The sequence below is a fragment of the Amycolatopsis sp. GA6-003 genome, from assembly GCF_046267895.1.
In the GTDB taxonomy this organism is placed as follows: domain Bacteria; phylum Actinomycetota; class Actinomycetes; order Mycobacteriales; family Pseudonocardiaceae; genus Amycolatopsis.
This window is the reverse complement of the sequence record NZ_CP176499.1, coordinates 7,559,462-7,617,132: the sequence shown is the minus strand read 5'-3', so window position 1 is coordinate 7,617,132 and position 57,671 is coordinate 7,559,462. Positions and strand designations below refer to the sequence as shown.

At 69.8% G+C, this 57,671-nt stretch carries 52 protein-coding genes (1 of these 52 cut by a window edge); 24 read left to right on the top strand and 28 right to left on the bottom strand.

Features of this window, described 5'->3' with window-relative positions:
* From F9C12_RS34540 to F9C12_RS34530, 3 genes are all read left to right on the top strand, one after another.
* Positions 1–570, top strand: the final stretch of a protein-coding gene (locus F9C12_RS34540) for a hydantoinase/oxoprolinase family protein (protein ID WP_409463208.1). It extends 1,506 nt beyond the left edge of the window; only the last 570 of its 2,076 coding nucleotides appear in the window; its start codon lies off the left edge, out of view; the stop codon is at positions 568–570.
* Position 571: 1 nt separating this feature from the next.
* Positions 572–2,332, top strand: coding sequence for a hydantoinase B/oxoprolinase family protein (locus F9C12_RS34535; RefSeq protein ID WP_409185947.1), 1,761 nt, complete (start codon positions 572–574; stop codon positions 2,330–2,332).
* Between the two features lie 114 nt (positions 2,333–2,446).
* Positions 2,447–3,703, top strand: coding sequence for an aspartate aminotransferase family protein (locus F9C12_RS34530; RefSeq protein WP_409463207.1), 1,257 nt, complete (start codon positions 2,447–2,449; stop codon positions 3,701–3,703).
* 6 nt (positions 3,704–3,709) lie between these two features.
* Here F9C12_RS34530 and F9C12_RS34525 read toward each other — a convergent pair whose 3' ends face one another.
* The gene (locus F9C12_RS34525) at positions 3,710–4,387 is read right to left on the bottom strand and encodes a hypothetical protein (RefSeq protein ID WP_409467121.1); all 678 of its coding nucleotides are present in this window, start codon (positions 4,385–4,387) and stop codon (positions 3,710–3,712) included.
* Positions 4,388–4,506: 119 nt separating this feature from the next.
* Between F9C12_RS34525 and F9C12_RS34520 the strand changes: the two genes are divergently transcribed.
* Entirely contained in the window at positions 4,507–4,848 is a 342-nt protein-coding gene (locus F9C12_RS34520) for a hypothetical protein (protein WP_409185944.1), read from the top strand.
* A 2-nt stretch (positions 4,849–4,850) separates the two neighbouring features.
* On the opposite strand, the gene F9C12_RS34515 is transcribed toward F9C12_RS34520, so the two are convergent.
* From F9C12_RS34515 to F9C12_RS34495, 5 genes are all read right to left on the bottom strand, one after another.
* Positions 4,851–5,252 carry a hypothetical protein gene (locus tag F9C12_RS34515; protein ID WP_409463206.1) on the bottom strand — a complete coding sequence of 134 codons (402 nt, stop codon included), beginning with the start codon at positions 5,250–5,252 and terminating at the stop codon, positions 4,851–4,853.
* Positions 5,253–5,971: 719 nt separating this feature from the next.
* Positions 5,972–6,715, bottom strand: a complete 744-nt coding sequence (locus F9C12_RS34510) for a DUF3558 family protein (protein WP_409463205.1) — start codon at positions 6,713–6,715, stop codon at positions 5,972–5,974.
* A gap of 111 nt (positions 6,716–6,826) precedes the next feature.
* Entirely contained in the window at positions 6,827–7,246 is a 420-nt protein-coding gene (locus F9C12_RS34505) for an SCO4402 family protein (protein WP_409463204.1), read from the bottom strand.
* Complete coding sequence (locus tag F9C12_RS34500) at positions 7,213–7,722, bottom strand: hypothetical protein (RefSeq protein ID WP_409463203.1); 510 nt, start codon at positions 7,720–7,722, stop codon at positions 7,213–7,215. Before F9C12_RS34500 ends, F9C12_RS34505 begins: the two co-directional genes overlap by 34 nt.
* Positions 7,723–7,915: 193 nt before the next feature.
* Entirely contained in the window at positions 7,916–8,281 is a 366-nt protein-coding gene (locus tag F9C12_RS34495) for a hypothetical protein (protein ID WP_409463202.1), read from the bottom strand.
* Positions 8,282–10,061: 1,780 nt separating this feature from the next.
* Between F9C12_RS34495 and F9C12_RS34490 the strand changes: the two genes are divergently transcribed.
* Together F9C12_RS34490 and F9C12_RS34485 are read left to right on the top strand one after the other, a co-directional pair.
* Positions 10,062–10,832, top strand: coding sequence for a hypothetical protein (locus tag F9C12_RS34490; protein ID WP_409463201.1), 771 nt, complete (start codon positions 10,062–10,064; stop codon positions 10,830–10,832).
* A gap of 156 nt (positions 10,833–10,988) precedes the next feature.
* Positions 10,989–11,177 carry a hypothetical protein gene (locus tag F9C12_RS34485; protein WP_409463200.1) on the top strand — a complete coding sequence of 63 codons (189 nt, stop codon included), beginning with the start codon at positions 10,989–10,991 and terminating at the stop codon, positions 11,175–11,177.
* A gap of 980 nt (positions 11,178–12,157) precedes the next feature.
* Here the strand turns inward: F9C12_RS34485 and F9C12_RS34480 are convergent.
* A complete protein-coding gene (locus F9C12_RS34480; protein ID WP_409463199.1) occupies positions 12,158–12,583 on the bottom strand; it encodes an FCD domain-containing protein in 426 nt (141 codons plus the stop codon).
* A 60-nt stretch (positions 12,584–12,643) separates the two neighbouring features.
* Between F9C12_RS34480 and F9C12_RS34475 the strand changes: the two genes are divergently transcribed.
* On the top strand, positions 12,644–12,805 hold the full coding sequence (locus F9C12_RS34475; protein WP_409463198.1) for a hypothetical protein: 162 nt from the start codon (positions 12,644–12,646) through the stop codon (positions 12,803–12,805).
* Positions 12,806–13,104: 299 nt separating this feature from the next.
* On the opposite strand, the gene F9C12_RS34470 is transcribed toward F9C12_RS34475, so the two are convergent.
* The 4 genes from F9C12_RS34470 to F9C12_RS34455 form a co-directional block, all read right to left on the bottom strand.
* Positions 13,105–15,483 carry an alpha/beta fold hydrolase gene (locus F9C12_RS34470; protein WP_409463197.1) on the bottom strand — a complete coding sequence of 793 codons (2,379 nt, stop codon included), beginning with the start codon at positions 15,481–15,483 and terminating at the stop codon, positions 13,105–13,107.
* Positions 15,484–15,650: 167 nt separating this feature from the next.
* The gene (locus F9C12_RS34465) at positions 15,651–16,871 is read right to left on the bottom strand and encodes an NADH:flavin oxidoreductase (protein ID WP_409463196.1); all 1,221 of its coding nucleotides are present in this window, start codon (positions 16,869–16,871) and stop codon (positions 15,651–15,653) included.
* On the bottom strand, positions 16,871–17,671 hold the full coding sequence (locus tag F9C12_RS34460) for an SDR family NAD(P)-dependent oxidoreductase (RefSeq protein ID WP_409463195.1): 801 nt from the start codon (positions 17,669–17,671) through the stop codon (positions 16,871–16,873). Before F9C12_RS34460 ends, F9C12_RS34465 begins: the two co-directional genes overlap by 1 nt.
* The gene (locus F9C12_RS34455; protein ID WP_409463194.1) at positions 17,668–19,023 is read right to left on the bottom strand and encodes a flavin-containing monooxygenase; all 1,356 of its coding nucleotides are present in this window, start codon (positions 19,021–19,023) and stop codon (positions 17,668–17,670) included. The genes F9C12_RS34460 and F9C12_RS34455 overlap by 4 nt, the downstream gene beginning before the upstream one ends.
* 71 nt (positions 19,024–19,094) lie before the next feature.
* Here F9C12_RS34455 and F9C12_RS34450 point away from each other — a divergent pair, with 71 nt between their 5' ends.
* A complete protein-coding gene (locus F9C12_RS34450; protein ID WP_409463193.1) occupies positions 19,095–19,730 on the top strand; it encodes a TetR/AcrR family transcriptional regulator in 636 nt (211 codons plus the stop codon).
* Between the two features lie 423 nt (positions 19,731–20,153).
* Here F9C12_RS34450 and F9C12_RS34445 read toward each other — a convergent pair whose 3' ends face one another.
* Positions 20,154–20,846 carry a type 1 glutamine amidotransferase domain-containing protein gene (locus tag F9C12_RS34445; protein WP_409463192.1) on the bottom strand — a complete coding sequence of 231 codons (693 nt, stop codon included), beginning with the start codon at positions 20,844–20,846 and terminating at the stop codon, positions 20,154–20,156.
* Between the two features lie 321 nt (positions 20,847–21,167).
* Here F9C12_RS34445 and F9C12_RS34440 point away from each other — a divergent pair, with 321 nt between their 5' ends.
* The 4 genes from F9C12_RS34440 to F9C12_RS34425 all read left to right on the top strand — a co-directional run bounded on the left by F9C12_RS34440 (position 21,168) and on the right by F9C12_RS34425 (position 25,722).
* Positions 21,168–22,790, top strand: a complete 1,623-nt coding sequence (locus F9C12_RS34440) for a flavin-containing monooxygenase (RefSeq protein ID WP_409463191.1) — start codon at positions 21,168–21,170, stop codon at positions 22,788–22,790.
* 99 nt (positions 22,791–22,889) lie between these two features.
* Positions 22,890–23,852 carry an alpha/beta hydrolase gene (locus tag F9C12_RS34435; protein ID WP_409463190.1) on the top strand — a complete coding sequence of 321 codons (963 nt, stop codon included), beginning with the start codon at positions 22,890–22,892 and terminating at the stop codon, positions 23,850–23,852.
* 84 nt (positions 23,853–23,936) lie between these two features.
* Entirely contained in the window at positions 23,937–24,680 is a 744-nt protein-coding gene (locus F9C12_RS34430; RefSeq protein ID WP_409463189.1) for an alpha/beta fold hydrolase, read from the top strand.
* Positions 24,681–24,837: 157 nt separating this feature from the next.
* Positions 24,838–25,722 carry a helix-turn-helix domain-containing protein gene (locus F9C12_RS34425; protein ID WP_409463188.1) on the top strand — a complete coding sequence of 295 codons (885 nt, stop codon included), beginning with the start codon at positions 24,838–24,840 and terminating at the stop codon, positions 25,720–25,722.
* Between the two features lie 25 nt (positions 25,723–25,747).
* Here F9C12_RS34425 and F9C12_RS34420 read toward each other — a convergent pair whose 3' ends face one another.
* Genes F9C12_RS34420 through F9C12_RS34385 form a run of 8 tightly spaced genes read right to left on the bottom strand, consistent with a single transcriptional unit; the run spans position 25,748 to position 34,638 of the window.
* Positions 25,748–27,664 (bottom strand): GMC family oxidoreductase, encoded by a 1,917-nt coding sequence (locus tag F9C12_RS34420; protein WP_409463187.1) that lies wholly within the window; start codon positions 27,662–27,664, stop codon positions 25,748–25,750.
* 40 nt (positions 27,665–27,704) lie between these two features.
* Positions 27,705–28,652 carry an alcohol dehydrogenase catalytic domain-containing protein gene (locus tag F9C12_RS34415; RefSeq protein ID WP_409463186.1) on the bottom strand — a complete coding sequence of 316 codons (948 nt, stop codon included), beginning with the start codon at positions 28,650–28,652 and terminating at the stop codon, positions 27,705–27,707.
* A 25-nt stretch (positions 28,653–28,677) separates the two neighbouring features.
* A complete protein-coding gene (locus F9C12_RS34410; protein WP_409463185.1) occupies positions 28,678–28,965 on the bottom strand; it encodes an antibiotic biosynthesis monooxygenase family protein in 288 nt (95 codons plus the stop codon).
* A 38-nt stretch (positions 28,966–29,003) separates the two neighbouring features.
* Positions 29,004–30,209: an acyl-CoA dehydrogenase family protein gene (locus tag F9C12_RS34405; protein WP_409463184.1), complete on the bottom strand. Its 1,206-nt coding sequence runs from the start codon at positions 30,207–30,209 to the stop codon at positions 29,004–29,006.
* Between the two features lie 19 nt (positions 30,210–30,228).
* Positions 30,229–30,996: an SDR family NAD(P)-dependent oxidoreductase gene (locus F9C12_RS34400; protein WP_409463183.1), complete on the bottom strand. Its 768-nt coding sequence runs from the start codon at positions 30,994–30,996 to the stop codon at positions 30,229–30,231.
* Entirely contained in the window at positions 30,993–32,027 is a 1,035-nt protein-coding gene (locus tag F9C12_RS34395) for a phosphotransferase family protein (protein WP_409463182.1), read from the bottom strand. The genes F9C12_RS34400 and F9C12_RS34395 overlap by 4 nt, the downstream gene beginning before the upstream one ends.
* The gene (locus F9C12_RS34390) at positions 32,024–33,685 is read right to left on the bottom strand and encodes an AMP-binding protein (protein WP_409463181.1); all 1,662 of its coding nucleotides are present in this window, start codon (positions 33,683–33,685) and stop codon (positions 32,024–32,026) included. Before F9C12_RS34390 ends, F9C12_RS34395 begins: the two co-directional genes overlap by 4 nt.
* The gene (locus F9C12_RS34385; protein WP_409185918.1) at positions 33,682–34,638 is read right to left on the bottom strand and encodes a cyclase family protein; all 957 of its coding nucleotides are present in this window, start codon (positions 34,636–34,638) and stop codon (positions 33,682–33,684) included. Before F9C12_RS34385 ends, F9C12_RS34390 begins: the two co-directional genes overlap by 4 nt.
* A 159-nt stretch (positions 34,639–34,797) precedes the next feature.
* Here F9C12_RS34385 and F9C12_RS34380 point away from each other — a divergent pair, with 159 nt between their 5' ends.
* The 3 genes from F9C12_RS34380 (at position 34,798) to F9C12_RS34370 (ending at position 37,879) form a co-directional block, all read left to right on the top strand.
* Complete coding sequence (locus F9C12_RS34380; RefSeq protein WP_409185917.1) at positions 34,798–35,655, top strand: TetR family transcriptional regulator; 858 nt, start codon at positions 34,798–34,800, stop codon at positions 35,653–35,655.
* A gap of 160 nt (positions 35,656–35,815) precedes the next feature.
* A complete protein-coding gene (locus F9C12_RS34375) occupies positions 35,816–36,985 on the top strand; it encodes a PucR family transcriptional regulator (RefSeq protein ID WP_409185916.1) in 1,170 nt (389 codons plus the stop codon).
* A 171-nt stretch (positions 36,986–37,156) separates the two neighbouring features.
* A complete protein-coding gene (locus F9C12_RS34370) occupies positions 37,157–37,879 on the top strand; it encodes a DJ-1/PfpI family protein (RefSeq protein WP_409463180.1) in 723 nt (240 codons plus the stop codon).
* A gap of 45 nt (positions 37,880–37,924) precedes the next feature.
* On the opposite strand, the gene F9C12_RS34365 is transcribed toward F9C12_RS34370, so the two are convergent.
* The 6 genes from F9C12_RS34365 to F9C12_RS34340 all read right to left on the bottom strand — a co-directional run bounded on the left by F9C12_RS34365 (position 37,925) and on the right by F9C12_RS34340 (position 45,928).
* Positions 37,925–39,007, bottom strand: a complete 1,083-nt coding sequence (locus F9C12_RS34365) for a tartrate dehydrogenase (protein WP_409463179.1) — start codon at positions 39,005–39,007, stop codon at positions 37,925–37,927.
* Positions 39,004–40,890, bottom strand: a complete 1,887-nt coding sequence (locus F9C12_RS34360) for an AMP-binding protein (protein ID WP_409463178.1) — start codon at positions 40,888–40,890, stop codon at positions 39,004–39,006. The genes F9C12_RS34365 and F9C12_RS34360 overlap by 4 nt, the downstream gene beginning before the upstream one ends.
* Complete coding sequence (locus F9C12_RS34355; RefSeq protein WP_409463177.1) at positions 40,877–42,238, bottom strand: MFS transporter; 1,362 nt, start codon at positions 42,236–42,238, stop codon at positions 40,877–40,879. The genes F9C12_RS34360 and F9C12_RS34355 overlap by 14 nt, the downstream gene beginning before the upstream one ends.
* A 65-nt stretch (positions 42,239–42,303) precedes the next feature.
* Positions 42,304–43,320, bottom strand: a complete 1,017-nt coding sequence (locus tag F9C12_RS34350) for an NADP-dependent oxidoreductase (RefSeq protein WP_409185912.1) — start codon at positions 43,318–43,320, stop codon at positions 42,304–42,306.
* A gap of 30 nt (positions 43,321–43,350) precedes the next feature.
* The gene (locus F9C12_RS34345; RefSeq protein WP_409185911.1) at positions 43,351–44,463 is read right to left on the bottom strand and encodes an NDMA-dependent alcohol dehydrogenase; all 1,113 of its coding nucleotides are present in this window, start codon (positions 44,461–44,463) and stop codon (positions 43,351–43,353) included.
* 25 nt (positions 44,464–44,488) lie between these two features.
* Positions 44,489–45,928: an aldehyde dehydrogenase family protein gene (locus F9C12_RS34340; RefSeq protein WP_409467120.1), complete on the bottom strand. Its 1,440-nt coding sequence runs from the start codon at positions 45,926–45,928 to the stop codon at positions 44,489–44,491.
* Between the two features lie 129 nt (positions 45,929–46,057).
* Between F9C12_RS34340 and F9C12_RS34335 the strand changes: the two genes are divergently transcribed.
* The gene (locus F9C12_RS34335) at positions 46,058–46,750 is read left to right on the top strand and encodes a GntR family transcriptional regulator (RefSeq protein ID WP_409185910.1); all 693 of its coding nucleotides are present in this window, start codon (positions 46,058–46,060) and stop codon (positions 46,748–46,750) included.
* On the opposite strand, the gene F9C12_RS34330 is transcribed toward F9C12_RS34335, so the two are convergent.
* On the bottom strand, positions 46,751–48,403 hold the full coding sequence (locus F9C12_RS34330) for a flavin-containing monooxygenase (RefSeq protein ID WP_409463176.1): 1,653 nt from the start codon (positions 48,401–48,403) through the stop codon (positions 46,751–46,753).
* Complete coding sequence (locus F9C12_RS34325) at positions 48,400–49,356, bottom strand: alpha/beta hydrolase (protein ID WP_409463175.1); 957 nt, start codon at positions 49,354–49,356, stop codon at positions 48,400–48,402. The genes F9C12_RS34330 and F9C12_RS34325 overlap by 4 nt, the downstream gene beginning before the upstream one ends.
* Before the next feature lie 262 nt (positions 49,357–49,618).
* On the opposite strand from F9C12_RS34325, the gene F9C12_RS34320 reads away from it, so the two are divergent.
* From F9C12_RS34320 to F9C12_RS34285, 8 genes are all read left to right on the top strand, one after another.
* Positions 49,619–50,341, top strand: a complete 723-nt coding sequence (locus tag F9C12_RS34320) for an enoyl-CoA hydratase/isomerase family protein (protein WP_409463174.1) — start codon at positions 49,619–49,621, stop codon at positions 50,339–50,341.
* Entirely contained in the window at positions 50,338–51,540 is a 1,203-nt protein-coding gene (locus tag F9C12_RS34315) for a CaiB/BaiF CoA transferase family protein (protein WP_409463173.1), read from the top strand. The genes F9C12_RS34320 and F9C12_RS34315 overlap by 4 nt, the downstream gene beginning before the upstream one ends.
* A 49-nt stretch (positions 51,541–51,589) precedes the next feature.
* Entirely contained in the window at positions 51,590–52,270 is a 681-nt protein-coding gene (locus F9C12_RS34310) for a GntR family transcriptional regulator (RefSeq protein ID WP_409463172.1), read from the top strand.
* 37 nt (positions 52,271–52,307) lie between these two features.
* Positions 52,308–53,162: an enoyl-CoA hydratase gene (locus F9C12_RS34305; RefSeq protein WP_409185904.1), complete on the top strand. Its 855-nt coding sequence runs from the start codon at positions 52,308–52,310 to the stop codon at positions 53,160–53,162.
* 96 nt (positions 53,163–53,258) lie between these two features.
* Complete coding sequence (locus tag F9C12_RS34300) at positions 53,259–54,026, top strand: SDR family NAD(P)-dependent oxidoreductase (protein WP_409185903.1); 768 nt, start codon at positions 53,259–53,261, stop codon at positions 54,024–54,026.
* A 4-nt stretch (positions 54,027–54,030) separates the two neighbouring features.
* Positions 54,031–55,335 carry an MFS transporter gene (locus tag F9C12_RS34295; protein WP_409463171.1) on the top strand — a complete coding sequence of 435 codons (1,305 nt, stop codon included), beginning with the start codon at positions 54,031–54,033 and terminating at the stop codon, positions 55,333–55,335.
* On the top strand, positions 55,332–56,261 hold the full coding sequence (locus F9C12_RS34290) for a cyclase family protein (protein ID WP_409463170.1): 930 nt from the start codon (positions 55,332–55,334) through the stop codon (positions 56,259–56,261). Before F9C12_RS34295 ends, F9C12_RS34290 begins: the two co-directional genes overlap by 4 nt.
* A 172-nt stretch (positions 56,262–56,433) precedes the next feature.
* The gene (locus F9C12_RS34285; RefSeq protein WP_409463169.1) at positions 56,434–57,090 is read left to right on the top strand and encodes a hypothetical protein; all 657 of its coding nucleotides are present in this window, start codon (positions 56,434–56,436) and stop codon (positions 57,088–57,090) included.
* Positions 57,091–57,671: the final 581 nt, after the last annotated feature.

Sequence of the window (57,671 nt, the reverse complement as noted above, 5' to 3'; positions counted from 1 at the left end):
GCCGACACCAGGGCCTGGGACTTCGAGGCGGTGAACAGCGTCCTCAAAGGACTCGACGAGCGCGCGGACGAGTTCGCCGCCGGACTGCGCGAGCGCGGCATCGACGGCATCGCCGTCGACCACCTCGTCGAGGCCCGCTACGCCTACCAGGTCTGGGAACTGGAAGTACCGGTCGGCGCCCAGATCGACGACGCCGACGGCCTGGCCGCGCTCCGGCAGGCCTTCGACGAGGCCCACGAGCGCGTCTTCGCGGTGAAGGAGCCCGGTGCGCCGGTGGAGTGCCTGACCTGGAAGGCACGGCTGCGCGCCCCGGTCGGAAGCCGCGCGGTCGCCGCGGTCACCGACCGCCGCGACGGCCTCGAAACCGTCCGCGCGGGCGCGGACCGCGTCAAACCCGCCTACTTCGACGGCGCCTGGCACGACACGACCGTCGTTGCCGGTGGGTCGCGCCCGCCCGGCACGGTCCTCGCGGGCCCGCTCATCGTCGAGGAACCGACCAGCACCCTCGTCGTGCCGCCTGGCGCCCGCCTGCACATCACGTCCGCCGGCAACTACCTCGTGGAGGTCTGACATGACATCCGGGAACCTCGACCCCGCTCAGATGGCGGTCATCGCCAACCGGCTCGACACGATCGTCCGCGAAATGACCAGCACGCTGCTGCGCGCCGGCCGCTCCTCGGTCATCGCCGTCGCACGGGACTTCTCCTGCTCGATCGTCACCGGCGAGGACGAACTGCTCGCCTCCGCCGAAGGTCTGCCGGTGCACATCTTCGGCGCGCATCTGCAGACCGCCGAACTGCGCCGCCGGCACCCCGACCTCCGCGACGGCGACGCCTACCTGGACAACGATCCCTACGTCGGCGGCTCGCACCACGCCGACCACACGATCATGGTGCCGGTGTTCGTCGGCGACACGCACCTCTTCACCGCCGTCGCCAAGTCCCACCAAGCCGACATCGGCAACAGCATGCCCACGACCTATTTCGCGATGGCGAAGGACGTCTACGAGGAAGGCGCCCTCAACTTCCCGTGCGTGCAGGTCCAGCGCGACCGCGAGGACATCTCCGACGTCATCGAGATGTGCCGCAGGCGGATCCGGGTGCCCGACCAGTGGTACGGCGACTACCTCGCGACGCTGGGCGCGGCACGGACCGGCGAACGCCGGCTCAAGGAACTCGTCGACGCCTACGGCCTGGAGCTGATCCGGCAGTTCGTCGCCGAATGGTTCGACTATTCCGAGCGCCGGATGACCGCGGCGATCTCGGCGCTGCCGTCCGGGCGCTACGTCCGGCGCGGGCAGCACGACAGCGTCGGGCCGCTGCCCCCGATCCCGCTCAAGGTGGACCTGACAGTGGACGCGGAGGCCGGACGGGTCACCATCGACCTGCGCGACAACCCCGACTGCGTTCCGGCCGGACTGAACATGACGCGCTCGACGGCGACGAACATGGCGATCGCCGGGCTGTTCAACAACATCGACCCGACCGTGCCGCACAACGCCGGGGCCTTCCGCCGCGTCGAGGTCCTCCTGCGCGAGAACTGCGTCGTCGGGATCCCCCGGCACCCGACCTCCGCCTCCATGGCCACCACGAACGTCGCGGACCGGCTGGTCAATCTCGCCCAGTCGGCCCTCGGCGAAGCCGGCACCGGCCACGGCGTCGCCGAGGGCGGCACCGGGATGGGCCCGGGCATGGGCGTCATCTCCGGGACCGACTGGCGGACCGGCATGCCGTTCGTGAACCAGATGTTCGTCGCCAACAACGGCGGACCCGCCTCGCGGGACTGCGACGGGTGGCTGACCTGGATCCTGCCGGTCTGCGCCGGCCTGCTGTACCGGGACTCGATCGAGATCAACGAGCAGAAGTACCCGGTCCAGTTCGACTACGTCCGCCTGCTCCCCGACTCCGGCGGACCCGGGAAGCACCGGGGGGCCAACGCGATGGAGCTGGCCTACACGGCCCGAGGGAACCCGGTCGATGTCGTGTGGACGCTCGACGCTCACGAATCGCCGCCGAACGGCATCCACGGCGGCGGGCCCGGCGCCACGGCCGCGGCCGCGCTCCGCCACGCCACCGGCGAGGTCACCGAACTTCCGGGCACCGGCGCGATCGCGCTCCAGCCGGGCCAGTACGTGCTCAACACGACCGCCGGCGGCGGCGGATTCGGCGACCCGCGCTCCCGCGACGCCGACGCGGTCCTCCACGACGTCGCCGAGGGCTACGTCAGCCGCGACGCCGCGGCAGAGGTGTACGGCGTGGTCATCGTGGGCGAGCAGCCCCGGGTCGACCACGAGGCGACACAGCGACGGCGGGCCGCGCTGGGAGCAGGGTGAGCGCCGCGCCGTGGCCAACGACCCTCGCGGGATCGCTGTTGGCCACGGCGCGACCCACTTCGACTCCGATCTCGGCGCTTGCTTCGGTCTCGACTCCCGAGGAGGGATTTCCTGATGGCACTGGAAAGTTCACGCCTGGCCTTTGCCCGAGCCCAGCGCAGCGTCGGCGGCGGGGTGGCGTCGGTTCTGCGCCTCGCGATGCGGCCGCATCCGCTCTACGTCCGCGAAGCACGCGGTGCGCACGTATGGGACCTCGACGGCGACCGCTACGTCGACTACGTGATGGCGTGGGGACCGATGCTCCTCGGCCACGGCGACCCCCGCATCGTCGAGGCAGCGTGCGCGGCCGCGGCCCGGATGCAGGTCGTCGGCACCGGCCACGAACTCGAATACCTCGCCGCGGAGGCGGTCCTGGACGCGGTGCCGCACGGGGAGCGGCTGCTGTGGAGCAACACCGGCACCGAGGCCGTCCAGGTGGCGTTGCGTCTGGCGCGGGCGGCGACGGGGCGGCGGCGGGTGGTGAAGTTCGCCAGGAGCTACCACGGCTGGCACGACAGCGTGTACGCCGGTCTTGCCGAGTCCGACGTCGACCGGGCTCCCGCACCGGCGTCCAAGGGCCAGACGCCCAGCGTGCTCGACGACCTCGTCGTGGCGCGCTTCAACGACGTCGCGATGGCCGAACGCCTGCTCGCCGAAGCCGCGGAACGCGACATCGCGGCGGTGCTCGTCGACCCGATCATGAGCAACGGCGGCGTCGAAGCCCCGTCGGCGGACTTCCTGCCCACGCTCCGGTCCCTGTGCGACCGCCACGGCGTCGTCCTCGTCTTCGACGAGGTGATCGCCGGGTTCCGGATCGCCCGGGGCGGCGCCGCCGAGAAATACCGCGTGCACCCGGACCTGTCCGTGTTCGGCAAAGCCGTCGCCGGAGGATTCACCCAAAGCGCCGTCGTCGGACGCGCGGACTTGATCGACCAGGTCACCACGGGTGTCGTCCACGCCGGGACCTTCAACGCCAATCCCGTCGCGTTGGCCGCGGTCGAGGCGACCATGCGCGCGCTCGCCGACCCCGAGGTCTACGAAACCCTCGAACGCGTTTCCTCGGAGTTCGAGCGCGCCGTCGGCTCCGTGCTCGCTTCCGCGCCGGGCCGGGGCAGCCTCAACCGGGTCGGCTCGCTCCTGCAGTACGTCCCCGACGGCGCCGCCACCGGCCTGCACGGAACCGGTGGCCTCTGGGGCCTGATCCTCGACGGGATGCTGCGCCGAGGCTTCCTGTTCCTGCCCTCGGGAAAAATCTTCCTTTCCGCCGCCCACACCCCAGCCCACATCGAGGCGACCGCGGAGGCGCTCGACAAGGTGCTCCGCCGGCTGTAGCTCCGCCTATCTTGAGAAAGGGCCGCGGATGCCGCCGTCGTTGTCGATCTGCACCGCCCTGGCCGAAACCGGCCGAGCCATGCCGAGCTCGCTGGTCCTCGCGTATCCGGCGACGTCGAATGTCCAATCCGGACCGTCGTGGGAGGTATTCGAGTTCGGTCGCCGACCGCTGGGCACGTACGTCCACAGTAGACGGACTTGCCCGCGGTCAGCGCATGGACATCCCGCCGTCGAGCGCGAGCGTCGTGCCGGTGACGTAGCCGGACGCGGGCGAGCCGAGGAAAGCATCGCCGCGTCCAGCTCGTGTTGTTCTCCCCTCCGGGCGAGCGGGCTCGTGGAGCGGATGAACTCCGCCAGCCCCTCGCTCGGCACTTCCGCGGTCATCTCGCTCTGGAAGCAGCCCGGCGCGAGCGCGTTGACGCGATTTCCCTTGCGGCCCGACCACTGCTGGGCCCGGCCTTGCTCGCGGCGTACGCGGCTTGCGGGACATAGGATTTGATCAGCCCCAGCACGCTGGCGACGTTCACGATGCTCGACCCCGGCCCCATCGCGCGGCCGCAACTCAGCGCTGCCCAGCTTAAGCCGGACGCTCTCACCCGGCCCCACGCTGCGAAGATCGAACGGCGTGTCCCGTTCCCACTCGTCCGCAGCATTCTTCGCCGGGCAAGCCAGCACTCCACGCACTGAGGCCTCGGGATCTTTCCCGTTGTCCACCAACGTCGGCGTGAAGACCAGCCGGCTCGGAATCGGCAGCGTCCAAGAAACCGGCGCCAATCCTGCGGCTGCTGCTCACCTCCTGCGTGGTGACGTTGGCGCTGAAGACGGCCGAGCCGATCCTGGCGGGCAGCACGGGAAGGCGCGGCGACACCGCAAGCGATGATCTGCGCGGGCAGGTCGATCAGTTCGGAGTGCTCGCACCACGGGCGCACGGTGATCGCGACGTGCCCGCCGGGGCGCAGCACGGCCGCACACCCGGTGAGGATGCGGGTGGACCCCGCCAGCAGGCGGTGGTGGCCGACATTGGCGAGGTTGCCGCGGTCGAGCGCGTTGCCGTAGCGGTGGTGGTACTTGTGCACCTTGCCGTCGCCGCTGGGTCGCCGGCGGTGACGGCTTGCCCGTGCGTGGACGGCCCGCGCGGGGGGTGAGGTCACCACGAGCGCGACCTGCCCGCGGTGCCGGCCGGCAGGAGGTGCGGCAGCTGGCGCGCGTCGCCGTGCACGACCTCGGCGTCGTGAACGTGGCCACGTTCGCGCGCGAGCTCGAGGTTGGCGCGGGTGACGGCGACCCCATGCGGCTCGTAGTCCAGGCCGACCGCGCAGGTCGGTCGTGCCGGTGTCGCCGAGTGCGTCGATGAGCGCACGTTCTGCCAGGTCACCATCGAGATCAACGACCAACGGACCGTGGACGTCTCCATCGGCCTCAGCGCAGGCGAAAAGGCGAGACCGAGCAGTCCGCGGGCCAGAACTTGAAGATCGACTACGGGCAACTGCAGGACTTCGGCGACGGCAACGTCGACATCAGCTCGCAACCGAAGGAGCCGGTCGACCACTGGGCTGGCCCGGACAATCCCCGCCAGCGCAGCAGCGGCCGCCAGGCATCCGTGGCAGCTCCGGGCACCAGCGGGCCGGTGCAATCGTTCGCTCCCCCTCCGCCACCGTCGGCTCCGGCGCAGCACCACTCGCCGGCCACCGACGAGGCTGGGCTGCCGCGCTGTCAGCCTGCGGGTGTTCCCGGCGACGGGACAACCACAGCCGGATGGACACCGCCGGCATACGAGCGCCAGACCGGGCCGGCTGGGTGCCTCCCACGCCGCCGAGCACCGGCGCAAGCGGCAACCCGTCGCCGGGATACGTCGCTGGCTTCGGCCCCACGGGCGGATGTGGGCCCACCGGCGGCCTGCGCGGAAACGGCCCGGGCGGTCTCGGCGGGAGCACGGGCGGCAGGGCCGGCGGGTCCGCCGGACCGGGCGCAGGCTCCGGTGCAGCCGAAGAGCCCGTCGCCCGCGGAGGCGCGAACTCCGCCGCGGCCCGAGGCGCGGCCGGTGCCTCCCCTGGCCCGGCTCACGCAACTCGCCCGGTGGTTCGCCTCACGTGAAGCTGCGACAGCTGCTGACTGAGCACAGGCAGCGACCCACGCGAGCAGGCACGCTCTGCCTTCCTTTCGCGGGGTTCACCGCTCCGTCCTTCAGCTTCTTCACTGCCGTCTTGTTCACCTGTATGGCACGCCCTCGCTGAGCGACAAGACCCCCTGTCGACCACAAGAAGTGCCTCAGGACGTGATCGGTGAACTCGATTGTTCGTCGAGCAGGCGTTGATCGCGAAGCCTCTGAACCACAGTCCCGCCGATGGTCTTGAGGCGCTTGCAAGCAGTGTCGGCAGTATCGGGGGGCCGGTAGGTCACGCTGATCTCGACGGCGGCCGGCTCCGGGACGAGGACCTGCGCGCCGCACGTGGGCCTGTCAGTGCGCTTGGCCATGATGACTTTCTTTCCGCCGAGGTCCACGTCGGTGCCGACCAGCGAGGGGTAGTTCTCGCTGAAGTCGACGAGCATCTCGCGGTCCCACCGGACGAGGATGCCGACCGCGAAAGCACCCGAGGTCCAAAAGCAGTTGCGGGAGTTCGGTTCGGTGCTCGTCGGTTCGTGCACGAGTCCGTTGGCGGTCGCGACGGATTGATCGAGGAACGAGCATGGGTCGGCGTCCCGCAGGGTCGCCGGAGCCGAGCTCGCGCTCACCGCTGGTGTCGTGCTCGGCGCCGGTGTGCCGCTGCAACTGCTCACGGTCGCGGCAACCAGGGTCCCCGCCAGGACCACGATGCCAACTCGCCACATGGTGCTACAGCCGCACGTCATGAACACCCGCTCCTTCGTCGTGCGATCGGCGCTGCCGCGGCCAGGGTCCCCGATGCCGCCGGGACCGGTCCCGGTCGAGCCGCGGGCCCAGTGGTCGGTCGGCGGAAGCGCGTGATCGGCTGGCAGGCGCGCCCGAACGCCGATCGGGGTGCGCTCTGGCACCGAACAGGACCGTCCTGGTTAGGAGGATGCAGTCGCAGCGAGCATCACGCTCCTCGACCCCGCATGCCCGCGCACGACTTGCTCGAGGACCTCCTCGACGGGCAGAATTTCTCAATAACCGAACGCTCCATCATTTCTTTCCATTATTTCGCGCACAGCCTTCGCGCGCCGAACAACTTCCGGCCACTGTGCACTGTTGAGGTACTCGGCGTCGGGGACGTCCCCGAGTTCGTCGATCAGCGGGCCGAGAATTTCACCGAGCTGCGCGAGAGGTACTTCCTCGTCGGCGTAGATCAATTCTCCGACGCAGCCCGGAGCAGGGGAGGGAAGTATCGGCGAGTCGTCGAAGAGAGCGTGCACTGCCAAGTCGAATTCATCGTAGTAATCCGGGTGCGGGAGTTCGTGTCGGATCCACACTCGTTCCTGGTACGCACGGTCCGACAAGCTGACGATCACGGAGACGATCTGCGTCCTGATACCAGGGAAGCGAACTTCTTTCATGGCCGATTCCAGTACCTCCACGTAATCCACTCATCGAGCGGAATATGAGCCTGCTCCCAAACATCAGTCACTTTTGTTCCCGGCGGGAAAACTTCGCCTCCCCGTCCGATGATCTTGCCGTTCTCGGTGACTCTAACATGATCGACCTGCTGCGAGGGATACTTGTGCGCCGGGTTTCCCTTGTCGATCCTGAGGGTCGTCCCCTTAGGGTTCGCCGGATCGAACCACCGCGTGCCGACACCCTTTTGGTTCGGAATTCCCTCACCCCAGTGGCCGGGGACGTTCTTCAGCTTGCTCTGGTCGATCCACGAACTGGCCCCCTTGCTGCCCGGTCCGGCTACCTTTCCGAGCCCCTTCGCGAGGCAGCCCAAGCCGCCGCCGAGGACCGGCCCGTTTTCGGGCCCGACAACGACCTTCCCGGGGTAGCGGCTGCTCTGCACAGTCAAGGCGTAGCCGCAGGTCCGCGGATCGAACTTGCAGTAAGCCTTCAGATAGAAGGCCGGCAAGTCTTGTCGTCAAGACTCGGCTTGCCAATGAAGTAGTCGATATTCTCGATCCATCGATCGAATCCAGCTGCGAAAGCGGTTCACGAGCCGACACCCAACCCCTCCGGGCAAGGCGATGCCGTTGAGGTAGCAGACTCCGTCCGCCGTGATCAGCTGCGTTCCGTTTTCATAGGTCGCGGCATCGACATATTCTTCATCGGCCGCTGACGCGGTTTGCGCTTTCGACGCGATGCCGGTCGAGAAAATACTGCGCGGCACGCGCGGCCGCCTCTCCTGCCTTCACCGCGTCCTGGCCGGCTTCGACAGCAGCACGCCGAGCCACCCGCGCCGCATCGGCTGCCGCAACGGCAGAGGCCCGAGCCCAAGCGGCCGAGGTCCTCGCGGCAGCGGCGGAAGCCTCCGCAGCGCGGGCTGCTTGCTGAGCGGTGGCCGAGGCGTCGCGCGCGACCTTGGCCGACGTGACGGCGTTCTTGGCCGATTCCTGCGCCTCGCGAGCCGATCGGCCCGCCGCCTCGGCGTAGCCGGCGGCGGCCGACGCGTGCCGTTCGGCCCGCGCCACGTACCCGGCCGCCTCGGCGGCGGCGTTGCGAACCAGTGCGGCAGCTTTTGCCGCGTTTGCGGCGGCTTCCTGCGCTTGCTGCGCGGCTTCGGACCTGTTCCGTGGCCCACTCGCCGTCCGGGTGGGTGGTCGTGCCGAGACCGTGGACGTAACGGCTGCCGACCTCCCACACGAACAACACATAGATCCGGTTCAGGGTGAGTGCACAGTCGACCTGGAAGAAGTCGCAGGCCAGCATCGTCGAGCCCTGTGTGCGCAGAAACTGCCGCCAGGTCGCGTCGTTCTGCCGGTCCGGCGCGGGAGGTATCCGCGCCCGCTTCAGGACCCGCCGGTTCGTCGAAGAAACGACCCGGTGTCCGAGCTTGAGCAGCTCACCTTGAATCCTCTTATACCCCCAGTGCTGGTTCTCAGTGGCCATCCCGTTCGATCAACTCGGTGAGCGCCTCACCAACAGACGGACGACCCGCTCGGTGCAAACTGACGCACTCCAGGAGCGCCGCCTCGTCGATTGACCTTCTCCCGGTCATCCAGCGGAATCTACGCGACGAACTAGATTTGGGTTGGAATCATGTAAGATGGAAGTCGCGTTCGAAGATGTTTGCGGAGTTCCCCCATTGCTGGAAGGGCCCCGGTGCATAGCGCACTAGTTCGATCTGGCCGCCCTGTGTCGTGCTCGCTTCCACGACCACGTCTTCCACGCCGTCGTAGGGCGAAGCGCGGACTCTGGCTCGGCCAACGCGACCCGGTATCCACGAGTCGAGACGGCCCAGATGAACGTGGACCCCGGCCTCGTCGGCGACGTGGTCGCCCCGTCCCCGATTGGCTCGGGGTCCAGGTAGCCGTCGAACCGCTGCGGGCCGCGCACCACCAGTTCCCCCCTCGGCCGCGTCGATCTGAAACTCCAGGTGCGGGTACAACTCGCCGATTGGGACGGCTCCGTTGGACATGGTCGGCCAATCCTGTCGCCGCTTAGGGAGCCGGTAGGCGGTCATGGCAACGGTGACTTCGGTCGGCCCCTACAAGTTCTCCACCCGCTGCTGGGTGCTGCGTCGCTCCACACGGCCGCCTGGCCGAGCGTGAGCTGCTCACCGGCGAACAGGCTGAAGTGCAGCGACGGCATACTCCCGGGAGTCAACAGAAACATCTGTGTATGGCGGCAACCCGGGCCCAGTGCGTAGCGGCGGATCTTGAACTCGATTAACGGGTCTAAGTTCCCGTGGCGAATTGGCACACCCTTGGGGACAGCCCGTGGAGCCGGAGGTGAAGAGCAGGTAAGCAAGGTCGTCTGGTGCCGCCGTCTAACCCGGGACGCCCTCGCGCACCTGTTCACAGCGCGGCACAGGCCGCAAGTCGACCCGCGGCCGCAGCACCGGGATCGCGCTTCCACTTAGGCAGTCAGTCTCGGCGTCCGTGTCCGCCACGGTGCAGTTCAGATCCGCCGAGCTTGCGATCTCGGCCAGACGCTCTGCGGGGTGTGCCGGATCCAGGGCACAACGACACCACCGGTACGCAGGATGGCGAGGTAAGCGGCGTAAGTCCCAGCAACCGGTATGCGGGATGAGCGGCTCTTGGCGGATCAGCCGTACGCGAATCGAGAATCTTGACTCCAATAGACATCCAAGTGCGGTTCGCGGCGCTCAGGCCTGCCGGCGTGCTTGCCCAGGTTCGACCTGACACTCCATGAAGCCGCCGACTCGGGGGCCTGGTACTGCCGCAGATGTCTGCGGAAACGGGGAAATTACTCAGGCACCGACGATCAGGCACCGATAATCTGGGCACTGTGAAGGTTTCGCACGGTGTAGTGCTGCTCGGTTGCGCGGCCTTGGTCGCGTCCTTCTGGCTCAAGCCTTCGGTCGCGGGTAACGCCGAGACGGACCGGCAGTCGGACACGCTCACCGACGCGATCGGCTATCCGCGCCAGGCGGACGCCGCCGGGTTCGCCCGCGCCGCGCTCGCCACGCCGCTGGGGCGCAGCAACGGCTTCGGCGTCCTGGAGATCACGGATCTGCCCCACGACGACCCCCGGGATCCGATGGCCCGGCTGGTCTGGCGGATCCACCACGAGGTGCCGGACACGGACTGGAACGTCGGCTCGGCTACCTTCGACGCCTGCTACCGCGTCGAGTTCGACTCCTACGGAACGTCCTCGGGACCATCGCGGATCACCTGCCCGGCCAATGCCGTCGCGGTCACCCCGCCGCCGTTGCCGAGGCGGGACATCCCGCCCGGGTTCGCCCCGGCGCTCGAGGCCGTCCTGGGGCGCCTGCCGGCCACGGCCAGCCCTCAGGAGGTCCGCGCGGCGCTGACTTCAGGGATGCCCGCGCCCCCGGTGGATCCCGGGACCCACCTGGCCGGGGTCCCGCCGGAGGTCTTCGTTCAGGTTCAGGGGTCCGACGTCGGCGTGGCACTGTTCGCCCGGACGGGCGTAGAGGACACGGACTGCATGATGGGCCGCCGGGCCGGCGGCAAGGTGCGAGTGTGGTCGCTCAGCGCTCGCGATCAGCGGATGGAGCTTCCGTGCAGCGCCGAAGCAGCTCTGGCCGCTCCCTAGCAGGCGCCGCACGGCTCAGTCCACTCAGATGACTCAGCCCGAGGCAATCGGTTCGTCCGTGGCTGGTGCGCCCTCGCCGCATCAGCCAGCCGTCCGCCCGGATGACGACGCATCGATGCCGACACCCATTCCGGTCCGCAGAAGGAGCCGCGGCCGTTGTCCGAGTCGGCCGAAGACTCTCGGGAGAAGCTCGACTTCTGCCTCGCGGCTGGCCGGATCCTCGTCGCGCTTCAAGAGACGACGGTGACCGGCAACCTGCTGACGTCTTCCCCGCGCGTGCCCGGGATACGCGAGCTGGCCCACGTTGAAACGCACGTCATCGACGTGCTCCTCACTCGAACTTAGCTTCGCATCTTCGATCCTCTCAACCGACGGCTGAACACCAACCTCCCTCGTCACCCCAGGTTCCAGACAACACGTCCACGCCGGGAGGCAATACGGATCGACATGAACGCGTAATGCGCATTCATGCGAATTCTCCTGGAGCAGATATGGTTCCGACGACGCCAGCCACGCACCGTTCCCCATATGCGTCGACGGAACACGAAATACCGCAGGTTCACGATCAATGGAAAATCCTATAGTATTTCTATCGCCCAGTCAGTTCCGTTTAGGTATTCCCATTACTCGTCGCCGAGAATGTGAATAGTTCTGAATGCTGCCTCTTGAACGAAGTTCGCATAGTCCGGTCGAGCGTCGATCGGGTTGGCCGCCCGGAACAAGAGTTCTTTGTGATCGACGGTCAGTACCGTACCGATGTCTCGCTCGACAGCATCCCAGGAGCAACCCGGCTTAACCTGGCCAGTCATTGAGCGACGTGAACTATATCGCCGATCGCTCAGCGTCCGCGAGCCGACTCATGAGTTCCTTGGTTCACTGGTCCGCCGTCCCTATCAGTAGCAGAAAAAGTTCCATGTCCTCGTACTTGGAATCGTCGGGGGTCGAGCCGGATTCCGGTGCGGGGTCGACTCTGGGGGCGGGTTTGTTGAGTTCTGCTTCTTTGTCGACGACGATAGGTCTCTGGCCCTCCGCCGACCAGAGCGAGTGCGCGGCATTCGATGAGGCCGCGGACGTACGCGGAGGTTGGTGGCGACGCGGCGGGCGACGGCAGCGTCCTTGACGATCCGGACGGTGGCGGAGATGGCGTCGGGGATTTGGGAGAGGACGGTTTCGCGGCCCGATCGCCTGCGAGCCCTTGCTCCCATGCGGCACCATCGCCAGTCAGCGAAGCCAACGGCCCGAAAACCGATCCCCGGCACCATGCCGCAACAGTCCCCAAATTGCCGCGTCAGCGGCTGGCTTCCCGCGCGGCGGCGCTGACGGTTTCATTGTTGGGGTTCGTCGGCTGCCCCCCGGATCACCAGTTGCGCGGTGTGCGCGATGTGGTCGCGCAGCAGCTCGCACGCCTTGTCGGCCTCTCGTGCGATCGCGGCGTTCAGCAGGGCCCGGTGCTCTGCGGCGACATCGCGGTCGGGCTCCTGGCCGAAGGACACCGACCACTGCAGATACAGCTCCGCCTCCTCGCGCAGTCCGCGCGCTGTGGCCAGCAGCCGTCGGTTCGGGCAGCCGGCCAGCAGTGCCTGGTGGAACGCCGTGTGTGCGGCCGACCACGCGTCGCTGGGATGATCGACATCGTCGTCGCCGAGAAACGGGGTGCGTTCGAGCACGTGATGCGCGGCCACGGCCTGCGATTCCCAGTGCATCTCGCCGTGCAGCACCGAAAGCCGCAGCACGTGCGACTCGATCTCCACTCGTGCGTAGGTGAGGTCGGCCAGATCTTCGTGCGACAGCGGGATCACCCGGTACCCCTGGTGCGGCTGGCTCTGGACCAGCCCCTCGCCGCCGACAAAACCTGGCTGGAATGGCTCGACGGAGACCACTGCCTCTACAACCCCTCGCTCGAGCAGCACACCGTTGTCGCCGACTGGTTCGCCGACCGGCTGAAACCCGGAAGCCCGGCGACCGGCCAGTGAAGGATCATTAACCCGGACGTGCCGACGAGCCTGAAACTCCCTGCTTCTGCCCTGTCTCTGCCAGTCGCCGATTCTCCGGCTGCGGCATTTACCGCCGCGGATTCGCCAGAACGCTTGAACGAATGCGCGTTCCACTGTCCATTGTGGTCGTTGGCGAGCCCGAGACTTCGCGCCGACTGCCGCGGGATGATCGCCGCCCTCGGTGAATTCGATGGGAAAGCGGAGCCATCAGCCGGTCGAGTCGACGTATCGGGCGTAGTGCGCCTCCGTGCTCGACATCGGCTGGTCACGGCGCTCGGCTACGTCGGCCTCGTGCGGGTGAGCGAGTTGGCGAAGGCCAGGGTGGCGGCGGCGAAGCGGGCGGGTGATTCGACCGCTGGGCAGTGGCCGGCGCCTTCGACGGTGACGAGCCGGCTGCCGGGGACGGCGTCGAGGATCTGCTGGGCGGATTGCGGGGCGGAGAGGCGGTCTCGGGTTCCCCAGATCAGCAGCAGTGGGTGGCGCACGCGGTCGAGGTGGCAGGCGTCGCGCAGTTCGCGCAGGACCAGTTGGGCGGTGCCGAGGTAGCGGCCGAAGTTCGTGCTGAAGAAACCGGTGTAGGCGTTGAGGAACTCGGGGGTGACGGCGCCGCGGTCGGCGACGGCGATCGAGGTCCAGAAGGCCGCGATGAGCCTGCGGCGGACGCGGTCGGGCAGCAGCCGGATCGGGGCCAGTGGCCAGCGCGGGAGGCGGGCGCCGAGGGCGTGCAGTGCGGTCGCGGCGAGGCCGGCCGGCGGGGCGGCGACGACGCCGAGCAGTTCTTCGGGTGCGCGTTCGGCCAGCCGGAGGGCCAGCGTGCCGCCCGTCGAGTGGCCGACGACCACGGCCGCGCCGGTTTCGGCGAGCAGCTCGTCGAGGAACTTGTCGAGTTGCGGCAGGGCCGGGCCGGGGCGCAGCGGGTCGGCGTGGCCGAAGCCGGGGAGGTCGACGGCGATCGCGCGCCGCCCGGCTGCGGCGAGGTGGGCGAAGACGGGTCGCCAGAAGTCGGCGCAGTCGGTGACGCCGTGCACGAACAGCAGGGCGGGCCCGGTCCCGGCCAATTCGAGCAGGCGGGTGCGGGCGCCGGCGACGGTGACGGTTCGTTCGGCGATCGTGGTGCCTGCTTTCGGGGTGAGGATGTGGTGTTCCGGCCGGAAATGGCGGGTGCGGGCGTCGAATCGCCAGGAGAAGTCCGGCCACAGGGTGCTGTTGCGGCCGGTGCGGTCGAGGTACCAGCTTTCGCATCCGCCCTGGAGCCAGACCGAGCCCGCGCTCCGCGTCTGGATGTCGGCGGTGTAGGCGGCCTGTGCCTCGGGCCGGGGTTCGATGGTCGCGGCCGAGCGCAATGCCCGCAGGGACGCGAGGACGTAGTCGATCTGCGACTCGGCCATCAGCACCACGGAGGTGGTGAGGTTGCCGGTGTTCGGGCCGAGCAGCAGGAACAGGTTGGGGAACCCGCTGACCGTGGTGCCGAGGTAGGCGTTGGGGCTGCCGTTCCACGCCTCGTCGAGGGTGCGGCCGTCGCGGCCGCGGATGAAGTGCTGGTGCGGCGCGTCGGTGACGTGGAAGCCGGTGGCGTAGACGATGACGTCGACGTCGCGTTCGGTGCCGTCGGCGGCGACGATCGAGTGCGGCCGGATCTCGGCGATGCCGTCGGTGATCAGGTCCACGGTGGAACAGGTGAACGCCGGGTAGTAGTCGTTGGAGGGGGTGGGGCGCTTGCAGCCCAGCCGGTAGTCGGGAGTGAGCTTGCGGCGCAGTTCCGGGTCGCGGATCTGCCGGCGCAGGTGCGCGCCGACCACGCCTTCCATGGCCTTGGCCTGCCGGCGCGAGCGGGTCCAGGCGCGCACGTACAGTTCGCGCTGGTAGTACACGCCGGCGCGAGGAAGTCGTTGCGCGAACGGGGCCATCCGGTAGAGGGCGCGTTCGAGGCGGCTGGTGCGGCGCCCGGTGTGGGGTGGCACCCATGCGGCGGAGCGCTGGTAGACGTCCAGCCTTCCGGCGATCTTGGCTGCCTCGGGCACGATCTGCACGGCCGTCGCGCCGGTGCCGATGACAGCCACCCGCTTGCCGGTCAGGTCGACGTCGTGATCCCAGCGTGCGGAGTGGAACGCCGGGCCGGCGAACGTGTCCTTGCCGGGGAAATCGGGGATCTTCGGCGCGGACAGCGGTCCCATCGCGCCGATCAGGCAGGTCGCGGTGTACTCGCCGGAGCTGGTGGCGATCCGCCACCGCTGCTCGGTCTCGTCCCAATGGGCGCCGGTGACGTCGGTGCCGAACCGGAGGTGGCCGAGCAGGTGCTCGCGTTCGGCGAGGCGGCGCAGGTAGGCGTGGATCTCGGGCTGGCGGGCGTAGGTTTCGGTCCAGTCCGGGTTGGGGGCGAAGGCGAACGAGTACAGCCGCGACGGGGTGTCGCAGCGGCAGCCGGGGTAGGTGTTGGCGAACCAGGTACCGCCGACGTCGGTGGCGCGCTCGAGCACCGCGAAGTCGTGGATGCCGTCGCGTTTGAGCCGGATCGCCATGCCCAGCCCGGAAAACCCGGCGCCGACGATCAGCGTGTGGAAGTGGCGCCGCTCGTCCGGGATGGCCGAGGGGTTGCGGCGCGGCCCGAGCTTGGCGCCGAAGATCGTGGTGGGGACCGGGTTCCTGGGCGTGGTCATGTGCTGGCTCATTTCTGGGTCGCGGCGAGGTACGCGGTGCGCAGGAACGATCGGCCGGCAAGCCTGCCCGGGTGCCCAGCTGCTCGCTCATCGCCGCCTTGGCAATGCGGTTGGGCAGCGCGGTTGGGCAGAGTGAACTTCTCCCCGAGCATGCGCGGCCCCCTCGGCTAACGGGGAACGACGATCTGCGACGCGGCGGCCTTGGCGAGCGTGGCGATCGCGCGCAGCGCGGTGCCGTAGCCGGCCCGCACCTGCGGGGCGCGTCCGGCCGCGATCCGGTGGAACTGGTGGTTGTGGACCGCCAGCTGCACATAGCCGTCGATCGGGCGGTAGCCGGTCGGCTTCGGGCCGGGGGGCAGCAGCGGCTCGGGCTCGCCGGCCAGCAGCCGCGCCGGGTAGTCGGGCACGAACGCCATCGGCCGGGCGAGGCCGACGACGTCGATCCCGTCGGCGACGAGCCTTTCCATCGCCGCCCGCGTGCGCAGCCCGCCGGTGAGCATCAGCGGGATCGCCGCGCCGGCGCGGACCTTCTCGGCGTAGCGGGCGAAATACGCCTCCCCGTCGGCACGGCGGCCGGGATGGTGCACGCCCTCCATGGCCGGTTCGGCGTAGGTGCCGCCGGAGATCTCCAGCAGGTCGATTCCCTCGTCGGCCAGCGCGCGGGCCACGTCCAGCGACTCGGCCTCGGACAGCCCGCCCCGCTGGAAATCGGCCGAGTTCAGCTTCACCGACACCGGCGTCTCCGGGCCGGCCGCGGCGCGGGTGGCGGCGACGATCTCCAGCAGCAGACGGCGGCGCCCCGCGGCGTCGGCGCCGTAGTGATCGGTGCGCGTGTTGGCGAGCGGGGACAGGAACTGCGACAGCAGGAATCCGTGTGCGGCGTGGATCTGCACCCCGTCGAACCCGGCCGCGACGGCCAGCTCGGCGGTCCGGGCGTAGCGGGCGATCAGCTGCCGGATGTCGGTCCCGGACAGCTCGCGCGGCTTGCGCAGGTTGAACCCGGGCACCGGTTCGCGGGTCGCCGAGGGCGCCACCGGCCGCCGGTTCGCCGGCACGGTGCCGACCCGCCCGGGGTGGTTGACCTGCATCCAGATCCGCGCGCCAGTGGCGTGCACGGTGTCGGTCCAGGCACGGAACTCGCCCAGCGCCCGGTCGTCGTCGAGGATGACGTTGCGCGGCTCGACCAGGCTGCGCCGGTCGACCATGACGTTGCCGGTGATCAGCAGGCCCGCGCCGCTGCGTGCCCAGACGGCGTACAGCCGGCGCAGCGCGTCGGTCGGCGTGCCGTCGCGCGCGGCGAGCTGTTCGCTCGTCCCGGCCTTGGCGATCCGGTTCGGCAGCACCGCGCCACAGGGAAGTTTTACTTGCTGGGAAAGGGTTTCCGACATCACTTCACCTTCTTGTACACGGTGCGCAGGATCGGCCCGGCCAGCCCGCGCGGGCCGTACAGGCCGCCGACGGTCTGCACTTTCGCGAACGCGCCGGGCACTACCCGGCGCTTGTCCTGGGCCAGCCCCTCGACGGCCAGTTCCGCGGCGCGTTCGGCGGTCACCCACAGCGGGCCCGGCACGAGCTTGTCGACGCCGGGTGCGTCCGCGACCGCGGTGAACTCAGTGCGCACCGGTCCGGGCGCGAGCAACGTGCAGCCGACCCCGGTGCCCTTCAGCTCCGCGTGCAGCGACTCGGCGAAGGTGTTGGCGAACGCCTTGCTCGCCGCGTAGGTGGCATTGCGCGGGCTCGGCTGATTGCCCGCGGTCGAGCCGGTGATCAGGATTCCGCCCGCCTTGCGCTCCAGCATCCCGGGCAGCACGGCCAGCGTCAGGTCCTGCACCGCCGTCGCGTTCAGCTCCAGCTGCTCCCGCTCCCGCGCCGGGTCCAAAGCGGACAGCAGGCCGTAGGTGGCGAACCCGGCGTTGTTGCACAGCACGGAGACGTCCCGCTCGGCCAGTTCGGCGGCCAGCTCCGCCCGCTCGCCCCGGTCGGCCAGGTCGCGGGCCCGCACCTCGACCTCGACCCGGCAGCTTTCGGACAGCTTTTCGGCCAGGGCCTTGAGCCGGCCCTCGCGGCGGGCCACCAGGACGAGGGCGTGGCCGCGGCGGGCGAGCGACTCGGCGAGCGCCTCGCCGATGCCGGACGACGCGCCGGTGATCACCGCCCGGGTGCGGGGCGTGGGCGGGGGCAGGCTCATGCGACCTTCTCCTCGATCTCGCGGAGCGCTGACGGGACGGGGGCGGCGGCGCGGCGCGCGCTCCAGCCGGCGAGCCCGCCGCCCAGCAGCCGGGCCCGGCGGGCATGGCCGCGCACCACCCGGCGCAGCAGCCGGAGCCGGGCTAGCAGCTCGGCGTTCCCGGCCAGGATCGAGCTGCGGGCCGGGACCCGGCGGGCGACCAAAGCGGACAGCGGGACCGGGAACATCCGCTGCGCCGGAGCGATCTCGGCGAGCACGTCCGCCCCGAGCGAGATCATCTTTCCGGCGCCGGAGCGGGGCGCGACCAAGCCGAAGACGTAGATGTTGGCGTAGCCGGGAACCAGCGAGTGCTCCAGCAGCAGAGGCTGTCCGTGCTCCCAGACGAACATCGACTCGTCCAGGAACGGGAAGCGGGTGCGGAAACCGGTCGCCCACACGATGGTGTCGTACTCGCCCGAACTGCCGTCCACGAAGTGCACGGTGCGGCCGTCGAACCGGGCGATCTGCTTGCGCGGCCGGATTTTCCCGTGCCGCAGGTGGTACATCAGCGTCGAGTTGACGGTGACGTCCTTGGCGAACAGCTTGTGGTCCGGCTTCTCCAGCCCGTAGCGGCGGTAGTCGCCGTGGGACAGCCACAGCAGCACCCGGAACGCGGCCCGCTGCACCGGCAGCGGCACCCGCGCGCGGTCCCACTCGGAGCTGGGGATCCCGAAGATCGTCTTCGGGATGAACCAGTACCCGCGGCGCATCGAGATGTCCGCGCGGCCGAAGGTCGCCGCGGCCTCCACCGCGAGGTCGCTGGCCGAGTTGCCGCCGCCGACGACCAGGACCCGGCCGCCCTCGCCGAAGTCGGCCGGGCGCCGGTAGTCCTTGGAATGCAGCTGTTTCCCGGCGAACGTGCCTGGATGCGCCGGGATGTTGCGCTCCCAGTAGTGGCCGTTGGCGACCACGACCCCGGCGTACTCGCGGACCTCGCCGCCGGACAGCGTCACCCGCCAGCCCGCCATCCCGGTGCGGTCCACCGGTTCCGCCCGGACGACCTCGGTGTCGAACTCGATGTTCTCGCGCAGCCCGAAGCGGTCGACGTAGTCGTTGAGGTAGGCCAGCATCTGCGCCCGGCTCGGGAACGTCGGATAGCCCGCGGGCATCGGGTGCTCGACGTACTGGGTCGAGTCCTTCGAACTGATCAGATGCGTGGAGTCGTAGACCCCGTGCGCCCAGTTGCCGCCGACGTGGCCGGTCGCCTCGAAGTGGTCGTACCCGATCCCCGCCTGCGCGAACGCCCGGGCCAGCCCATTGCCCGCGTATCCGGCGCCGATGATGCAGAACCTGCCTGAGGCCCCTGTCGCCATGCCCGCCTCCTCCGTGAAAGCTTCACTACTGTAGCTACACAAGTGAAGCTTTGGCAAGCTAGGATTGCCCCATGGCTTCGCCGACCACGCCCAAGCGGCCCTACGCACCGCGCCTGCCCCCGGCCGAGCGCCGGGAACAGCTGCTCGACACCGCGCTGGAGATCATCAACACCGACGGCGTGGCCGCCGTGTCCGTCGACGCCGTCGCCAGACTGGCCGGCGTCACCCGCCCGGTCGTCTACGGCCAGTTCACCGACTCCGACCACATCCTGCGCGAACTGCTCGACCGCGAGGGCCGGCGCGCACTCGCCCAGCTCGCCGCGGTGATCCCCGCCGACCTGACGACCGCCGACCCGGTCCAGACGTTCACCACCGTCGCCCGCGGCTTCTTCGACGCCGTGCTCGCCGAGCCCGCGCGGTGGCGCTCCATCCTGCTGCCGGTCGACGCCTCCCCGCCGCCGGTACGCAAGCACAAGGAACGCAGCGAAGCGCTCGTGCGCGCCCGCTTCGCCGACCTCACCCGCCACTTCCTCCGCGGCCGTCCTGGCGCCGAGGACATCGACGTCGACCTCCTGGCGCACCTCCTGCTCAACGCACTGGAAGAAGCCGGCCGCCTGCTCCTGCGCGCTCCAGGCCAGTACCCGCCGGAACGCCTCACCGCCATGGCCCGGTTCCTCGCCGAAACCCTCATCCACCGCTACCCGTAACGCGCTCCCGAAATCCGCGCCCGGCATCGTCAGGGGCAGACGAGGCGTTGAAGCCGTCCCGCGGCTGGCTGTGGCTGACCGGTGCCGAACGCGGCACCTGCCGGCGCCCGCGTGGTCATGCTCGTGGACAGGTCCGCCGAGTCGATCCTCCCGGCGGAGGGCGAGGTGTTCGCCGCGGTCGGGCTGAAGGGGTCGAGGCCGGGTTCGCAGCGATGCCGCGGCAGCCAGTGCTCGGTGGTTCGGTGCCGGTTGCCATGCCGCTCGCACTCGCCAAGCGCGCAGCGGGTGGGTCTCGTTCCGGATCAGCGTGCGGTCTGGCAGTTCGGCGCAGTGCCTTCGCCCAGCGTCCGGTGATCGCGTTCCTCCGGGGCGTTCGGACCCGAGCAGCACCGCGGCTCGGGACACTGCTGCCGGAGCCGGTCGTCAGGCCCGCAACGCGGCGACGACGGCTTCGGCGACAGGGCGAGCGCTGCTAGGGTTCTGACCGGTGATCAGCCGGCCGTCGGTCACCACGTACGGATCGAACGGCTTGTCGGCGATGCTGTAGTTCGCTCCGCGCTTTTTCAGTTCGTCCTGCAAGCTGAACGGCACCGCGTCGGCGCGCTGCGCGGCTTCCTCCTCCGGCCAGGAGAACCCCGTCACGTTCTTGCCCTTCACCAGCGGGGCCCCGTCGTCCCGGACGACCTCCAGCAGGCCGGCCGGGCCGTGGCAGACCGCGGACACGATCCGCCCGCTGCCGTAGAAGCGGGCGGTCAGCTCGGCCAGTTCCTTGTCCCGGAAGTCGAACATGACCCCGTGGCCGCCGGTGAAGTAGATCGCGTCGTAGTCCTCGACGTTCACCTCACCGGCTTTCTTGGTGTTCACCAGCAGGTCCATGAACTCGCGATCGCGGTACCGCCGGTCCGTGCCCAGCTCGCCGAGGACGTCGTGGGCCAGGCTCTCGGGGTCGATCGGCACGTACCCGCCCGCCGGGCTGGCGAGGTCGAGGTCGAAGCCGTTTTCTTGGGCGCAGTCGTAGAAGTGGGTCAGCTCGCCCAGCCACAGCCCGGTCCGCATCCCGGCCTTCTCGTACTCCCGGGCGTTCGTGACGATGATCAACATCCTCTGGGTGGCCATGCTCGTTCTCCCACGATCCGTCGAACTGTCTGGCTTACCCCCGGCTACCCGCTGCGCCGCATCTCAATCGTGCGCCGCGGCGACTGCGCGGACCGGCTCCGGAACCCCGCGGGCGCCAGCCTCCGGCTCGACCGCAAGAACGTCCAAGAAACCCCGCAGAAACGTCCTCCCCTCGCTGGGAGCCATCCCGCTACAGTTTCGGAAATCGCTGATCAACCGGTTATTCGCGGTGCCGGCACAGTTCCCGCGCCACCTCTTTCGCGGGGGGCCGGCGCGCTGACCGCGCACCGGATCGAATCGCCACACCGAAGGATGACGACTGTGACAACGACGTCCCACAGCGTTGAAGCCGATTACGACGCGATCGTGATCGGCGCCGGATTTTCCGGTCTCTACATCCTCAAACGACTGCGCGACCTGGGTCTGTCCGCCCGGCTCTACGAAGCCGGCAGCGGAGTAGGCGGCGCCTGGTACTGGAACCGCTATCCGGGAGCGCGGACCGACTCCGACAGCATGATCTACTGCTTCTCGGAATGGTTCGACGAGGATCTCGTGCGGGAGTGGGGCTGGCGGGAGCGCTACTCGAGCCAGCCCGAACTGGAACGTTACTTCAACTGGGTCGCCGACCGGCTGGACCTCCGGCGGGACATCGACTTCGACACGCGGCTGCGCTCCGCCGTCTACGACGAGCAGGCGGCGCTCTGGACGCTGACCACCGAGCAAGGCTCCGTCGCGACCGCGCGCTACTTCATCCCGGCCGTCGGCGCTCTGTCCGACCCGAACGTCCCGGACTTCCCCGGGCTCGCGGACTTCCAGGGGCCCTGCCACCATTCGGCACAGTTCCCGAAGGACGGCATCGACTTCGCCGGAAAACGGGTCGCGGTCATCGGAAACGGAGCCACCGGTGTCCAGATCGTGCCCGAGGTGGCGAAGACGGCGGACTCCGTCCGGCATTTCATCCGGAATCCCTGCCATCTCGTGCCGGGCCGCAACCATGTTCTCGCCGAGGCGGACGTCGAAGCGACGAAAGAGGCGATCACCGAGATCCTCGGCTATTCCCGGAACACCTTCGGCGGGTTTCCCTACGATTTTCTCGGCACGGCGCTCGATACGTCCCCGGCCGAGCGGCAGGCGGCGTACCAGAAGAGCTGGGAGCAGGGCGGGTTCACCTTCCTGTTCCTGTTCGCCGACGTCCTGGCCAGCCGGGAGGCCAACGACACGACGATGGACTTCCTCCGGGAGAAGATCCGGACGCTGGTGCGCGACCCCGCGACCGCCGGACTCGTCACGCCGACCGACCCGTGGCTGACCAAGCGTCCTCCGCTGGAGCACGGCTACTACTCGGCGCTCAACCGGGACAACGTCCACGTCGTCGACATCAAGGCGAACCCGGTCGACGCCGTCACCTCGAACGCGATCCGGCTGGCCGACGGGACCGAGCACGAGGCCGACGTCATCCTGCTCGCCACCGGTTTCGACTCCTACACCGGTTCGCTGAGCAAGATCGCCATCCGGGGGCGCGACGAACTGCCGCTGACGGCCCGGTGGGCCGATCGCCCGCGCAACCACCTGGGCCTGATGAGCGCGAAGTTCCCCAACATGTTCATGCTCTACTGCGGCCCGTACAACCCCGCCCCGTTCACCAACGGCCCCACGCTGATCGAGCAGCAGGCCGAGTGGATCCTGGACTGGATCCAGTACCTCGACGCCAACGGCCACGTCGCCATGGAGCCGACCGAAGCGGCCGAGGAGGAGTTCTTCGCGCTGCATTCGGAGATCGCGAACTCGACGCTGATCCCCGAGACCTCGTCGTGGTGGACCCGCGCGGCGGCCGGCGCGGACGAGCCGCGGCTGGTGATGTCCTGGGCTGGCGGCTTCCCCGAGTACCGGCGCTTGTGCGACGTGAACGCGGCCGGGAAGACGGACCATTTCGTGCTCCGCTGAGGATCCCGCCCCTTTGCCGTCTTCACTTCCGGCACCCGTGCCCGCCGGACCGGACGGCGCGGCACCGCCGATCCGCACCCCCGATGAACGGAGATGATCATGTCGCTCGACGCACGCACCGCGCAGTGGCTCGAAGGGCTCGCTGCCTCAGGTTTGCCGCCGCTGAACGCATTGCCGGTGCCCGCCGCCCGCGAGGCATTCGCCGGCGCGGTTTCGGCATACGGGATCGCGACTTCCGCAGCGGCCCGCATCGAAGAGCGGTCTGTCGAGACTCCGCACGGCGACGTGCCGGTGCGGCTGTACACGCCGGAGGGATCTGGTCCCTTCCCCGTGCTGGTTTACTTCCACGGCGGCGGGTGGGTGCTCGGGGACCTGGACACCGCGGACGGCGTCTGCTCCTACCTCGCCACGCACAGCCACGCGGTCGTCGCCTCGGTCGGGTACAGCCTTTCCCCGGAGGCCAGGGCGCCCATCGCCGCCGAGCAGTGCCACGCGGTGACCCAGTGGGTGGCCGACAACGCCGCGCTCGTCAACGCCGACCCGGAACGCATCGCCGTGGGCGGTGACAGCGCCGGGGCCAATCTCGCCGCAGTGGTAGCGCTCATGGCGAGGGAAGCGGCCGGACCGCGGCTCGTCCACCAGCTGCTGTTCTACCCGGTGGTGACCCGGCAAACCGACGCGGAATCCTATGCCGCGTACGGCGATGGCTACTTCCTGACCAAGGCCATGATGGAGTGGTTCTTCGACCACTACCTCGACGGTGGGGACGGCACGGACTGGCGGATTTCGCCGCTGGCCGCGAAATCGCTGGCGGAGCTGCCCGAGGCCCACGTGATCGTGGCCGAATGCGACCCCACCCGCGACGACGCGGAGAAGTTCGCCGCCGACCTCGCCGCGGCCGGGACCACGGTGACCTTGCAACGCTTCACCGGCCAAATCCACGGGTTCGTCTCGCTCGCCGAGGCGATGCCCGAGGGGAAGGCCGCGCTGGCGGACGCGGCGGCCCGGCTGCGCGGGACGTTCCGTCGCGGCTGGGAACCGCGGGTCTGGCTCGCCCGCTGAGATGGTCCGCTTCGCACCACCCCGTCCGACCCCCGACCACCAACCCCGGTGCCGCGCGCACCGGTCCGACGAAGAAAGGCCGTCATGGCAGCGGTAGCTACGATCGAGGGGGCCGGACCGGCACGCGTCCTGGTCCTGCACGGGTGGGCATTGGACAGCACGGTCTGGGCGATGTCCCGCTCCTTCACCGACCTGGCGCGCTTCACCTACGCCTATCTCGACTTCCCCGGATACGGGGCGGCCAGCAAGGAAGCACCGGCCGCGGGTCTGGACGAGATGGCGCGGGACGCCCTGGCAGCCGCCGGCGAGCTGGGCTGGGACCGCTTCTCGGTCCTCGGCCACTCCATGGGCGGAGCCGCCGCGATCAGGCTCGCCACGCTGGCCCCGGACCGGGTGCACGGCGTGGTCGCGCTGACGCCCGTGGCGGCGGGCGGAACCCCGCTCCCGCAGGACACCTACGCGGGATTCGACGCCTCGTTCCCCACCCCGGCACCGGTGCTGCAGCCCCTCGCCCCGAACCTCACCGACCGTCAGGTGGCGAACCTCGTCGCGAGGTGCCACCAAACGATGGACCAGGCGACGTGGTCGGCCTATCTGAAGAACTGGACCGGCGCCGACTTCGTGAAGGAACTCGGCGCTTTCCCGGGGCCGGTCCGGATCTGCTACGGCGCGGACGACGGGCTCGTGAACGCCGCCTACCTCGACGAGACCGTCACCGGCCTCGCGCGGGCCGATCTGGTCCGGCTCGAGGGCGCCGGGCACTACCCGATGCTGGAGCAGCCGGAGGCCAGCGTGGCCCAGTGGGAGGATGCGCTGCGGCATCCTTAGTCCCCTGAATTCCCGGTCCCCTGGGCTGAGCCGGTCCCACCGGGTCCCCGGTCGCTCGTTGCGGACGGCCGTCCGATGTGTGACGGTTGGACGTCGCCGTGCCGGGCCCCGGTGGACCGGCCGCATCGAAGCGACGGGTTCTCATCGTGGAGACGACGTGCACGCTGCCATCAAAGTCGATGAAGTGCCGCGCTGGGTGCCGGGAAAGCTGACCTTGCACAGTCCCGCGCGGGAGTGGCCCGGCCTCACGCTGCGCGGGTACTCCTATCCCGGTCATGTCGTCGACGTGCCGCCGCTGCGCGACTACCTGGTGATCGGCTACCGGCGAGGGTCGACCCTGATGCGCCGGCGGCTCGGGGGGCCGTGGAGCGAGGACGAGGTCCGCCCGGGGGACGTGACGCTGCTGACCTCCGGCGCGGAGACGCAGTGGGAATGGCCGGGCCGGATCGACGTGATCCACAGCTACGTCCGGGCCGCACACCTGGAACAGACCTGCCGCGACATGTTCGATCGCGAGATCTCCGGCATCGAGCTGACCGACACGCTCAGGGCCGACGACCCGCATCTGTTCCAGACCCTGATGAACCTGGCCCGCGAGGCGCGCGAACCGCAGGCGGGCTGGCACCTCGTCGTGGACGCGCTCACGATCCAGCTGGGCGTGCAGCTGCTGCGCAACCACGCCAGGATCGCCTTCGCCCCGATCCGGGCCGCGCGAGGGCTGACGTCGCGCCAGCTCGACACGGTGACCGAGTACATGGCCGCCAACCTGCACCGCAACGTGACCCTCGACGAGCTGGCCGGCTCGGTTTCGCTCAGCCGCTTCCATTTCTCCCGCCAGTTCCGCGCGGCCACTGGCAAGACTCCGCACGAATTCGTGCTGCGGCAGCGTCTCGACCGGGTGCGGCAGCTCCTCCGCCGCAGCGACCGCCCGATCTCGGCGATCGCGCACGAATGCGGATTCGCCGACCAGAGCCATCTCTCCCGGGTCTTCCGGAAGCACTTCGGCTTGACCCCGGGCGACTTCCGGGCCGGCGGGACCTGACCCCGCCCGGGCCGTTCTCCGGCGGCTAGCTGCGCCTGCCGGGGACAGGATGGTCGGCGAGGATGTCCGCGCTCGCCTTCTCGCTGGCCAAGTAGACGGCGCTGGCGATGAAAAAGCCTGGGATGTCGGGGAAGACCGAGGCGTCGACGACGCGCAGTCCCGAGACTCCGCGGACGCGGAACTGGCCGTCGAGCACGCCGTCCGGGTCGTCGCCGGCGCCGATCTTCGCCGTGCCGCAGGCGTGGTGTCCCCAGGCCTGGGTGCGGACGAACTCGGCGAGCCGGTCCCGGGTGCGGACGTCCGGGCCCGGAAGCAGTTCCCCGCGGACGATGTCGCCCGCGTGCCGTGCCACGTCCCGGGCGATCTCGATGCCTTCGACGACTCCGGCGAGGTCGTCCTCCCAGCCGGCCGAGCCGTCCTCGAAGTACCGGAAGCGGATGTCCGGGGCGTCCAGCGGGTCGGCGGAGACGAGAGCGACCGTGCCCGCGCGGTTGCGGGTGTGGCCCTTGAGCACCAGCACGGACATCCGGTTCTTGTGCGCGACGGCGTCCGGGGCATAGCCCGGGTAATAGCCGCGGAAGTCGATGGGCAGCGCGAAGACGATCAGATCCGGGTCGCCGTCCGAAACGCTCGACTTGGCGACGATGGCCGCGAGGGAACCGTTCGTGGTGTACGGCCCGTCGCGGTCGGTTTCCCATTCCGTGTACAGGGCGTCCGCGGCGGCGCTGTCCGGCGGGACGTCCAGCGGCGAATCGCCGAACACCGGGTAGTCGCGGGCCATTTCGCTCACGACCGACACCTCGTACCGGTCGTGGAGGTTCTTGCCCACGCCCGGGAGATCGGCGCGGACCTCGATCCCGAGCGACTCGAGGTGCGCACGCGGCCCGATGCCGGAGAGCATGAGCAATTGCGGTGTGTTGCAGGCGCCGCCGCTGAGGATGACTTCGCGCCGCGCGAACACCCGCCGAGGCGCCGGGTCGAACCGGGGAACGGAGTCTTCGTCCTTCCCGGTTCCTCGCTGCGCACACGTGCCGCCCGGCCGGTCGTCGGGGCCGCCGCTGGCCCGGTAGATCCTCTTGCCGGCGACGTATTCCACCCCGGTCGCGCGGTCGCCGTCGAACAGCACCCTCGTCGCGAGTGCGTTCAGCCGCACGGCGAGCCGATCCGGGAACTCCGCGAGCGTCGAGACGAGCCGTTCGCGGCTGCCGTTGCGTTCTCCGTCCCGCACGGCGACCGGGATGAAGGTCATGCCCGCGAAGCCGGCTTCGACCGTGTCGAGAGCGTTCGGGTCGCGGGGCAGCGAGACGTCCTCCGGGATGCCGAAGCGCTCCCGGGCGGTCTTCTCCATCGCCTCGATGATCCGCAGGAACATCGGTTCCCGGCCGCCGATGTCCGGCCGCGCGCGGGTGGTTCCCAGCCACCCGTCGCGGCCGTGGCCGGCCTTGCGGTCGCGGTCGGCGGGGGTGTCCCCGGGCATCGGCTCGGCGTCCTTGCCCCGCCACCGTTCCATCGCCCGGAAGTGCGCGCGCATGGCCTCCGGAGACCATCCGGGGTCTCCGGTCAGCGAGGCCAGCCGGGCCCAGTCGCTCGGATGGGGATAGATGGTCACCATCGCGCTGATCGCGGTGCTGCCGCCCAGCGTGGCGCCGCGCGGGTACAGGATGCCGCCGCGGTGCGGAACGTACTTCTCGTCGCGGCGCTCGGCGGCGTCGTTTTCGTGGTGCCGGACGAAGAAGTTCCAGGCCATATCCGGATCTTCGCTGGCATACGCCTGCATGATCGGGATCGAGTAGTACGGGCAGGAGTGGTCGTCGCCCGCTTCGAGCACCAGCACCGAATGACCCGCGCGCGCGAGGTTCGCCGCCAGCGGACCGCCGCCCGCGCCCGACCCGACGATCACGAAATCGTAGGTCTCCTCGGTCTCTTCGCTCTGTCCCGCCACCCCGGGAACGGTACTGCCGCAGCCGTCCGCTCGCGACATTTCACACCGTCCGCAGGACGACCTTGCCGAGTTTGCCCGGCGAGCCCAGCCGGGCATAAGCGTCGGGCGCCCGCTCCAACGGATAAACGCTGTCGATCGGGACCGTGAGCTTTTGTGCCGCGAGGGCGCCGAAAAGCCCTTGGCGCACCCGGTGCGCGAGAACGGTCTTCTCGTGCGTGCTGCGGGACCGGATGCTCGAGCCGAGCACCCGGCCGCGGTTCTTCATCAGGTCGAACAACCGCAGCGACACCTCCTCCCCCGCGCCGACGCCGATGACCAGGATCCGGCCGTACGGCTTGAGCCACCGCACGCGCCGCAAGCAGTCCGGGCCCCCGACCAGCTCGACGATGACGTCGTAGGGCCCGTGGTCCTCTTCCTCGTCCGGAGTCACGACCGTCGCCCGCGGCGTCAGCTCGCGCACTCCCGCGTGCAGCTCCGCACGACGCACGCTCGCGACGACTTCGGCTCCCGCGAGACCGGCGACCTGCGCCATCGCGGTGCCGACCCCGCCCGCCGCGCCGGTGACCAGCACCCGCTCGCCGGGCCGCACGCCGGCCTGGTCGACGAGCCCGTCCCAGGCGGTGCTGAACGCCTCCGGAAACCCGGCCGCGTGGACGTCGTCGATCGCGTCCGGGACGGGCAGCAGCAGCCCCGCGGGGACCGCGAGCCGTTCGGCGTGCCCGCCGCCGCCCACCACCGCCATGACCCGGTCGCCCGGGCTCCATCCGGACACCTCGCGGCCGGTTTCTTCGACCACGCCGGCGATCTCCAGCCCGGGGATGTCCTCCGGCCAGCCCGGCGGGGCCGGGTAGGCGCCCCGCGCCTGCTGGAGATCCGCCGCGTTCAGCCCCGCGGCGTGCACCCGGACGACCACCTGGTCGTCCGCGGCGACGGGATCGGCCGCCTCGCCGAGGACGAACCGGCCGTCCTCGATCCTTGCTGCGCGCATGCGCGTTCGCTCCTTTCCCGTCGGCTCAGACGGCGTACACGTGCTCGACCTCGGGCGGCGCGGCGAAGTACTCGCCCACGAGTTCCCGCCACCGCTGGAAATCCGGGGATCCGCGGAATTTGACCGTGTGGTGTTCGACTGTCTCCCAGGTGACGACGAGCCGGTAGCGTGCCGGATTTTCGATACTGCGCCACAGCACGGCTCCCTGGCATCCGTCGGCGCGGTCGAAGATCGGCTTGGCCTCTGCCACTCCCTTCTCGAACTCCTGCTCCGTCCCGGGACGGACCTCGATCTGCGCGATTTCCCGGATCATCCGGATCTCCTTTTCCCTGGCTGGTTTCGGCTGGCTCGTCATCCGACGTAAGGACGCTCCCGGCGCAGTTCCTCGCGGGCGACGGAGCGGCGGTGCACGGCGTCGGGGCCGTCGACGATGCGCAAGACGCGCGCCCAGGAGTAGAAGTAGGCGAGCGGGAAGTCGTCGCTGACCCCCGCGCCGCCGAAGACTTCGATGGCCCGGTCGATGACGGCGGCGGCCATGTTCGGGGCGGCGACCTTGATCGCGCCGATCTCCGTGGCCGCCCCTTTCGCGCCGTGCCGGTCGATCAGCCAGGCGGTCTTGAGCACGAGCAGACGCGCCTGGTCGATCTCGATGCGGGACTGCGCGATCAGGTCGCGGACCACGCCCTGGTCCGCCAGCGGCCCGCCGAACGCGTGCCGGTTCCGGGCGCGATCGACCATCAGCGCCAGCGCCCGTTCGGCCATGCCGATCGCCCGCATGGCGTGGTGCACCCGGCCGGGCCCGAGCCGGGCCTGGGCGATCATGAAGCCGTCGCCCTCGGCGGCGATCCGGTTCCCGGCCGGGACGCGGACGTCGTCGAAGGCGATCTCGGAGTGTCCGTGCTGGTCCTGGTAGCCGAAGATCGGCAGGTGCCGGACGATGCGCACGCCGGGGGTGCCGCGGGGCACGAGCAGCATCGACTGCTGGCGGTGCGCGGGGGCGTCCGGATCGGTCCGGCCCATCACGACGAAGATCTCGCAGCGTTCGTCGGCCGCGCCGGTGATCCACCATTTGCGCCCGTTGACGACGTAGTCGCCGCCGTCGCGGACGATCGAGGTGGCGATGTTGCGGGCGTCCGAGCCGGCGACGCCGGGCTCGGTCATCGCGAACGCGGAGCGGATCCTGCCCTCCAGCAGCGGTTCCAGCCATCGGCTCCGCTGTTCTTCGGTGCCGAACATCTGCAGGATCTCCATGTTCCCGGTGTCCGGGGCGGCGCAGTTCATCGCTTCCGGGGCCAGGACCGGCGACCAGCCGGAGATCTCGGCGAGACTGGCGTAGTCGACGTTGTCCAGCCCGGACACGGCGGGCAGGAACAGGTTCCACAGGCCGCGCCGCCGCGCTTCCCGTTTGAGGTCGTCGAGCACGGGCGGCGTGGCGTGGTCGGGGTTCTCGGCCCGCCAGTCGCGGTAGGTCGCTTCGGCGGGGAAGACGTGCTCCCGCATGAAGTCCCACAGCCGTTCGGACAGCTCCGCGGCCCGGGGGGACAAACTGAAGTCCATTGTGGATTCTCCGTGGTGGTCAGTGACCGGACATGCCGCCGTCGACGGGGAGCGTGATCCCGGTGATGTAAGAGGAAGCGTCGCTGGCGAGGAAAACGACGGCGGTGTCGAGTTCGCGCTGCCTGCCGAGCCGCTTCAGGCTCGCGGTGCGGTCGACGAACTCGGAGAGTTCCGCGCGGGGTATCGCCGCGGTCATCTCGCTGTCGAAATAGCCGGGGGCGACGGCGTTGACGCGGATGCCCCGCCGCCCGGACCACTGCTGCGACAGGTCGCGGGTCAGCCCGATCAGCCCGGCCTTGCTCGCCGCGTAGGCGGCCTGCGGCGCGTAGGACTTGATCAGCCCGAGCACGCTGGCGATGTTGACGATGCTCGATCCCGGTTCCATCACCCGCGCGCAGGCCTGTGCCATCCAGTACGCGCCGAAGAGGTTGACGTCGGCCACTGCGCGGAATTCTTCCGGTGTCTCCCGCAGCGCGGGCACCGCGGTGCCGAGCCCGGCGTTGTTCACCAGCACGTCGAGCCGTCCGAACTTCTCGAGGACGGCTTCCGCCAACGCGGTGCAGCCGGCGGGATCGGTGACGTCGGTGCGCACGGCCAGCACCCGGCCTCCCGCCGCGGCGATCTCCCCGGCGAGCGCTTCCAGGGGCTCGGCCCGGCGGGCCGCGACGGCCACCGTCGCGCCGGCTTCGCTGAGCGCGCGGGCGAATCCGGCGCCGAGCCCGGAACTGGCCCCGGTGACGACGGCGACCCGTCCGTCGAGGCGGAAGCTGTCGAGAACGCCGGTCACCGCGCCGCCTCCAGGATGGCGAGCCCGGACTCGGCGAGCCGGACGACGTCCTCGTCGACCGTGCCGAAGTCCTGTCCGCCCATGGTTCCCGCGGCCGAGCGGGCGGCGACCCCTTGGATGATGACGGCGAACTTGAACCGGGCGAACGCCTCGTAGTACGCGACCGCGGACACGTCGCGGCCGGTGCGCCGCGCGTAGCGGTCGAGAAGGTACGACCGCGGCGGGAACCCGTCCGAGGCGGTGACGCCGGGCACGAGCGGGGTGGGCGGCTCGCCGGCTTCGGGCCAGTAGAACAACAGCATCCCGAGGTCGGTGAGCGGATCGCCGAGCGTGGACAGCTCCCAGTCGAGCACGGCGGCCACCCGGCCGGGATCGGCGGGATCGAGAAGGCAGTTGTCCAGCCGGAAATCGCCGTGCACCACGGTGGGGGCGGGGCTTTCGGGCAGCGCCCGCCGGAGTGCGAGCCCGAGCGCGTCGAGACCGGGCGTCTCCCGGGTGCGGCTCGCCTCGGACTGTGCTTGCCAGCGGCGCAGTTGCCGGGCCAGGAAGCCCTCGGGCCTGCCGAAATCCGCGAGGCCAACCGATTCCGGGGCGACGCCGTGCAGTTCCGCCAGCGTGTCGACGAGCGCGTCGGCGATCCGGTGCCGGTCGGCGGCCGTCCGCGCGTAGCCGGGCGGGAGCGCGTCGCGGATCACCCGGCCGGGAACCTTGCGCATGACGTAGAACGGCACGCCGAGCGGTTCGGGCGACGGTTCGAACAGCACGATCTCGGGAACCGGGACGCCGGTCGCCGCCAGCGCCCGCTGGACCCGCACCTCCCGCCCCATGTCGTGGGCGCTCGGCAGGAGGTCGCCCTCGGGCGGGCGCCGGAGGACCAGCGCCCCGGCGGGGCAGGCCAGTTCGAAGGTGAGATTCGACTTGCCGCCCGCGATCAGCTCGGCCTCGAACGCGGTCCACCGGTCGTCGCCGAGGGCCGCGGCCAGCGCGGGCCCGAGCCGGTCCGGCCGGAGCAGGGCGCCGATCCCGCTCATCGCCGGTCCCTCAGCTCGCGGCGGAGGATCTTGCCGGAGGCGTTTTTCGGGATCTCGTCGAGGAATTCGACGAGCCGGGGGTACTTGTACGCCGCCATCCGCTCCTTCGCGTAGTCGACCAGGTCCTGCGCGGACGCCGAGGCGCCGGGGTTGAGCGAGACATACGCTTTGACCGTCTCGCCGCGGTAGGGGTCGGGAACTCCGACGACAGCCGTTTCGCGGACCGCGGGATGCGTGTAGAGCACGTCCTCGACCTCGCGCGGCCAGACCTTGTACCCGGCCGCGTTGATCATGTCCTTCTTGCGGTCCACCAAATAGAACCAGCCGTGCTCGTCCATGAACCCGACGTCGCCGGTGCGCAGTTCTCCGCCGGGGAGCGATTCCTCGGTCGCGTCCGGCTTGTTCCAGTAGCCCGGCACCACCTGCGGTCCCGCGATCGCCAGCTCGCCGATCTGCCCGGGCGGCACCTCCGCGCCGCTTTCGTCGAGGACCCGCACCACGGTGTTGAACACCGGCACGCCAATGGAAAGCGCGCCGGAATCGGGATCGACCGGGGCGCGCACGCCGCGCGGGACGCAGTGCGACGGCGAACTGGTTTCGGTGAGGCCGTAGGCGTTGTGCACCTGGATGCCGAGCTGGTTCTCGAGCGATTCCGCGACCGCGGGCGCGATGGCGGCGCCGCCGGAGTAGACCGTGGTCAGCGAGGTGAAGTCTTCCCGGCTCACACCCGGAACGCCGGCCAGCGCGGTGAACGCGGTGATGGCGCCGATGGTGAAGGTCGGCCGGTGCTCGCGGATGGCGTCGACCATCACGGCCGGCTGGAAGCGGTGTGCCAGCACCAGCGGAGCGGGCAGCAGCAGCGCGAGCAGCGCGTGCCCGACGAGGCCGGTGATGTGGAACAGCGGAGCGATGCCAAGGATCGTGTCGGCTTCGCTGATGCCCATCCAGTCTCGGTAGGTCTGTGCGTTGAAGGCCAGGTTGCGGTGGGTGTTGATCGCACCCTTGGGGACTCCGGTGGTGCCGGAGGTGTACGTCAGCACCGCCGGGTCGGAAGGCTGCGGCTTCGGTGCCGCGATCGCCCGTCCGGAGTGCTGCGCCACCAGTTGGACGAGATCGCGGACGCCCTCGTCGCGTCGCCGGGCCGCCTCGCCGAACAGGCGCGGATCGGCACGGGTCTGCCAGTCCAGCGCCGACGTGGTGACGACTGTGCGCACCGCGGTCCCGCCGTCGGCGATGACGTCGCGGGCGACCTCGGCGTACAGCTCGTCCAGGGCGAGCAGGGCGGTCGCGCCGGAGTCGGCGAGCAGATAGCTCAGCTCGCGCGCCCGGTTCATCGGGTTGATCGACACGGCCGCGCCGCCGGCCTTCCAGGCCGCGATCAATCCGATGAGGTACGCCGGGTTGTTCTGGGTGAACAGGGCCAGCCGGTCGCCGGGGGCGAATCCGTCGTCGATGAGCGCGGCCGCCAGCGCGTTCGCGGCCTCGTCCACCTCGCGCACGGTCAGCGTGCCGTCGAAGTAGCGGATCAGCACGGTGTCCGGGGCGCGGCGCACCGACGCGTCGAACAGGGCCAGCGCGGTGTCGTGCTCCGGGCGGATCTCGGCGGGGTTGCCCTCGCGGTAGAGCGAAAGCCAGGGCTTCGCGGTGTAGGCGCTCATTTCACCGCCATCGGGTTGACCGGCGAGCCGCTCGCCCGGTGGATCTTCAACGGGGCCGCGGCGTAGAAGAAGGCGTACTTGCCGTCCTCGGCGCAGTCGGCGGCGAGCTTCTCCAGGTCGCAGATCTCGGTGAACACCACGCCGAGGTTGCGCATCAACGCGTTGTGCAGCACCAAAGCCACGCCGGTGTTCGGGTCGGTGGTGACCTCGTTGGCGATCGTGTCGGTGACCAGGTTCGGGATTTCGCGCCGCTGGAACCATTCGACGAGTTCCGGCGAGTAGACGAGCCCGGCTTCGCAGAACCCGTCGTAGAAGGCGTCGCCCTGTTCGAAGAACAGCCGCAGGTGGTTGGTGCGGATCAGCAGGATGTCCCGGTCCTCGATCGCCGTGCCCTGCGCCGCGGCGCACGCCTCCAGGTCCTCGTGGGTGAAGGTCTCGCCCGCGTCGAGGTAGTCCTTGCCGCGGAACCGCGCCATGTCCAGCAGCACCCCGCGGCCGGCCACGCCGCGCTCGGCGATCGGGGCGACGCTGGCCTTCTCCAGGCCGCCGACGGTGCTCCGCGCGTCGTAGCCGTTCCAGATCCGGCCGTCGTACCAGACGTGGCCCAGCGCGTCGTACTGCGTCGAGCCCTGCAGGAACGCTTCGATCTTGTCGTCGGCGTAGTGCAGGCCGCCGGGGAATTCCGGGCCGTCGCCGCCCTCGTCCCACGCGGACTCGTCGATGACCTGCTCGCGCTCGGCGGGGCTGCGGCCCGGCCACACCGGCTCGCCCGCCGGGTCCCCGATCAGCCGCTGCAGCGTGAACACCTTGCCGGCCCCGATCTCCGCGACGCCGCGCAGGACCTGCTCCCCGGTCAGGTAGTTCAGCGCGCCGACCTCGTCGGCGGGACCCCACTTCCCCCAGTTCGACGGCGCGTTCGCCAGCAGGTCGGTCAGGGCAGGTGCGTCGCTCATCGATCATCCTCCACGTCGAGCCAATCGGTCTGAACAAAGCCGTACGAGCGTTCGGTCGTGTTCAATGCGAGGTCAGCGTGAGCCTGACCGCACGATTTGTCAATACCCTTCCCCGAAGTAGCGCAGACAACGGGACGCGCTTGAGGTACAGTGTTCAGAATGACTGAACACCTCGCGATCGAACCGGCGGTCGGCGAACCGGAGGCCGGCCCGCTGGTCCGGCAGGCCAGGACGCGGGCCGGGATGTCGCTGCGCGAGCTGGCGCGCCGGATCGGGGTCAGCGCCGGGACGCTGAGCGCGATCGAGACCGGGAAGACCGGCCTGACCGTGGAACGGCTGCGCCGGATCGCCGACGCGCTGGGCACGTCGGCGCTCGACCTGCTCGCCGCGCGGGCCGCGCCGGACGAGCGGCCCCCGGCGGCCGACCGGCCGTGGCGCACGTTCGAGCCGCTGGACCTCGACCCGGTGCTGCGCGCGGCGATCGCCACCTTCGTCCGCACCGGATACCACGGCGCGACCATGCGCCTGGTGGCGGCGAACGCCGGGATGAGCGTCCCCGGGGTCTATCACCACTACCCCAGCAAACAGCATCTGCTCGCCGCCATTCTCGACGTCGCCATGACCGAACTGCACTGGCGGATACCCGCCGCCCGCGCGGACGGCGCCACCGCGGTCGAACGCTTCGCGAACATGGTCGAGGCGCTCGCGCTGTTCCACGCCCAGCGCCGCGACCTCGCCTTCATCGGGGCCAGCGAGATGCGGAGCTTCGAGGAGCCGAACCGGTCGCGGATCGCCGCCAGCCGCACCGAGATCCAGCGGCTGCTCGATGCCGAGGTCGACGCCGCGATCCGGGACGGGGAGTTCGCCACGCGGCATCCGCGCGACGCCGCCCGGGCGGTGGCGACCATGTGCACCTCGCTCCCCCAATGGTTTCGCGCGGACGGGCCCACCTCCGCGGAACAGATCGCGGCCGAGTACGCGCGGTTCGCGGTCGACCTGATGCGCGCGAGCCGGTGAGCGCGCACCGGGGAGTCCGTTGTGGACAGTCCGGGGGCTTCCGGCCGCTTCCGGAGGATCGCACCGCCCGCGCGCTAGCGGCAACCAAGACTGTCGGGCAGGCCAATCCGGACTGTCCGCGGGCACAAGAGCCCGGTTCCCGGCCGAGGAGGCACCGGACATGAACACCGATCTCGACGAACTCGTCAAGCGGGCCGAGGCGCAGCTGCCCCGGCTCGTCGAGACCCACGTCGCGCGCGTGCGGGACGAGATCGACATCTACCGCCAGGACGGGCTGGTCCCGCCGGAGGATCTGCGCCGCTCGGTCGAGGCGAACCTGCGGTTCATGATCGCCGCGCTGCGCGATCCGCGGGCAGCCAACGACTTCTCCGCGCCGCGCGAGACCGGAGCCCGGCGAGCGCGGCAGGGCGCGCCGCTGCCCGAGGTGCTGCGGGCCTACCGGCTCGGGTTCACCGCGCTCTGGGACACGCTCGCCGCGTCGGCGGACTACCGGCGGCCCGCGCTGATGCGCGCCATGCTGGCCGCCGGGCGGAGCCTGTGGCTGCTCACCGACGAGTACGCGATCCAGCTGACCGAGGCCTACCGGGCGACGATGGCCGAACTGACCTTGGCGCGCGAGCGGCGCCGGTCCGCGCTCGCCGAGGCGTTGTTCACCGGGGAACCGGTCGCCGGGACGACGCATTGGGAAATCACCTCGCTGCTCGGCTTCCCGCCGGACGCCGGGCTGGTCGTGGTCATGGCCGAGACCCGCCGCGCCGACGAACCGCTGCCGGGCATCGAGCAGCGGCTCGCCGAGCACGGCATGGTTTCGGTGTGGCGGCTCACGCCCGCCCTGCAGACCGGGATCGTCGCGCTCCCCGACAGCGACCCGGAGCGGCTCGTGGCGCTGCTGCGGCAGCTCGCCAAGGCCCGGGTCGGGGTGAGCCAGCCGTACCGGGCCATCGGCGAAACGCCGCGGGCGGTGCGCCTGGCCAGGATCGCGCTGGCGTCCGCGCCGGAAGGGAGCAAACAGGTCAGCACCTTCCGGGCCGGCCGGGTCGCCGGTCTCGTCGCGCACGCCCCGGCCGAAGGCGTCCGGGTGGCGCAGGCGGTGCTCGGGCCGGTCCTCGAACTGCCCGCCGAAGACCGCGACACCCTGCTCGCCACGATCCGGGCCTGGTTCGACAACGACGGCTCCGCCGAGCGAAGCGGCAAGCAGCTGCACTGCCACCGCAACACCGTCCGGTACCGGCTGCGGCGGATCCAGGAGCTCACCGGGCTTTCCTTCACCGCTCCGGCCGACATCGCCGAACTGGCCGTCGCGCTCGAAGCGGTGCCCCAGGACCGCTGAACTCGCCCGCGTTGTTCCCCGGCACAACGCGGGCAGTTCCCGGCGACAGCATTCCCTCGCGCCGGGATGCCCGGCCCGGCACGCCTCGTTCCCCCAGGCAGATGCCCGCGACGGAAGCGGGCGTCGGAACCACTGTCCGGCCTGGTGCATCGGCCGGGAAAGGAAGGCATCGTGGCACTGCCGAAGAAGGCCCTCATCGCCATTCCCGCAAAGCACTTCGAGTTCTACGACGACGGGTCGGAAACCGGCCTGTTCTACACCGAGGCGCTGCATCCGTACTCGGTCTTCGCCGAGGCCGGGTTCGAGGTCGACCTGGTCAGCGAGACCGGCAGCTTCGGGCTCGACGCGCACTCCACCGAGGACCAGTTCCTCACCGAGGAGGACAAAGCGGTCTACCGCGATCCGGAGGCGCCGTTCAGCGTCAGCCTGAACAAGAACCTGAAGAAGGCCGCCGACGTCGACCCCGACGAGTACGGCGTCTTCTTCGCCGCCGCCGGGCACGCCGCCATCTGCGACTACCCCAGCGCCACCGCGCTGCAGTCGGTCGCCCAGCGGATCTGGGACAACGGCGGGATCGTGTCCGCCATCTGCCACGGCCCGGCGATCCTGCCGTACGTGCGCGACAAGGAAACCGGCAAGCCGATCGTCGACGGCAAGCGGGTCACCGGGTTCACCACCCAAGGCGAGATCGACCTCGGGCTGCTCGACCGGATCAAGAAGGACGGCGCCCCGCTGATCGAGGACAGCGCGGCCGCGGCCGGAGCCGAGTACGTCGCTCCGGCACATCCGTTCGACGACCTCTCGATCGCCGACGGCCGGGTCGTCACCGGAGCCAACCCGGCCAGCGCGCACTCGGCCGCCCGCCGGGTCGTGGAGGCGTTCGGCCGGCTCTGATCCGGCGGCGGGCGGCGGCGTCGGGCCGGCGCCGCCCGCCGGGGGTCATCCCGGGCGGCGGTCGCGCAGGGCTTGGGACACCGCGCGAGCGACCTCGGCGGTGCTCGCGGTTCCGCCGAGGTCGCGGGTGCGGACCGGGGTGTCCCGGAGCACGTCCTCGATCGCGCCGAGCACCGCCGACGCGGCTTCGGGGCGTCCGAGGTGCTCCAGCATCAGCGCGCCGGTCCAGATCTGGCCGAGCGGGTTCGCCACGCCCTCGCCCGCGATGTCCGGCGCCGAGCCGTGCACGGGCTCGAACATCGACGGAAAGCGGCCTTCCGGATTGAGGTTGGCCGACGGGGCCAGGCCCAGGCCGCCGGCGACCGCCGCGCCGAGGTCGCTCAGGATGTCGCCGAACAGGTTGGACCCTACGACGACGTCCAGGGTTTCGGGCCGCTGCACGAAGGTCGCCGCGAGCGCGTCGACGTGCTGCGAATCGACGCGCACCCCGGGGAAATCGGCAGCGACTTCCGCGCAGACGCGGTCCCAGAACGGCATCGTGTGCACGATGCCGTTCGACTTGGTCGCCGAAACCAGCCGCCCGCCCCGGCGCTCGGCCAGGCGGCAGGCGTAGCGCAGGACCCGCTCCACCCCGGTCCTGGTGAAGACGGATTCCTGGAGCACGGTCTCCCGCTCGGTCCCGCCCCACAGCACGCCACCGGCCTCGCTGTACTCCCCTTCGCTGTTCTCGCGGACGACAACGAAATCGATCGCGCCCCCGCGCCGGAGCGGGCTCTCGACCCCGGGGAGCAGCCGCACCGGACGCAGGTTCACGTACTGGTCGAACGCGCGCCGGATCGGGATCAGCAGGCCCCACAACGACACGTGGTCCGGAACCGCCGGGTCCCCGACCGCGCCGAGGAAAATCGCGTCGGCGGGCCGAAGCTGGTCCAGTCCGTCGGCGGGCATCATGCTCCCGTGCCGCCGCCAGTGCTCGCAGCTCCACGGGTGCACGGTCCAGGAGAGGGCGAAATCCCCTTGCGAGGCGGCCTGGTCGAGGATTTCGATCGCCGGTTCCACGACCTCGCGGCCGATCCCGTCGCCGGGAATCGCGGCGATTTCGTAGCGAGGAACGGCCTGAGCGTTCACTTCCGATCCATTCCGGACCGCACGGGCAGGACGGCGCGGAGATTCTCCAGCACCGAAACGTCGTCGAGCGTGGAAGGAGCTTCGACGGCTTCCCCGTCGAGAAGCTGCCGGAGAACGCGCCGGAGGATCTTGCCCGACCGGGTCTTGGGCAATCCGGGCACCACGTCCGCTCCGGACAGCGTCGCGATCGGCCCGACCCGAGCGCGCACCAGCGTGGTCAGCTCCTGCTCGAGGCCCGCCGCGTCCGCGCCCTCCTTCACCACGACCAGTGCTCGCGGAAGCTGGCCCTTGAGCTCGTCGCGCACTCCGACGACCGCGCACTCGGCGACCGCCGGATGTTCGGAGACGGCGGCCTCGATCTGCCCGGACGACAACCGGTGCCCGGCCACGTTCATCACGTCGTCGGTCCGCCCGAGCACCACCAGCCGCCCGTCCTCTTCGAGACAGCCGCCGTCGCCGGTCTGGTAATACCCGGGGTACTCGCTGAGATATCCCTTCACGTAGCGCTCGTCGTCGCCCCACAGCCCGAGCAGAGTCCCGGGCGGCAACGGCAGCTTGATCGCGACCGCGCCCTCCCGCCCGGCTTCGAGAGGCGCGCCGTCGTCGTCCAGGACCTCCACCGCGTAGCCCGGCATCGGCACGGGGCCCGGCACGACCGGATCCGGCTCGATGCCTCGTGCTTGCGCGGTAATGGCCCATCCCGTCTCGGTCTGCCACCAGTGGTCGGTCACCGGCACGCCGAGGGTTCCGGCCGCCCACTCGCGAGTCGCCGGGTCGAGGCGTTCGCCCGCGAGGAAGAGCTGGCGGAGGCTGCTGGTGTCGTGCCGCCGCGCGTGCTCCCCGGCCGGGTCTTCCTTGCGGATCGCCCGGATCGCGGTCGGCGCGGTGAACAGCGTGCGCACTTTCAGCTCGGCCACGACCCGCCAGAACGCGCCCGCGTCCGGCGTGCCGACCGGCTTGCCCTCGTACAGCACTGTGGCCGCCCCGGCGAGCAGCGGCCCGTAGACGATGTACGAATGGCCCACCACCCATCCGACGTCGCTGGCCGTGAACATGACGTCGCCCGGCCCGATGTCGTAGATGTTCGCCATCGACCAGCTCAGCGCGACGGCATGCCCTCCGTTGTCCCGGACGATTCCCTTCGGTTTCCCGGTGGTGCCCGAGGTGTAGAGGATGTACAGCGGATCGGTCGCGGCGACCGGGACGCACTCGGCGGGCGGGATGTCCGCTGATGCCATCAAGTCCGCGTAGTCGAGCGCGCGGCCGCCGAAGTCCGCGGGTTTTTCCGGGCGCTGGACCGCGATCGTGGTTTCCGGCGGATGCGCGGCGAGCCCGAGCGCGGTGTCCACGAGAGGCTGGTACTCGACGATCCGGCCGGGTTCGATCCCGCAGGACGCGGTCACGAGCACCGCCGGGCGGGCGTCGTCGATCCGCGCCGCCAGCTCCGGTGCGGCGAAACCGCCGAACACCACCGAATGCACCGCGCCGATCCGCGCGCACGCCAGCATCGCGATCACCGCTTCGGGAATCATCGGCAGGTAGAGCAGCACCCGGTCCCCGCGCCGCACCCCGAGGTGCCGCAGCACCCCCGCGAACTTCGCCGTCGCCTCGGTCAGTTCCCGGTAGCTGAACCGCGTCCGCCCGCCGGTGACCGGCGATTCCCAGTGCAGCGCCGCCTGGTCGCCGCGGCCCGCTTCGACGTGCCGGTCCAGCGCGTTGTAACACGTGTTGAGCACGCCGTCGGGAAACCACCGGTACCGCGGCGCGGACGTCTCGTCCAGGATCCGTTCCGGCGGGCGGATCCAGTCGACCGCGCGAGCCGCTTCCGACCAGAACGCCGCCGGTTCGCGGATGCTGCGCTCGTAGGTGTCACGATAGGTCATTCGCTGCCTCCGCAACCCGGCCCGTCGGCCGGAACTCGAGATCTTTGGTCTCCGGTCCCCACAGGGCGCCGATGACGATCAGCACTCCGCCCAGCGCGATCAGCGGCACCGCCGTCAGCGATTCCGGAAGCAGCTGTCCCAGGCCGAGCAGGTAAAAACTGTAGAAACTGGGCAGCAGCAACGACAGGCTGTACCCCATCGCGAACCCGGACGAGCGGACGCTGGTGCCGAACCGTTCGTTGACGTACACCGTGGCGACGCCGAAAACGGAAGTGATCAGGACCTGCACCACGACCGAGGCCGCGAGCACCGAAAACGTCCCGGCGAGGTTCCCGGACATGAACACGTAGTAGGCCACGCTGCCGAGCACCGCGATCACCGCGCCCATCACCGCGAGGAACCGGCGCCGCCCGACGCGCTGGCTCACCACGCCGGAAGCCACGAAACCTCCGTACAGCACGATATTCGTCACCAGCAGCGTCCACGTCACGGTCGTCGCGTCGATCTGGTGGAAGTTCTTGAGCTTGTCCGGCACGACCGACGCGACCATCGACGAGGTGAGCCACAAGCCCGTCATGAGGACGAAAACCTGCCAGAAGGACGCCCGGTCCCGGCCGAACATGACGGTGCGCAGCGGAGACCGGGTTTTCGCCGATTTCTCCCACAGATCGGATTCGGGCAGATGCTTGCGCCGGTACAGCAGGAAAGCGAATCCGCACGCCGCGCCGAAGAAGAACGAGACGCGCCAGCCCCACTGGGCATACGGGCTGCTGGTCCCGCCGGCGGGCGCGATCTTCAGCATGATCAGCGTCAGCACCGAGATGAGCACGAACGCGGCGCAGTACGCGCCGGCGAGCACGCCGCCCACCAAACCGCGTTTGCGCCGGTCGCAGTACTCGTAAGCCAGCGGAACCGCGGCCGTGTACTCGCCGCCGAGGAAAATCCCGTCCACGAACCGCAGCCCGATGAGCAGGACGATCGCCCACCCGCCCAGCGTCTGGTAGCCCGGCAGGAAGCCGATGAGCAGCGTGCACACCGAGAATCCGGTGACCGAGACCATCGTGATGCGCCGCCTCCCCACCCGGTCCGCCATCGAGCCGAACAGCAGTGCGCCGATCGGCCGTCCGATCAGCGTCGCCGCGTAGGTGACGAAATAGATCGTGGACTTGATCGCGGGCGACAGGTCGGCCGGCTGGAAATAGCCGATGGCCGGGACGAGGGCGATCACCGGCAGGTAGATGTCGATGAAATCGACCAGCAACCCTTGGTAAGCGCCGGCGATCGCCTTGCGCCGCCTGCCCGGATCCACTCTGCGCCCGGTGTCCCCGGAACTGGATACGGCTGTCATGACACGCTCCTTTGCGTGCTCAGGCCCCCGTTGACTGTTTCTTCACCCCCGGCGAAACCCGAAACTCAGACAGTCACCAGCATCTTTCCGACGTTTTCCCCGCGCAGCATCCCGAGGAACGCCGAAGGGGCTTTGCGCAGTCCGTCCACAGTGGTCTGCAGGTCCCGGATGCGGCCTTCTCGCAGCCAGGTTCCGACCTCGCGCACGAAGTCCGGCCGCAGTTCCGCGCTGTCGCTGACGATGAAGCCCTGCAGCCGCAGCCGTTTCGTCACCATCAGGAACATGTTGTGCGGACCGGGCGGCGGCTCGGTCGCGTTGTACTGCGAGATCGCGCCGCACGCGGCGATCCGCCCGCCCACGTTCAGCGCGCCGATCGCGGCTTCGAGATGATCGCCGCCGACGTTGTCGAAGTACACGTCGATCCCGTCCGGCGCCGCGGCGGCCAATTGCTCCGCCACTGAGCCGTCCCGGTAGTTGAACGCGGCGTCGAAGCCCAGGGTGTCCACCAGATACCGCACCTTGTCCGCCGACCCCGCGCTGCCGATAACCCGGGGCGCGCCCCGCAGCTTCGCCATCTGGCCGACCAGGGAACCGACCGCGCCCGCGGCACCGGACACGAACACCGTGTCCCGGGGCCGGAAAGCCGCGTGCTCGAACAGGCCGACGTACGCGCTGAACCCGGTTCCTCCGAGAACTCCGAGATAGGCCGCCAGCGGTGCGTCCACTGTAGACACTGCGGTCGCGGCGGCCGCGTCGACCACAGCATACTCACGCCAGCCCAGAGAGTGCACGACTTTCTGTCCCGGCTCGAACCCGGGTGCTTCGCTGATCACCACCTCCCCCGCGGCGGCGCCGGTCAGCGTTTCGCCGACCGGGAACGGCGGCACGTAGGAGGCGCCGGCGTTCATCCGGCCCCGCATGTACGGGTCGACGCTCATGATTTCGTTGCGCACCAGAATCTGTCCCGGACCGGGCCGGGCCACCGGCGCCTCGACGACCGCGAAGTTCTCCTCCGACGGCCAGCCCGAGGGCCGGGACGCGAGCCGGATCTCCGTCGCCGACCCGGGAACGTTCTTGCTCATCACCGTTTTCTCCCTGTCTTCCTCGCTCCGCTACGCGTGCGGAAGCACGACACCGCGGATGTTCTTGCCCTCGCGCAGATCCCGGTAGCCCTCGTTGATCTGGTCCAGCGGGTATTTCGCGGTGACGAGCTCGTCGAGCTTCAGCACGCCGGCCTCGTAAAGACCGAGGAGCTTGCCGATGTCGTGCTGCGGATTGGCCGAGCCGAACATCGAGCCCCGGATCGTCTTCTCGTACAACGTGATCATCTGCCCGGGGAGCCGGACGTTGACGTCCTCCCGCCCGGCCATCCCGGTCAGCACCATGGTTCCGCCCTTGCCGAGCGCCTCGAACGCGGCAGTCACCACCTCCGCGTCGACCACGCCCGGCGTCACCAGCGCCTCGTCGGCGCCCTGTCCGCGGGTGAGGTCCACAATGGCCGCGTGCGCCGCCTCGGCGGTCTCGAACGCATGCGTGGCACCGAGTTTCAGCGCGGTGTCCCGTTTGAACGCGACCGGATCCACGGCCACCACGTTCTTCGCGCCGGCATGGGCCGCCCCTTGCACCGCGTTGATCCCGATGCCGCCGATCCCGTACACCACCACGGTGTCGCCGGGACGGACGCCGCCCGCGTAGACCGCGGTGCCCCACCCGGTCGGCACGCCGCACCCGACCAGCACCGCGCTTTCCAGCGGCAGATGCGGTTCGACCTTCACCACCGAACTCTCCGAGACCGTGCCGTACTCGGCGAAGGTGCCGAGCATGCACATCGCTCCGTAGTCCTGTCCCCCGCGATGCAACCGGAACGAACCGTCGGGCATGCTCCCCTCGGTCAGCGTCGCGCCGAGATCGCACAGGCTCTGGCGTCCGGTCGAGCAGTAGCGGCAATGCCCGCAGCTGGGGATGAAACTGCACACGACGTGGTCGCCCGGCCGCACCTTGGTCACCGCCGGGCCGACTTCCTCCACGACGCCCGCGCCCTCGTGCCCGGGCACGATCGGGAACCGGGCGTCGATGATGCCGTCGGGCAGGTGCAGGTCCGAATGGCACAGCCCCGCCGCGGTGTAGCGAAGCAGCACCTCGCCCTCGCGCGGCCCGTCCAGGTCCAGTTCCATGACCTCGAACGGCCGCCCCGGCCCGGTCAGCACCGCTGCCTTGGTCTTCATGCTGGGTCTCCGTTTCCCGCGCCGCTCAGAGCGCGATGTTGACGGCTTTGGTCTGGGTGTAGAGGTCGATGGCGTCCGGCCCGAGCTCGCGGCCCCAGCCGGATTGCTTGTAGCCGCCGAACGGAAGCGCGAAATCGGTGGCGTTGTACTGGTTGACCCACACCGATCCGGCCTTGATCCGCTGGGCCATCCGGTGCGCGCGGGACAGATCGCGGGTCCACACCCCGGCGGCGAGCCCGTAGACAGTGTCGTTGGCAGCGCGGACAATCTCGTCCAGCCCGTCGCGGGCCGAGAACGGCAAGGCGCAGACGACCGGCCCGAAAATCTCTTCGCGGACCACGCTGAACTCCGGCCGGACGTCGACCAGGACAGTCGGTTCCACGAAGAAACCGCGCTCCCCCCAGCGTCCGCCGCCGGTCAGCGCACGCGCCCCGTCGGCCGCGCCCTGGGCGAGATAGCCGGTGACGCGGTCCAGCTGCTCCTGCGACACCAGCGGCCCGACCTGGGTGCGCGGATCGAGTCCGGGCCCCAGCCGCGCCTTCGCCGCTTCCTCGGCCACCGCCGCGGTGAACTCGTCGAAAATCTTGTCCTCGACGAAAAGCCGGGTCCCCGCCACGCAGGCCTGGCCGTGGTTGCTCAGCCACGCGTTCACCGACCCCGGCACCGCGGTTTCGAAGTCCGCGTCGGCGAAGACGATGTTCGGGCTTTTGCCGCCGAGTTCGAGCGACACCTTCTTCAGATTGCCCGTCGCGGCGGAAACCACCTTCTTGCCGACCGCGGTCGACCCGGTGAACGCGATCTTGTCCACTCCGTCGTGTCCGGCCAGAGCGGCGCCGGCGTCGCCGAACCCGGTGACGATGTTGACGACGCCGGGCGGGAATCCCGCTTCCTCGAACAGCTCTCCGAGCAGCAACGCGGTCAGCGGAGTCTGTTCGGCGGGTTTGAGGATCACCGTGTTGCCGGTCGCGAGCGCCGGCGCGAGCTTGAACGCGGCCATCAGCAGCGGGAAGTTCCACGGGACCACCAGCCCGCAGACTCCGACGGGCTCGCGCAAGGTGAACGCCTGGAACTCGCCGCCGGGGCTGCGGGTCATGGAGACGTCCACGGTGCGGCCCTCGAGCTTGGTGGCCCATCCCGCGTAGTACCGGAACAACTCCGCGGCTCGCGCGACATCTCCCTTTTCCGCGATCAGCGCGGATTTGCCGTTGTCGAGCGATTCCAGCTGCCCGAATTCCCCGGCCCTGGCCTCGATCAGGTCGCCGACTGTCCACAAGAGACGTTCGCGGGCGTTCGGCCGCATCCGCGACCACGGGCCCTCGAACGCCGTCCGCGCCGCGCGCACCGCCCGGTCGACGTCGGCGGCGGTTCCGCGCGGGACCTCGCACAACGTCTCCCCGGTCGCCGGGTCGACGGTGCCGAACGTCTCCCCCGACACCGCGCCGGTCCAGCCCCCTCCGATCAGCATCTTCTTCGGCGCGGCCAGAAACTCGCGGACCGCGGGCAACACCTCGGTCGTCGTCGCTGTGGTCACTGCTGTCCCTCTCGGATTTTCGGTCGCCGCCGCCCGGGCGGGGCGGAACGGTAAAGTGGCCGCATGTCGTTCGATCCGCCCCAGACCCGGGGCGAAGCCGTGCTCCGGCAGCTGCGCGCCGAGATCATCGGCGGCGCGCTCGCCCCGGGAGAGGTGCTGCGCGACGCGGAGATCGCCGCCCGGCTCAAGGTCAGCATCACGCCGGTGCGGGAGGCGATCGCCCAGCTCGCCCAGGAGGGGCTCGTCGAGGTCTCGCCCAACCGCTGGCGGCGCGTCGCGCGGATGACCCTCGAGGAGGCGCTCGCGACGATAGACGTCCAGTTCATCCTGTTCGGCGCCGCGCTGGAACGCGCGATTCCCCGGATGACGATCGGCGACGTCGACCAGATGCGCGACCATCTCGCGGCGCTCCGCACGGCCGTGGAGCGAAACCAGGCGGCCACCGCGGTCGAGGCGGTCGGCGGGTTCTTCCAGACGCCGATGGCGCTGGCCGGCAACCACGAGCTGACCGCGTTGTGGGGCTTGGTTTTCGGGCGCGGGCAGCGATTCATGGGCCTCTCCGGCGCGAGCGCGTTGTGGCCGGTCTGGCTGGACGGGTTCGCCAGGGTGTTCGCCGAGGTCGAGCGCCAGGACCCGGCCGCGGCGGCGCGGCGGGTGCGGGAGATGGCGGCCGAGGTCGACGAAAAGACGCGCGCGGCCTCCGCGTCCGACATCGTCCTCGGCCGGCCCAGCGAGAACGCCGGCGACCCCGCCTGATCACGCCGCAACGGCCGAGACCGTCCGGCGGAATCCGCGGTAGCCCTCGGCGGCGATCCGGTCGCACAGCTCGCGGTAGACGCCGACCCCGCCGACGTAGGGCATGAAGACCCGGGGTTTGCCCGGGATGTTCGCGCCCAGGTACCACGACGCCGCGTCGAGGAACAGCGTGCCCGCGGCGAGTTCGTTGACGTGGGCCACCCATTCGTTCTGCGCTTCTTCGGTCGCCTCGATGGTGTCGAATCCCTCGGCGCGCAGCCGGCCGATGCAGTCGGCGACCCAGTCCACGTGCTGTTCGATCGAAGTCATCATGTTGCTCAGCACCGACGGGCTGCCGACCGTCGCGATCAGGAACAGGTTGGGGAAGCCCGCGCAGCCCACGCCGAGATAGGTCCGCGGCCCCGCCGCCCACGCCTCGCGCAAGGATTCCCCGCCCCGGCCGCGGATGTCGATCGCGTTGACCGCGCCGGTCATCGCGTCGAAACCGGTCGCGTACACCAGACAGTCCACTTCGTACTCCGCCGCGGCGGTGCGGACGCCGTGCGGGGTGATCTCGGCGATCGGTTCCGTGCGAAGGTCGACCAGCTGGACGTCTTCGCGGTTGAACGTGGCGTAGTAGCCGGTGTCGACGCACGGCCGCTTGGCTCCGAAGGGATAGTCCTTCGGGCTGAGCAGTTCGGCGGTGCGGGCGTCCTCGACGATCTCCCGGATCTTCCCCCGGATGAACTCCGCGGCGGTCTCGTTCGCCGCCCGGTCGGTGCGCAGGTCGTTGAACAGCGACGCGAAGTTCAGCCCGCCGGCGCGCCACTGCCGCTCGTAGATCTCCCGGCGCTCCTCGTCGGTCACCTCCAGCGCCCCGATCTCCGGATCCGCCCGGGTGACCCCGCCCGAGTTGTGCCGGGCGATCTCGCGGCGGCGCGGGTAGTCCCGCTTCACCTCGGCGCGGAATTCCGGCGTGAGCGGCCGGTTGTGCGCGGGCAGGCTGAAATTCGGCGTGCGCTGGAAGACGACGGTGTGCGCGGCCTGCTCGGCGATGAGCGGAATGGACTGGATGGCCGACGAACCGGTGCCGAGCACGCCGACGCGCTTGCCGGCGAAGTCGACGCCGTCGTGCGGCCAGTCCCCGGTGTGGTAGGTCTCGCCGCGGAAGGCGTCCCTGCCCGGCAGCTCCGGGACGTTGCCCGCGGACAGGCAGCCGGTGGCCAGCACGACGTAGCGGGCGACGATCAGCTCGCCGAGGTCGGTGCGCACGTGCCACCGGCCGGCCGCCTCGTCGAACTCGGCGGACAGCACCTGCGCGCCGAACTGGATGTCCCGGCGCAGGTCGAACCGGTCGGCGACATGGCCGGCGTAGCGCAGGATCTCCGGTTGCGCGGCGTAGCGCTCGCTCCATTCCCACTCCTGCTCCAGCTCCGGGGAGAACGAGTAGGAGTAGTCGACGCTTTCGATGTCGCACCGGGCGCCGGGATACCGGTTCCAGTACCAGGTTCCGCCCACGTCCTCGCCGCGCTCGTAGACGCGCGCGGCGAGGCCGAGCCCGCGGAGCCGGTGCAGCAGGTACATGCCGGAGAAGCCCGCTCCCACGATGAGCGCGTCCAGTTCCCGCGTGCTCGTGGTCTCGGGAACCGAAGCGCGGGGGCGCAGCAAGCTCATGAGGTCTCCTTCGCTGATTTCGGGCGGAGCAACGGATCGAGCTGCCGAGCGACGAAGCCGATTCCCTCCGCGCTGCCCGGGAGCACGCCCGCCAGGGTGAAAAAACCGTGCATCTGGTCGGCGAACCGCTTGGCCCGCACCGGAACTCCCGCGGCTTCGAGACGGCGGGCGTATTCCTCGCCCTCGTCGCGCAGCGGGTCGTGGCCCGCGGTCAGCACGATCGCGGGCGGCAGTCCGGCGAGGGTCGCGGCACGCAACGGAGCGGCGGCGGGATCGGTGCGCCGGGCCGGATCGGGCAGGTAGTGGTTCCAGAACCAGACCATGCTGTCCCGGCTGACCAGCAGCTGGTTCTCCGGCTCCCGATAGGACGGACGGTCCAGGTCCGCGTCGGTCGCCGGATACACCAGCACCTGCGCGGCCAGCTCCGGACCGCCCTCGTCGCGGGCCCGCTGCGCCACGACCGCGGCGAGATTTCCGCCCGCGCTGTCGCCCGCGACGACGAGCGGCGCGCCCGCCCCGGCCAGGCTTTCCGCCCGTTCCGCCGCCCAGACCAGCGCGGACCAGGCGTCGTCCGGCGCTGCCGGGTAGGGATGCTCCGGCGCCAGCCGGTACTCGGCGACGACCACCGCGCACCCGGTTTCGCGCGCCAGCAGCCTGCCGAGCACTTCGTACTGCTCGAGTTCGCCGATCACCCAGCCGCCGCCGTGGTAGTAGACGAGCACGCCGCGCACCGCTCCTCGCGGAACGAGGACGCGAACGGCGAATCCTCCGCCGGGGGTCGGCACGTGGTGGTCTTCGGCCCGCGAAACCGGCGGAAGCGAAGGCGGTTCCGCCGCGGCGGCCAGGTCCTTCGGCAACGCCCGCGCCTCGGCGACGGTCATCTCGTGCAACGGCTTCCAGCGCTGCGCGGCCATCCGTTCGCACAACGCCCTGGTCGCTTCATCAAGGGCCACGGTGCCCCTCACAGATCCGTAGGGATGAACGACCAATGAATACAGGATGCATTTGTCACCCGTCAACCGCCGAGGACGGCCTCCACCCTCCCCGAACCCCGGCAGATGCCGGTCTTGCAGGGGATATCCGGCCGAAGTCGACCTGGCCAGGTCAGCGAGCGGTACCGCTGCGGAGAGCCAAGTGCGTAGTTCCCCTTGCCAATCGGTATACCGTGTGCCAAGGATGTATACCGATCGCTCACCGAACGAAGGGAGTTGGGCAGTGGACGGACCGGTGCGCTACGAATCCGGCGACGGGATCGCCGTCATCACCCTCGAACGTCCCGGCAAGCTGAACGCCATCGACCAGGCCGCCGCCACCGCGCTGGAGGAGGCGTGGCGCCGGTTCGACGAGGGCCCGGACTCCGTCGCGGTGCTGACCGGCGCGGGGGGAGCCTTCACCGCGGGCGTCGACGTGACCGACCCGCCGCGGGATTCCGGCTGGGCGCCGAATCTGGGCGTCACCACGACGAAACCGATCGTCCTCGCGGTCGACGGCTGGTGCATCGGCGCCGGGATGATCCTTCTGCAGCAGGCCGATCTCTGCGTCGCCACGGCCTCGTCGCGGTTCCGGTACCCCGAGGCGCGGCTCGGGCTGTCCCGGGGCATGGCCACCGGGCTCGCCGCCAAGATCCCGCACAAGATCGCGATGGAGATCCTGCTGCTGGGCCGGGTGACGACCGCCGAAGAGCTGTACCGGGCCGGGCTGGTCAACGCGATCGCCGAAGAGGGCGCAGCGCTGGCGACGGCCAAGGAATGGGCCGCGGAGATCGCCGCCGCCGACCAGGACGTCGTGCGCTACCTCAAGGAAGGGGTGCTCGCCACGCTCCCGCGCGGGCCGGGCGAAGCCGCCGAACAGGCACGGTGGCGGGCCGCGCGCCTCCCCGGGAATCAACGGCTGCTCGCCGGGAACCTCACCCCGGCCGACCTGAAGGGACACCGGTGACCGGCCTCGCTCCCCCGCTGCGCGGGCTGAAAATTCTCGACCTGTCGCATTTCCTGGCCGGCCCGTTCGCCACGATGATCCTCGGCGACCTCGGCGCGGACGTCGTCAAGGTCGAGCCCCCGTCAGGGGACCCGGTGCGCACCCTCCCGCCGTACGAAATCGACGGGATGAGCACCTTCTTCTTCAGCGTCAACCGGAACAAGCGCAGCATCGTGGCCGACCTCAAGTCCGAAGCGGGCCGGGAACGGTTCCTCCGGCTGGTCGAGACAGCGGACGTGGTGTGCCACAACTTCCGGCCGGGAGTGCTGGAGCGGCTCGGGATTTCCTACGAGGTGCTCCACGAGCGCAATCCGGCGCTCGTGCTGTGCTCGGTCTGCGGATTCGACAGCGAAGGCCCGTACGCCCAGTTCCCCGCCGTCGACAGCCTGGTGCAGGCGCTGAGCGGAGTGATGAGCCTGACCGGCGACCCGGACGGCCCCCCGGCGCGGGTCGGGTACCAGATCGGCGACACCGCGGGCGGGTTGTGGGCCGCGATCGCCATCCTCGCCGGGGTGCACGGCCGGCTCGCGGACGGGAAAGGCCGCCACGTGGAGGTCTCGCTGCTGGACGCCCAGCTCAGTCTCCTGGTCTGGCAGGCGCAGGACTACCTGTCGCACGACGTGGTCTACCAGCGCATGGGCACCCGGCATCCGACGCTTCCGCCCAGCCAGGCCTTCGAATGCGCCGACGGGCGCTACGTCTACGCCACCCCCAGCGCCCTGCCCCGGTGGTGGGCGGGCTATTGCCGCGCGATCGGCGAGGAGTGGCTGCTGACCGATCCGGACTACGCGGAACTCGGCGCCCGGCAGCGCAACCGCGACGCGCTCGAGGCGATTCTCGCGAAGAAGTTCCGCAGCCGGGACTCGGCGCAGTGGATCGCCGAGTTCCGGGCCAACGACGTTCCGGTCGCCCTGGTGCAGACGGTCGACGAAGCGTTCGCCCTGCCCAGTGTGGAGCGCCGGCACATGGTCGTGAACGTCGAGCTGCCCGACGGGAGCAGCGCCAGGATGGTGGGCAACCCGGTCAAAACCGGTGCCGCCGAAGTGTTCCGCGCTCCCCCGCGGCTCGGCGAGCACGACAGCGAACCGGTTTTCGGTTCGCCTGTCGCCGGGGAAACGCCGGGCTCCCCGAGTCCCGGCGGCGGCTCGAGAGCGACTTAGCATATCGGAGGACGTGCGCACGCGAATTCGGCAGACGGGGCGATGACCAGTGGCAGGAACGGCACATCCGGAACTACCCGGCGAGGACGGGGGCAGTCTCGGAGACAGCGCCTACGAATCGCTGCGCGCCATGCTGATGGCGGGGAAGTTCCAGCGGGGCGACCGGCTGGCCGAGAACCGCGTCGGCGAGATGCTCGGCGTCAGCCGGACGCCGGTCCGCGAAGCGCTCGCCCGCCTCGCCGCCGAAGGGCTCGTGGAGATCCGGCCGAACGGCAGCAGGGTGGTCGCCGACCTCTGGGCCAAAGTGGCCGAGGTGCTGGCCATCCGCGGCAAGCTGGAGCCGTTCGCCGTGAGCCTGGCCGCGCACCGGATGACCGGCGAGCAATTCCGCGCCCTCGAGACGCTTCAGGACCGGATGGAGAAGATCCTCCCCTCCGCCGCCTCCGCCATGGACGAACTGCTGGACCTCAACCAGCGGTTCCACTGGACCATCGTCACCTACTGCGGGAACGCCTCGCTGGTCGAGGTACTCGACCGGTTCCGCCCGTTCACCATTTTCCCGCGCATCCTCACCCGCTACCCCCCAGCCGAACTCGAGCTCGCGATCGGCGAGCACCGAGCCATCATGGACGCGCTCTGGCACCGCGACGCCGCGAAATCCGAGCAGCTCGCCGCCGCCCACCTGGAACGGGGGATCGCCGCCGTCCGCGGCGTGCTCGACTCCAGGTGACGCCCGGGCGCGCACGAAACCGGGAGCTGAAAAGCACATGACGACCGAACGCGACCTCGTGCTCTACGAACGCGACGGCAAGATCGCCACCATCACGCTCAACCGCCCCGAAGTGCGCAACGCACAGAACGGCAAGCTCCTCTACGCCCTCGACGCGGCATTCGAAAAGTTCGCTTCCGACGACGACGCGGCCGTCGCGATCGTCGCCGGAGCCGGACCGCACTTCTCCTCCGGCCACGACCTCGGCCCGGCCAGCGACCGCGACGTCACCTTCGACCGCCGTTCGCTGTGGTGGGACCACGTCGGCAAAACCGGGGCCGAAAACCGGTTCGCCCGCGAATGCGAGCTGTACGTCGGACTGTGCCGGCGCTGGCGCGACCTGCCGAAGCCGACCATCGCCGCGGTGCAGGGCGCCTGCATCATGGGCGGCCTGATGGTCGCCTGGTCCTGCGACCTCATCATCGCCAGCGAGGACGCCTTCTTCGCCGACGCCGCCGTCGATTTCGGGATTCCCGGGGTCGAAATCTTCGCGCACCCCTGGGAACTCGGGCCGCGGCAGGCCAAGGAATTCCTCTTCACCTCCCAGCGGCTCAGCGCGGCGGACGCCCACCGCATGGGCATGGTCAACCATGTCGTGCCGCGCGAACAGCTGACGGCCGCGGCACGGGAACTCGCCGGACGGATCGCGCAGCGGCCGCGCCTCGGCCTGGCGCTGGCGAAGCAAGCGGTCAACCAGTGCGAAGACCTCATGGGCAAACGCAGCGGAACCGACTCCGTCTTCGGCCTGCACCAGCTCGCCCACGCGCACAACGCCGAGGTCATGGGCGACATGAACGGCGGCGGCTCGCCGGACGTGGTCCGGCGGGCGCTCGCCGGGCAGCCCAAGGCCTGACTTTCTTTTCCGGGCGCACCCGAAACCCACCGTGCCTTTCGCGCGGGTATTCCGCCTGCCCGGAATACCCGCGCCTTCGCAGAACAGGAAACCACCGTGCAACGTTTTACCGGCCAAGTCGTCATCGTGACCGGCGGCGGCAGCGGAATCGGATCCGCTTGCGTGCACCGTTTCGCCGCGGAAGGCGCGAGCGTCGCGGTAGCCGACCGGAACGGCGACGCCGCGGCAGAGACCGCCGCGCGGGTCCGGCGCGACGGCGGCATCGCGGAGCCGTTCACCGTCGACGTCACCGACTCGGAAGCGGTCGACGCCACCGTCCGCCGGATCGTTGCGGAACTGGGCGAAATCAGCGTCCTGGTGAACAACGCCGGAATCCATTCGACCCACCTCGTCCACCGGCTCACGAACGCCGAATGGCAGCGCATGCTGGACGTGAACCTTTCCGGCAGTTTTTACTTCGCCCGCGCGGCACAGGAATCGATGGTGCGCCGGAGGTCCGGCCGCATCGTCAACCTCACCTCGCAAGCCGCCATCGGCACCGAACGCGGATTCGTCCACTACGCGGCGGCGAAAGCCGGGGTGATGGGCCTGACGCGTTCGCTGGCGCTCGACCTCGGCCGCTTCGACATCACGGTCAACGCCGTCGGCCCGGGCCACGTCGAAAGCCCGCTCACGCACCACCTCGCCGAAACCGCGGGAATTCCGTACGAGGACATCAAAGCCGAGCAGATCCGGCGCAACGCCCTGCCGCGCGTCGCCCAGCCCGAAGACCTCGCCGGGGTCATTTCCTTCCTCGCGTCCGAGGACGCCCGGCACGTCACCGGCCAGGTCATCTGGGTGACCGGCCGCCCGAACGGAGCGTGAAACCGTGCCCGGCCCTGAACTTGCTCCCCGCCGCGTCATCCTCGCCGCGTCCGCGGGAAACATGCTCGAGTGGTACGACTACTTCATTTACGGCACCGCCGCGGCCCTCGTGTTCCCCAAACTGTTCTTCCCCGCCTTGCACGGCGCGACCGCCACCATCGCGTCCTTCCTCACCTTTGCGAGCGCCTTCGTCGTCCGGCCCGTCGGCGCCGCGGTCTGGGGGCATTTCGGCGACCGGCTCGGCCGCCGGAAAGTGCTCGTCTCCACGTTGGTCATCATGGGGCTCAGCACGATCGCGATCGGCTGCCTGCCGACCGCCGACCGGATCGGGACCTGGGCCCCGGCGCTGCTGGTCGTGCTCCGGACCGTCCAGGGGCTCGGCGTCTCCGGCGAGTACGCCGGGGCGATGAGCATGACCGTCGAGATCGCGCCCCGGGAACGCCGGGCCTTCTACGGCACCTGGCCGAACGTCGGGAACTCGGTCGGCCTGCTGGCGGCGACCGTGGTCTTCAGCCTGCTCGCGCTGCTTCCCGAGGACCAGTTCCTGGGGTGGGGCTGGCGGATCCCGTTCTGGCTGAGCGCCGCGCTGCTCGGCGTCGGGCTGTACCTGCGCACCCGGATCGGCGAATCGCACGTGTTCGAGGAAGCGCGGCGGCGCGACCTTCTCGTGCGGGCCCCGTTCGCCGAGCTTCTCCGGCGGCACAAAGGCAGTCTGCTGCTCGGGATCGGCGTCCGGTTCTGCAACGACGTCCTCGCCTACCTGGTCCTGACCTACACGGTTTCCTACGTCACCACGACTCTCGGCATGCCGCCGTGGCTGTCGACCACCGCCGTCGCGGTGTCGGCGGCGTGCTCGATGATCGTCATGCCTTTCGCGGGCCGCCTCGCCGACCGGATCGGGCGCAGACCGGTGTTCGCGGGCTCGGCGATCCTGGCGATCGTGCTCGCCGTCCCCTATTTCTCCCTGCTGAACACCCGGAACCCGGTGCTGGTGATCCTCGCGATCGTGCTCCTGCACTGCGGCGTGGTGGAGACCTCCTACGCGATCATCGGCACTTACCTGGCGGAGCTCTACCCGGCCAACATCCGGTACTCCGGAATCGGCGTGACCTACAACGTCACCTCCATCATCGGCGCCGGCTTCGCCCCAGTGATCGCCGTCGCGCTGTACACCGCCGCCGGCAACAACGCCTACGCTGTCTCCGGGTACATCGCGTTCGCCGCGGTCGTCACGCTGATCGCGGTGCGCTTCGGCCGGGAAACCCGCGGAACCGACCTGCTGGCCCCGGAACGAGCGAGCGTCGCATGACTATCGGCATCGGAGAACTCCTCGCGGGCAGCCCGGACAACTGGGGACGCTGGGGGCCAGACGACGAGGTCGGCGCACTGAACTACCTGACCAGGCAAGAGGTCCTGCGCGGCGCGGCCGAGATCAGAACCGGCGAAACCATTGTGCTGCAACGACTCATCGGCGATCCGGACGGCGATCCAGTGTCCCCGAGCCGGACCCCCGCCCGGCACACCATGACCGTCGACGAATCGTCCTGGGACCCCGGCGGCACCGGACCGGCCTTTCCCGGCGGCCTGCACTACGCCGACGACAAAATCGACGCCTACCTTCAGGGTTCGACGCAATACGACGCCCTCGGCCACGTCTGGTACGACGGCAGGCTGTGGAACGGATACGACGCCCGCACCACCGTCGGCGGCCTGCGCAAAGCGGGCATCGACCCCATCGCCCGCCGCGGCATCGCCGGCCGGGGCGTGCTCCTGGACCTGCCGCCGTGGCGCGGGAAACCCAGTCTCGATCCGGGCGAACTGTTCGACCACCACGACCTCGAAGCCTGCGCCGAGTCGCAAGGGACGGTGATCGAGCGGCACGACATCCTCGTTCTGCGCAGCAATTACCTGTCCCGAACCCCAAGGCAGGGCAACGATCCGGGGCTCGAGTTCAGCTTCGCCCTGCTCGACTGGTTCCAGGACAAGGAAATCCCGAACCTCGTCACGGACACCTTCGCGAACGAACCCCCGGTCGACCGGCGCAGCGGCTGCGCGTTGCCGTTGCACTGCTCGCTGATGCGCAATCTGGGAGTGGTGTTCGCCGAACTGTGCGATCTGGAAAGGCTGGCGTCCGCGTGTGCTGCCGACCGGCGATATGAGTTTTTCTACGTGGCCGCACCGCTGCGCGTGCACCGAGCCGCGGGGTCGCCGGTGAACCCGGTCGCCATCAGGTGACCGAGTCCGTCAGGAGCGTTTGGTCCAGCATTCTTCATCTGAAGATACGAACTCGCCACGACAGGCCTGCCGGCATTGAGCCGATCAGGTGATTCTCGTCCGCGCGGTTTTCGGCCAGCTCCTGGTCCGGCAAAGTCAACCCGTCGCCCGACCCGGCTCAGGAGCGCAGCACGTGCCTTTCGACCCGAATCAGCCCAGAGGCCCCGACGGAAAATGGATCAAAACAGGCGGCGTATTCGCCGCGGCCGCCTTGGCAACAGCCGTGGCGGCGGCAAGCGGCGGAGACGCAGTCACTTCGGTCGGCGCCGGACTCGACGCCGCGACGACCAAGAGCGTGTCCGACACGGACATGGCCAACAGCAAGAAGGCCGCACGAAAGGGCAATCGCGCCGAGGCATGGCAACGGCTGGCTCTCAAGGAAGCCAGGAAGAAAATCGAGAAAGATCTGCGCTGCGCCGTGCAATCGTACGGTCAGGTTCAGCAGTTCTTCCTTCGCCACCCGTGCAAGAAGCTCGACCAGCTGCTGTTCGTCGTGCAGGACAGCACCGGTAACACGATCGCCGGATCGGTCAGCTGGGTGACAATGCCGTCAGCCGAATCAGCCGCACAGCTCCGCACATTGGAAGACACCTACGGATCCGGTGACGTCACCCCCTTCGGAACGGAGATTCTCGAAGCGAACGGCTTTCGGTTCACCGGAAAGCACTACCGGTCGCGGCTGGACGGGAAGCTGGTCGTCATCGCCGAAACAGACCCGATCACGGGCCACCCCTCCGACGCGTTCCTCAAGCAGGTCGCCGACGTCGCGGACGTCCTCCCACCGCCATGACGACGTGGTCTGGTCCGTGTGGATGCCGACCGATGGTGCCTCGGGATCCCGTCGGAATCGCCGGTCTGCCGTCCCTCGACCTCCACCTCGTCGAGCGGCACCGGTAGGCGTTCGTCAGGCCGTTCTTCACCGTGGTCAGAAACGTCGCGCTGACAGCCGTGTATCCGTCGCTGAACCGCCACCCGCAACCGACGGAGCTGGATGCCTTGTCCGTCTCAGGATGGCTCAGCTGCAACGCGGACAGCTGCGCCGGCGTCAGCATGTATCGGGCTGCCGTCCCCCGCGTCGGTTCGGAACATCCGCTGACCGCGACGACCAGCACACCAGCGCTACCGGCCAGGGCAAGACCAAATCGAGAGAAATTCACCGGCATCCTATTGGCAGGAGGCGGATCTCGCCATGTGACGATCCCCTCGCAAGCCGTCATCGCGTCGTCATCCGGCCGAGGCCGTGAGTCGAGAATGGAAGCGGGCGATAGCCCCTGATCACCCGAACACACCCCTATCCACGCCCCCTCCAATGGCGCTGAACGCGATCCTTGGTCGCTCACCACCATTGGAGGGAAACGTGCCCAGATACCG

Excerpts from the sequence above, each read along its gene's own strand:
- F9C12_RS34535 (WP_409185947.1), top strand. The coding sequence starts at position 572 with ATGACATCCGGGAACCTCGACCCCGCTCAGATGGCGGTCATCGCCAAC.
- F9C12_RS34530 (WP_409463207.1), top strand. The coding sequence starts at position 2,447 with ATGGCACTGGAAAGTTCACGCCTGGCCTTTGCCCGAGCCCAGCGCAGC.
- F9C12_RS34470 (WP_409463197.1), bottom strand. The coding sequence starts at position 15,483 with ATGACCACGCCCAGGAACCCGGTCCCCACCACGATCTTCGGCGCCAAG.
- F9C12_RS34465 (WP_409463196.1), bottom strand. The coding sequence starts at position 16,871 with ATGTCGGAAACCCTTTCCCAGCAAGTAAAACTTCCCTGTGGCGCGGTG.
- F9C12_RS34460 (WP_409463195.1), bottom strand. The coding sequence starts at position 17,671 with ATGAGCCTGCCCCCGCCCACGCCCCGCACCCGGGCGGTGATCACCGGC.
- F9C12_RS34455 (WP_409463194.1), bottom strand. The coding sequence starts at position 19,023 with ATGGCGACAGGGGCCTCAGGCAGGTTCTGCATCATCGGCGCCGGATAC.
- F9C12_RS34450 (WP_409463193.1), top strand. The coding sequence starts at position 19,095 with ATGGCTTCGCCGACCACGCCCAAGCGGCCCTACGCACCGCGCCTGCCC.
- F9C12_RS34445 (WP_409463192.1), bottom strand. The coding sequence starts at position 20,846 with ATGGCCACCCAGAGGATGTTGATCATCGTCACGAACGCCCGGGAGTAC.
- F9C12_RS34435 (WP_409463190.1), top strand. The coding sequence starts at position 22,890 with ATGTCGCTCGACGCACGCACCGCGCAGTGGCTCGAAGGGCTCGCTGCC.
- F9C12_RS34430 (WP_409463189.1), top strand. The coding sequence starts at position 23,937 with ATGGCAGCGGTAGCTACGATCGAGGGGGCCGGACCGGCACGCGTCCTG.
- F9C12_RS34415 (WP_409463186.1), bottom strand. The coding sequence starts at position 28,652 with ATGCGCGCAGCAAGGATCGAGGACGGCCGGTTCGTCCTCGGCGAGGCG.
- F9C12_RS34410 (WP_409463185.1), bottom strand. The coding sequence starts at position 28,965 with ATGATCCGGGAAATCGCGCAGATCGAGGTCCGTCCCGGGACGGAGCAG.
- F9C12_RS34405 (WP_409463184.1), bottom strand. The coding sequence starts at position 30,209 with ATGGACTTCAGTTTGTCCCCCCGGGCCGCGGAGCTGTCCGAACGGCTG.
- F9C12_RS34395 (WP_409463182.1), bottom strand. The coding sequence starts at position 32,027 with ATGAGCGGGATCGGCGCCCTGCTCCGGCCGGACCGGCTCGGGCCCGCG.
- F9C12_RS34390 (WP_409463181.1), bottom strand. The coding sequence starts at position 33,685 with ATGAGCGCCTACACCGCGAAGCCCTGGCTTTCGCTCTACCGCGAGGGC.
- F9C12_RS34385 (WP_409185918.1), bottom strand. The coding sequence starts at position 34,638 with ATGAGCGACGCACCTGCCCTGACCGACCTGCTGGCGAACGCGCCGTCG.
- F9C12_RS34380 (WP_409185917.1), top strand. The coding sequence starts at position 34,798 with ATGACTGAACACCTCGCGATCGAACCGGCGGTCGGCGAACCGGAGGCC.
- F9C12_RS34375 (WP_409185916.1), top strand. The coding sequence starts at position 35,816 with ATGAACACCGATCTCGACGAACTCGTCAAGCGGGCCGAGGCGCAGCTG.
- F9C12_RS34360 (WP_409463178.1), bottom strand. The coding sequence starts at position 40,890 with ATGACCTATCGTGACACCTACGAGCGCAGCATCCGCGAACCGGCGGCG.
- F9C12_RS34355 (WP_409463177.1), bottom strand. The coding sequence starts at position 42,238 with ATGACAGCCGTATCCAGTTCCGGGGACACCGGGCGCAGAGTGGATCCG.
- F9C12_RS34350 (WP_409185912.1), bottom strand. The coding sequence starts at position 43,320 with ATGAGCAAGAACGTTCCCGGGTCGGCGACGGAGATCCGGCTCGCGTCC.
- F9C12_RS34345 (WP_409185911.1), bottom strand. The coding sequence starts at position 44,463 with ATGAAGACCAAGGCAGCGGTGCTGACCGGGCCGGGGCGGCCGTTCGAG.
- F9C12_RS34340 (WP_409467120.1), bottom strand. The coding sequence starts at position 45,928 with ATGCTGATCGGAGGGGGCTGGACCGGCGCGGTGTCGGGGGAGACGTTC.
- F9C12_RS34335 (WP_409185910.1), top strand. The coding sequence starts at position 46,058 with ATGTCGTTCGATCCGCCCCAGACCCGGGGCGAAGCCGTGCTCCGGCAG.
- F9C12_RS34330 (WP_409463176.1), bottom strand. The coding sequence starts at position 48,403 with ATGAGCTTGCTGCGCCCCCGCGCTTCGGTTCCCGAGACCACGAGCACG.
- F9C12_RS34305 (WP_409185904.1), top strand. The coding sequence starts at position 52,308 with ATGACGACCGAACGCGACCTCGTGCTCTACGAACGCGACGGCAAGATC.
- F9C12_RS34290 (WP_409463170.1), top strand. The coding sequence starts at position 55,332 with ATGACTATCGGCATCGGAGAACTCCTCGCGGGCAGCCCGGACAACTGG.